Origin of the sequence: Lentzea cavernae (assembly GCF_014653695.1) — a bacterium.
In the GTDB taxonomy this organism is placed as follows: Bacteria; Actinomycetota; Actinomycetes; order Mycobacteriales; family Pseudonocardiaceae; genus Lentzea; species Lentzea cavernae.
Genome location: NZ_BNAR01000007.1, coordinates 343,916 through 399,879, shown reverse-complemented (window position 1 = coordinate 399,879; position 55,964 = coordinate 343,916). Strand labels below are relative to the sequence as shown.

At 69.9% G+C, this 55,964-nt stretch carries 57 protein-coding genes (2 of these 57 running past the window's edge); 28 read left to right on the top strand and 29 right to left on the bottom strand.

Annotation, left to right across the window (positions count from 1 at the left end; all coding sequences use genetic code 11):
- Window positions 1-1,219 carry the 5' portion of an HsdM family class I SAM-dependent methyltransferase gene (locus IE307_RS24845; RefSeq protein WP_191301608.1) on the bottom strand. 164 nt of this gene lie to the left of the window's left edge, so 1,219 of the gene's 1,383 nt are visible here — the first part of the coding sequence; it begins with the start codon at window positions 1,217-1,219; the stop codon falls past the left edge of the window.
- A 52-nt stretch (window positions 1,220-1,271) separates the two neighbouring features.
- Between IE307_RS24845 and IE307_RS24840 the strand changes: the two genes are divergently transcribed.
- Entirely contained in the window at window positions 1,272-1,970 is a 699-nt protein-coding gene (locus tag IE307_RS24840) for a PP2C family protein-serine/threonine phosphatase (protein WP_191301606.1), read from the top strand.
- A 687-nt stretch (window positions 1,971-2,657) separates the two neighbouring features.
- Here the strand turns inward: IE307_RS24840 and IE307_RS24835 are convergent.
- The 3 genes from IE307_RS24835 to IE307_RS24825 all read right to left on the bottom strand — a co-directional run bounded on the left by IE307_RS24835 (window position 2,658) and on the right by IE307_RS24825 (window position 6,365).
- Window positions 2,658-4,433 (bottom strand): alpha/beta hydrolase, encoded by a 1,776-nt coding sequence (locus tag IE307_RS24835; RefSeq protein ID WP_229905028.1) that lies wholly within the window; start codon window positions 4,431-4,433, stop codon window positions 2,658-2,660.
- 178 nt (window positions 4,434-4,611) lie between these two features.
- The gene (locus IE307_RS24830; RefSeq protein ID WP_229905027.1) at window positions 4,612-5,505 is read right to left on the bottom strand and encodes a helix-turn-helix transcriptional regulator; all 894 of its coding nucleotides are present in this window, start codon (window positions 5,503-5,505) and stop codon (window positions 4,612-4,614) included.
- Window positions 5,506-5,543: 38 nt separating this feature from the next.
- Window positions 5,544-6,365, bottom strand: a complete 822-nt coding sequence (locus IE307_RS24825; protein ID WP_191301604.1) for an oxidoreductase — start codon at window positions 6,363-6,365, stop codon at window positions 5,544-5,546.
- A gap of 132 nt (window positions 6,366-6,497) precedes the next feature.
- Between IE307_RS24825 and IE307_RS24820 the strand changes: the two genes are divergently transcribed.
- Entirely contained in the window at window positions 6,498-7,025 is a 528-nt protein-coding gene (locus tag IE307_RS24820) for a TetR/AcrR family transcriptional regulator (RefSeq protein WP_191301602.1), read from the top strand.
- Between the two features lie 6 nt (window positions 7,026-7,031).
- On the opposite strand, the gene cobF is transcribed toward IE307_RS24820, so the two are convergent.
- From cobF to IE307_RS24805, 3 genes are read right to left on the bottom strand one after another with little or no spacing between them, the layout of a single operon-like run.
- Window positions 7,032-7,775 carry a precorrin-6A synthase (deacetylating) gene (gene cobF, locus IE307_RS24815; RefSeq protein ID WP_191301600.1) on the bottom strand — a complete coding sequence of 248 codons (744 nt, stop codon included), beginning with the start codon at window positions 7,773-7,775 and terminating at the stop codon, window positions 7,032-7,034.
- Window positions 7,776-7,788: 13 nt separating this feature from the next.
- Window positions 7,789-8,430: a peptidylprolyl isomerase gene (locus IE307_RS24810; protein ID WP_191301598.1), complete on the bottom strand. Its 642-nt coding sequence runs from the start codon at window positions 8,428-8,430 to the stop codon at window positions 7,789-7,791.
- A gap of 26 nt (window positions 8,431-8,456) precedes the next feature.
- Window positions 8,457-9,116 carry a DUF2306 domain-containing protein gene (locus tag IE307_RS24805; RefSeq protein ID WP_191301596.1) on the bottom strand — a complete coding sequence of 220 codons (660 nt, stop codon included), beginning with the start codon at window positions 9,114-9,116 and terminating at the stop codon, window positions 8,457-8,459.
- A gap of 130 nt (window positions 9,117-9,246) precedes the next feature.
- On the opposite strand from IE307_RS24805, the gene IE307_RS24800 reads away from it, so the two are divergent.
- The 3 genes from IE307_RS24800 (at window position 9,247) to IE307_RS24790 (ending at window position 11,370) form a co-directional block, all read left to right on the top strand.
- Window positions 9,247-9,666: a DUF2690 domain-containing protein gene (locus tag IE307_RS24800; protein ID WP_191301594.1), complete on the top strand. Its 420-nt coding sequence runs from the start codon at window positions 9,247-9,249 to the stop codon at window positions 9,664-9,666.
- A gap of 74 nt (window positions 9,667-9,740) precedes the next feature.
- A complete protein-coding gene (locus IE307_RS24795; protein ID WP_191301592.1) occupies window positions 9,741-10,172 on the top strand; it encodes a hypothetical protein in 432 nt (143 codons plus the stop codon).
- A 343-nt stretch (window positions 10,173-10,515) separates the two neighbouring features.
- On the top strand, window positions 10,516-11,370 hold the full coding sequence (locus tag IE307_RS24790; RefSeq protein WP_373306035.1) for a M23 family metallopeptidase: 855 nt from the start codon (window positions 10,516-10,518) through the stop codon (window positions 11,368-11,370).
- A 1-nt stretch (window position 11,371) separates the two neighbouring features.
- Here IE307_RS24790 and IE307_RS24785 read toward each other — a convergent pair whose 3' ends face one another.
- A complete protein-coding gene (locus IE307_RS24785; RefSeq protein ID WP_191301588.1) occupies window positions 11,372-14,044 on the bottom strand; it encodes an AfsR/SARP family transcriptional regulator in 2,673 nt (890 codons plus the stop codon).
- Between the two features lie 366 nt (window positions 14,045-14,410).
- On the opposite strand from IE307_RS24785, the gene IE307_RS24780 reads away from it, so the two are divergent.
- From IE307_RS24780 to IE307_RS24770, 3 genes are read left to right on the top strand one after another with little or no spacing between them, the layout of a single operon-like run.
- Window positions 14,411-16,540 (top strand): bifunctional diguanylate cyclase/phosphohydrolase, encoded by a 2,130-nt coding sequence (locus IE307_RS24780; RefSeq protein ID WP_229905026.1) that lies wholly within the window; start codon window positions 14,411-14,413, stop codon window positions 16,538-16,540.
- A 27-nt stretch (window positions 16,541-16,567) separates the two neighbouring features.
- Complete coding sequence (locus IE307_RS24775; RefSeq protein ID WP_191301586.1) at window positions 16,568-18,541, top strand: APC family permease; 1,974 nt, start codon at window positions 16,568-16,570, stop codon at window positions 18,539-18,541.
- Window positions 18,542-18,593: 52 nt separating this feature from the next.
- Window positions 18,594-19,145 carry a hypothetical protein gene (locus IE307_RS24770; RefSeq protein WP_191301584.1) on the top strand — a complete coding sequence of 184 codons (552 nt, stop codon included), beginning with the start codon at window positions 18,594-18,596 and terminating at the stop codon, window positions 19,143-19,145.
- Between the two features lie 60 nt (window positions 19,146-19,205).
- Here IE307_RS24770 and pip read toward each other — a convergent pair whose 3' ends face one another.
- The 3 genes from pip to IE307_RS24755 form a co-directional block, all read right to left on the bottom strand.
- On the bottom strand, window positions 19,206-20,153 hold the full coding sequence (gene pip / locus IE307_RS24765; protein WP_191301582.1) for a prolyl aminopeptidase: 948 nt from the start codon (window positions 20,151-20,153) through the stop codon (window positions 19,206-19,208).
- A gap of 119 nt (window positions 20,154-20,272) precedes the next feature.
- Window positions 20,273-20,812 (bottom strand): DUF305 domain-containing protein, encoded by a 540-nt coding sequence (locus IE307_RS24760; RefSeq protein WP_191301580.1) that lies wholly within the window; start codon window positions 20,810-20,812, stop codon window positions 20,273-20,275.
- 81 nt (window positions 20,813-20,893) lie between these two features.
- On the bottom strand, window positions 20,894-21,376 hold the full coding sequence (locus IE307_RS24755; protein WP_191301578.1) for a hypothetical protein: 483 nt from the start codon (window positions 21,374-21,376) through the stop codon (window positions 20,894-20,896).
- Between the two features lie 281 nt (window positions 21,377-21,657).
- Here IE307_RS24755 and IE307_RS24750 point away from each other — a divergent pair, with 281 nt between their 5' ends.
- Window positions 21,658-22,413, top strand: coding sequence for a lytic polysaccharide monooxygenase (locus tag IE307_RS24750; protein WP_191301576.1), 756 nt, complete (start codon window positions 21,658-21,660; stop codon window positions 22,411-22,413).
- A 4-nt stretch (window positions 22,414-22,417) separates the two neighbouring features.
- Entirely contained in the window at window positions 22,418-23,014 is a 597-nt protein-coding gene (locus IE307_RS24745) for a DUF305 domain-containing protein (RefSeq protein WP_191301574.1), read from the top strand.
- 60 nt (window positions 23,015-23,074) lie between these two features.
- Here the strand turns inward: IE307_RS24745 and IE307_RS24740 are convergent, their stop codons facing one another.
- Window positions 23,075-25,672 carry an ATP-binding protein gene (locus tag IE307_RS24740; protein WP_191301572.1) on the bottom strand — a complete coding sequence of 866 codons (2,598 nt, stop codon included), beginning with the start codon at window positions 25,670-25,672 and terminating at the stop codon, window positions 23,075-23,077.
- A gap of 4 nt (window positions 25,673-25,676) precedes the next feature.
- Window positions 25,677-26,438, bottom strand: coding sequence for an AraC family transcriptional regulator (locus tag IE307_RS24735; RefSeq protein WP_191301570.1), 762 nt, complete (start codon window positions 26,436-26,438; stop codon window positions 25,677-25,679).
- A 50-nt stretch (window positions 26,439-26,488) separates the two neighbouring features.
- On the opposite strand from IE307_RS24735, the gene IE307_RS24730 reads away from it, so the two are divergent.
- The 3 genes from IE307_RS24730 to IE307_RS24720 are packed head-to-tail and all read left to right on the top strand — an operon-like array spanning window position 26,489 to window position 28,723.
- A complete protein-coding gene (locus IE307_RS24730) occupies window positions 26,489-26,887 on the top strand; it encodes a DUF2000 domain-containing protein (RefSeq protein ID WP_191301568.1) in 399 nt (132 codons plus the stop codon).
- Between the two features lie 24 nt (window positions 26,888-26,911).
- Window positions 26,912-27,499: a Pr6Pr family membrane protein gene (locus IE307_RS24725; RefSeq protein ID WP_229905025.1), complete on the top strand. Its 588-nt coding sequence runs from the start codon at window positions 26,912-26,914 to the stop codon at window positions 27,497-27,499.
- Between the two features lie 18 nt (window positions 27,500-27,517).
- Complete coding sequence (locus IE307_RS24720; protein WP_191301566.1) at window positions 27,518-28,723, top strand: MFS transporter; 1,206 nt, start codon at window positions 27,518-27,520, stop codon at window positions 28,721-28,723.
- On the opposite strand, the gene IE307_RS24715 is transcribed toward IE307_RS24720, so the two are convergent.
- Window positions 28,633-29,454, bottom strand: coding sequence for an alpha/beta fold hydrolase (locus tag IE307_RS24715; protein WP_191301564.1), 822 nt, complete (start codon window positions 29,452-29,454; stop codon window positions 28,633-28,635). The two genes, IE307_RS24720 and IE307_RS24715, sit on opposite strands and share 91 nt — an antisense overlap.
- Complete coding sequence (locus tag IE307_RS24710) at window positions 29,451-30,134, bottom strand: SRPBCC family protein (RefSeq protein ID WP_191301562.1); 684 nt, start codon at window positions 30,132-30,134, stop codon at window positions 29,451-29,453. Before IE307_RS24710 ends, IE307_RS24715 begins: the two co-directional genes overlap by 4 nt.
- Window positions 30,135-30,285: 151 nt before the next feature.
- On the opposite strand from IE307_RS24710, the gene IE307_RS24705 reads away from it, so the two are divergent.
- The gene (locus IE307_RS24705; protein WP_191301560.1) at window positions 30,286-30,435 is read left to right on the top strand and encodes a hypothetical protein; all 150 of its coding nucleotides are present in this window, start codon (window positions 30,286-30,288) and stop codon (window positions 30,433-30,435) included.
- On the opposite strand, the gene IE307_RS24700 is transcribed toward IE307_RS24705, so the two are convergent.
- Window positions 30,423-30,647, bottom strand: a complete 225-nt coding sequence (locus tag IE307_RS24700) for a zinc-ribbon domain-containing protein (protein ID WP_191301558.1) — start codon at window positions 30,645-30,647, stop codon at window positions 30,423-30,425. The two genes, IE307_RS24705 and IE307_RS24700, sit on opposite strands and share 13 nt — an antisense overlap.
- 84 nt (window positions 30,648-30,731) lie before the next feature.
- Between IE307_RS24700 and IE307_RS24695 the strand changes: the two genes are divergently transcribed.
- The 7 genes from IE307_RS24695 to IE307_RS24665 are packed head-to-tail and all read left to right on the top strand — an operon-like array spanning window position 30,732 to window position 35,944.
- Window positions 30,732-31,232 (top strand): GNAT family N-acetyltransferase, encoded by a 501-nt coding sequence (locus IE307_RS24695; RefSeq protein ID WP_229905024.1) that lies wholly within the window; start codon window positions 30,732-30,734, stop codon window positions 31,230-31,232.
- 36 nt (window positions 31,233-31,268) lie between these two features.
- On the top strand, window positions 31,269-31,859 hold the full coding sequence (locus IE307_RS24690) for a nucleotidyltransferase family protein (protein WP_191301554.1): 591 nt from the start codon (window positions 31,269-31,271) through the stop codon (window positions 31,857-31,859).
- 4 nt (window positions 31,860-31,863) lie between these two features.
- The gene (locus IE307_RS24685; protein ID WP_308436395.1) at window positions 31,864-32,070 is read left to right on the top strand and encodes a BON domain-containing protein; all 207 of its coding nucleotides are present in this window, start codon (window positions 31,864-31,866) and stop codon (window positions 32,068-32,070) included.
- On the top strand, window positions 32,067-32,789 hold the full coding sequence (locus tag IE307_RS24680; protein ID WP_191301549.1) for a metallophosphoesterase family protein: 723 nt from the start codon (window positions 32,067-32,069) through the stop codon (window positions 32,787-32,789). Before IE307_RS24685 ends, IE307_RS24680 begins: the two co-directional genes overlap by 4 nt.
- Window positions 32,786-34,543 (top strand): thiamine pyrophosphate-requiring protein, encoded by a 1,758-nt coding sequence (locus IE307_RS24675; RefSeq protein WP_191301547.1) that lies wholly within the window; start codon window positions 32,786-32,788, stop codon window positions 34,541-34,543. Before IE307_RS24680 ends, IE307_RS24675 begins: the two co-directional genes overlap by 4 nt.
- Window positions 34,540-35,490, top strand: coding sequence for a TIGR03557 family F420-dependent LLM class oxidoreductase (locus tag IE307_RS24670; protein ID WP_191301546.1), 951 nt, complete (start codon window positions 34,540-34,542; stop codon window positions 35,488-35,490). The genes IE307_RS24675 and IE307_RS24670 overlap by 4 nt, the downstream gene beginning before the upstream one ends.
- 58 nt (window positions 35,491-35,548) lie before the next feature.
- A complete protein-coding gene (locus tag IE307_RS24665) occupies window positions 35,549-35,944 on the top strand; it encodes a hypothetical protein (protein WP_191301544.1) in 396 nt (131 codons plus the stop codon).
- 78 nt (window positions 35,945-36,022) lie between these two features.
- On the opposite strand, the gene tuf is transcribed toward IE307_RS24665, so the two are convergent.
- Window positions 36,023-37,204, bottom strand: a complete 1,182-nt coding sequence (tuf, locus tag IE307_RS24660) for an elongation factor Tu (RefSeq protein ID WP_191301542.1) — start codon at window positions 37,202-37,204, stop codon at window positions 36,023-36,025.
- A 210-nt stretch (window positions 37,205-37,414) separates the two neighbouring features.
- Entirely contained in the window at window positions 37,415-38,284 is an 870-nt protein-coding gene (locus IE307_RS24655) for a LysR family transcriptional regulator (protein WP_191301539.1), read from the bottom strand.
- A gap of 70 nt (window positions 38,285-38,354) precedes the next feature.
- Here IE307_RS24655 and IE307_RS24650 point away from each other — a divergent pair, with 70 nt between their 5' ends.
- The 6 genes from IE307_RS24650 (at window position 38,355) to IE307_RS24625 (ending at window position 42,311) form a co-directional block, all read left to right on the top strand.
- Complete coding sequence (locus IE307_RS24650; RefSeq protein ID WP_191301537.1) at window positions 38,355-39,350, top strand: FAD-binding protein; 996 nt, start codon at window positions 38,355-38,357, stop codon at window positions 39,348-39,350.
- A 5-nt stretch (window positions 39,351-39,355) separates the two neighbouring features.
- Window positions 39,356-39,976: a response regulator gene (locus IE307_RS24645; protein ID WP_191301535.1), complete on the top strand. Its 621-nt coding sequence runs from the start codon at window positions 39,356-39,358 to the stop codon at window positions 39,974-39,976.
- A gap of 70 nt (window positions 39,977-40,046) precedes the next feature.
- Complete coding sequence (locus tag IE307_RS24640) at window positions 40,047-40,418, top strand: ATP-binding protein (protein WP_191301532.1); 372 nt, start codon at window positions 40,047-40,049, stop codon at window positions 40,416-40,418.
- Window positions 40,419-40,434: 16 nt separating this feature from the next.
- A complete protein-coding gene (locus IE307_RS24635; RefSeq protein WP_191301530.1) occupies window positions 40,435-41,460 on the top strand; it encodes a PAS domain-containing sensor histidine kinase in 1,026 nt (341 codons plus the stop codon).
- Window positions 41,457-41,825: a response regulator gene (locus IE307_RS24630; RefSeq protein ID WP_229905023.1), complete on the top strand. Its 369-nt coding sequence runs from the start codon at window positions 41,457-41,459 to the stop codon at window positions 41,823-41,825. Before IE307_RS24635 ends, IE307_RS24630 begins: the two co-directional genes overlap by 4 nt.
- 102 nt (window positions 41,826-41,927) lie before the next feature.
- Window positions 41,928-42,311 (top strand): STAS domain-containing protein, encoded by a 384-nt coding sequence (locus tag IE307_RS24625; RefSeq protein WP_191301529.1) that lies wholly within the window; start codon window positions 41,928-41,930, stop codon window positions 42,309-42,311.
- A gap of 18 nt (window positions 42,312-42,329) precedes the next feature.
- On the opposite strand, the gene IE307_RS24620 is transcribed toward IE307_RS24625, so the two are convergent.
- From IE307_RS24620 to IE307_RS24590, 7 genes are all read right to left on the bottom strand, one after another.
- Window positions 42,330-43,475, bottom strand: a complete 1,146-nt coding sequence (locus IE307_RS24620; RefSeq protein WP_191301527.1) for a glycosyltransferase — start codon at window positions 43,473-43,475, stop codon at window positions 42,330-42,332.
- A 24-nt stretch (window positions 43,476-43,499) separates the two neighbouring features.
- Window positions 43,500-44,585, bottom strand: a complete 1,086-nt coding sequence (locus tag IE307_RS24615; protein WP_191301525.1) for a nucleotide disphospho-sugar-binding domain-containing protein — start codon at window positions 44,583-44,585, stop codon at window positions 43,500-43,502.
- A 44-nt stretch (window positions 44,586-44,629) separates the two neighbouring features.
- A complete protein-coding gene (locus IE307_RS24610) occupies window positions 44,630-45,148 on the bottom strand; it encodes a TetR/AcrR family transcriptional regulator (protein WP_191301523.1) in 519 nt (172 codons plus the stop codon).
- Window positions 45,149-45,371: 223 nt separating this feature from the next.
- Complete coding sequence (locus tag IE307_RS24605) at window positions 45,372-46,292, bottom strand: hypothetical protein (RefSeq protein WP_191301521.1); 921 nt, start codon at window positions 46,290-46,292, stop codon at window positions 45,372-45,374.
- 143 nt (window positions 46,293-46,435) lie between these two features.
- Window positions 46,436-49,195, bottom strand: coding sequence for a helix-turn-helix transcriptional regulator (locus IE307_RS24600; RefSeq protein WP_191301519.1), 2,760 nt, complete (start codon window positions 49,193-49,195; stop codon window positions 46,436-46,438).
- Window positions 49,196-49,281: 86 nt separating this feature from the next.
- The gene (locus IE307_RS24595; RefSeq protein WP_191301517.1) at window positions 49,282-50,208 is read right to left on the bottom strand and encodes an LCP family protein; all 927 of its coding nucleotides are present in this window, start codon (window positions 50,206-50,208) and stop codon (window positions 49,282-49,284) included.
- On the bottom strand, window positions 50,205-50,711 hold the full coding sequence (locus IE307_RS24590; protein ID WP_191301515.1) for a SigE family RNA polymerase sigma factor: 507 nt from the start codon (window positions 50,709-50,711) through the stop codon (window positions 50,205-50,207). Before IE307_RS24590 ends, IE307_RS24595 begins: the two co-directional genes overlap by 4 nt.
- A gap of 162 nt (window positions 50,712-50,873) precedes the next feature.
- On the opposite strand from IE307_RS24590, the gene IE307_RS24585 reads away from it, so the two are divergent.
- Window positions 50,874-52,481 carry a PI-PLC domain-containing protein gene (locus IE307_RS24585; RefSeq protein ID WP_229905022.1) on the top strand — a complete coding sequence of 536 codons (1,608 nt, stop codon included), beginning with the start codon at window positions 50,874-50,876 and terminating at the stop codon, window positions 52,479-52,481.
- Here IE307_RS24585 and IE307_RS24575 read toward each other — a convergent pair.
- The 4 genes from IE307_RS24575 to IE307_RS24560 all read right to left on the bottom strand — a co-directional run.
- Complete coding sequence (locus tag IE307_RS24575; protein WP_191301513.1) at window positions 52,478-53,281, bottom strand: SAM-dependent methyltransferase; 804 nt, start codon at window positions 53,279-53,281, stop codon at window positions 52,478-52,480. The two genes, IE307_RS24585 and IE307_RS24575, sit on opposite strands and share 4 nt — an antisense overlap.
- Window positions 53,282-53,339: 58 nt before the next feature.
- Window positions 53,340-54,374, bottom strand: coding sequence for a tetratricopeptide repeat protein (locus tag IE307_RS24570; RefSeq protein WP_191301511.1), 1,035 nt, complete (start codon window positions 54,372-54,374; stop codon window positions 53,340-53,342).
- Window positions 54,367-54,840 carry an RNA polymerase sigma factor gene (locus IE307_RS24565; RefSeq protein WP_191301508.1) on the bottom strand — a complete coding sequence of 158 codons (474 nt, stop codon included), beginning with the start codon at window positions 54,838-54,840 and terminating at the stop codon, window positions 54,367-54,369. Before IE307_RS24565 ends, IE307_RS24570 begins: the two co-directional genes overlap by 8 nt.
- Window positions 54,841-54,961: 121 nt before the next feature.
- Window positions 54,962-55,964: the 3' end of a TIR domain-containing protein gene (locus IE307_RS24560; RefSeq protein WP_191301506.1), read on the bottom strand. It continues 2,081 nt past the right edge of the window; the window shows 1,003 of its 3,084 coding nt (coding positions 2,082-3,084); its start codon lies beyond the right edge, outside the window — the gene reads right to left on this strand; its stop codon occupies window positions 54,962-54,964.

Genomic DNA, 55,964 nt, shown 5'->3' with positions numbered 1-55,964 from the left:
CGAGCCGGGTCGAGCCGGTCGGCGTGCGGGCGAACGCGGCGCGCAGCACGCCCTCGAGGAAGTCGGGGTCGACCTTGCGCGGGTCGATCTCGTACGTCGCGCCGGTGGGGGACAGGACGACGTGCTCGCCGGGCGCGGCCCTGACCAGTTCGCCGATCGTCGTCATCGGGGGAGCGTCCTGCCCGCGCAGCTCGGGGAGCTGAGGCAGCGCGAACGCCGGCTGGGCCGCGAGGTAGGCGGACGCGTCGGTGCCGTTGCGGCGCGACGGGCTGAGGTCGACGTCGTCGTCCAGCAGGTCGATCACCCGCGTGTTGGGGTCGAGCGGTCCGGGCGTCTCCAGCAGCGCGATGTGCTCGGGCGCGCGGCCGATCGGGTTGCGCAGCAGCCACAGGTCGCGTCCCGGCTGCACGGTCATGACCGCTCTGACGGCCCCCGCGCGCAGGAGGTTCCCCCTGATGCGCTTGCCCGGCCTCCTGGACGCCGCCGCCGACGGCATCAGCACGGCCGCCAGGCCACCCGGCTTGGTCAGCGACAGGCAGTGCTGCAACCAGGCCAGCTCGGGCTCACCGCGCGGCGGCAGGCCGTAGGTCCAGCGGGCGTCGCCGACCAGCTCCTCGTGCCCCCACGCCCTGTCGTGCCACGGCGGATCGCACACGACCGCGTCGGCCTTCTCCTGGACCCCGTTGTGCCGCAACGAGTCGCCCGTGAAGATCTGAGCGTGCGGCAGCCGGCGCCGTGCGATGACCGCGGACACCGGGTCGAGCTCCTGCCCGATCTTGTTCCGCGCCTTGGAGGCCTTCAGCAGACCGCCCGTGCCGCACGCGGGGTCGATCACCGTGTCGCCGTCGGTCGTGGCCAGGACGACGTCGATCACCTCGGGTGGAGTGGGGTTCAACAGCCGTGAGTGGGCTTCGAGGTAGCGCTCGTGGAGGAACTCGAAGGTCTCCGCGTCCGTCTCGATCGAGGCGAGCGCCTCACCGAGCTTCAGGTCGTCGTGGGTCCGCAGCTGGGTCCACAACCGCTCGGCCGGCGAGACCCGGAACGGCTTCCCGTTGCGCTTCAGCCATGACTCGACGTCGCGAAGCAGGTACAACGGACTGGAGGCCGTCCCGCCGACCGGCGCCGGGAAGTCCTCGAACCGCCGCCGCCAGTTCGACACGGCGGCCCGCCCCACCTCGGCGAGCCGCGCGATGTCCCCGGCGTTGACCGTCTCATCCATGTTCACAACCGTATTGCTTGTGAACTCACTTCACAACTGATCTACTGGAGTCATGACACACGAGCTGCGCATCGCCGTGGCGACCGATCCTGGGCTCGTCCGCGAGCACAACGAGGACTCGGTCTACGTCCGCCCCGACCTCCAGGCGGTGGCGGACGGCATGGGCGGCCACGAACACGGCGAAGTGGCCAGCGCGCTCGCAGTCGACGTCCTGGCCACCTGGGAGGGCGACGACCTGGGCCCGGCCGTGGCCGAGATCGCCAGAAGACTCGACGCCGAAACCCCCCAGGGCGCCGGCACCACCCTGACCGCCATCCGCTGGGACGGCCTCGCCTTCCAGCTCGCCCACATCGGCGACTCCCGCGCCTACGTCCTCAGGGAAGGCGAACTCCGCCAGATCTCCCACGACCACACCATGGTCCAGGCCCTCGTGGACGCCGGCCGCATGACACCGGAAGAGGCCCTCGTCCACCCGCGCCGCGCGTACGTGCTGCGCGCCCTGCAGTCCGGCAACTCCCACGACCCGGACCTGACCTGGCACCAGGCGAAGGTCGAGGACCGGTACCTGTTGTGCAGTGATGGCCTGACTGATTACACGGATCTCGAGGACGTGCACGAGATCCTGCTGTCCACTGAGGACGGGACTGAGGCTGCGTGGCAGTTGGTCGCGTTGGCCAACGGCAACGGTGGGCCGGACAACATCACCTGCGTGATCGTGGACGTGGTGCGCAAGAAGTGGTGGCAGCGCTAGAGGTTCGCGCCGGCTTCGGCTGACTTTTCGGCAGGGCCAGGCGCTTGATCTCACGCTCGCCGACGGCCTGATCGCTCGCAGGTAGCTGCTCCGCGACTCCTTCGCCTGCCGCGACTCCCTCGCCCCGCCGCGACTCCCTCGCCCCGCCGCGACTCCCTCGCCCCGCCGCGACTCGCCGCCCTTGCCGCCACGCCCGCGGTTCTGGTGCGACCCTGCCACCGCCCCGCCTTCCGCGTTCTCGCTGCTGCGGCAGCACGCTTCCCATGTCCGCCTCTGGCCGCGCTCGCCTCTGGCCGCTCACCACTCCTGGCCGCTCACCATTCCTGTCGCAGCCCGCCTCCGTGTTCACCCCTGGCCGCCAGCCACCTCTGCTGCCCTGCTGCCCGGCCACCCGTGCTGCCGCCCTGCCGCTTCCCGCCACCCCTGCCGCTTCCCGCCACCCCTGCCGCTTCCCGCCACCCCTGCCGCTTCCCGCCACCCCTGCCGCTTCCCGCCACCCCTGCCGCTTCCCACCACCCGTGCTGCCGCCCGCCACCCCGGCCGTTCCTCACCAGCCCGGCCGCCGCCCACTCCTTCTCGCCGCACCACCTCCGCCCCTCCGCGCCCCCTCTGCCGCACCACCACCGAAGGCCGCGCATGGAAACGGCCCCCGGCGCATCGCGCCGAGGGCCGCAGCTCAACAGGGTGTTACAGGTTGGCCGGCATGCCCGACTCGTCGGCCGCCGCCGTCGAAGACCCGCTCAGCAGGTCCTTGACGATCTTGTTGGCCTCCTTCACGGCCGGCGTGATCATCTTGATCTTCACCTTGCCGTTGGTGAGCTTGCCGCCGACCTCGAACGTCTTGTCCTCGTTCGGCAGCGGGAGCGCCTGGCAGCCGGTGAACTGCTTGCGCGGGGTGATGCCGGTCTGGAAGTAGGCGACGACCGGGTCGTCGACGCAGTCCGTGTTGTACGGGAACAGGCCGTGCGAGCCCTCGTTGTCGACGCTGATCAGCTTCGCGTTCGGCAGGGCTTTCGCGGTGGCGAGGCCGCCCTCGTAGGCCGTGGCGGCGTCGAGCTCGGCCTGGGCGACGAGCAGGCGCGGGAAGGTCTTCTTGTCCGGCTTCGGCATCGAGGTCTTGGCCGGCCAGTAGGCGCACAGCGGGGTGGCCATGAACGGCGCGATGAACGGCGCGTTCACGGTCAGGTCCGCGAGCCAGTAGTTCCAGTAGTGCAGGTTCTGGTTCCACTGGCCGTCCTGGCAGCGGATCGCCTCGAACGACGCGTCCCAGGTCTCGACCTCGGCGGCGGCGGTCGTGGTCTTGACCGCGACGCGCTCCTTCTTGGCGATGGCGGCGAGCGCGTTGTTCTTGGCCTTGGTGATGAACGCCCTGTTGTCGTCGGTGAGGCCCGGGACCGTCAGCATCTTCGCGACGATCTGCTCGACCTTCTCGGACGGCGAGGCGGCGGTCTCGGAGGCGGCGTCGATCACCGAGGCGACCGCGGAGGCGGCCACGTGGTACTGCGAGGTGTCGTACATCGCGGGGATCACGAACCAGGCGACGAAGAGCTGCCCGACGAACTCGCGGGTGCCGCCGGCCTTCTCCCAGTTGCGGCGGATCTCCATCGGGTCGGTGCCCTGGCCGTACTTGGCGTCGCTGCGCGCCATGAACGGCAGCAGCGCCTCCTGGAACTGGCGGTCGCGGGTGCGCGGCTGCAGGTCCCAGGTGTTCTCGAGGGTCGACTGCGAGGCGTCGACGGCCGAGTCGAGCAGGAAGCGGTGCGCCTTGCTCGGGAACGTGGCGGCGTACCAGGTGCCGAGCCACGTGCCGTAGGAGTAGCCGATGTAGCTCGTCTTCTTCTCGCCGAGCACGACGCGGATGAAGTCCATGTCGTAGGTGGTCTGCTCGGTGGTGATGAACTGCGTCAGCGGGTTCTCGAGGCAGCCGTCGACCTTCGCCTTGTTCAGCACGTTGACGTCGGTGCTGTTCGGGACGGTGTAGCTGCAGGTGAGCGGCGTGGAGAGGCCGACACCGCGCGGGTCGAAGCCGATGAAGTCGTACTGGCCGGCGAGAACCGGGGCGCGCAGCGCCATCGCCGCGCCCCACGGCAGGCCGGAGCCGCCGGGACCGCCGGGGTTGACCAGCGCGATCCCCTGGCGGCTGGTGCCCTTGTACGCGGTCTCGGTCTTGGAGACGCGGATGCCGATCGTGTTGCCGTCGGCCGGGTTGTGCCAGTCGCGCGGGACCTGGATGGTCGCGCAGGCGAGACCCTTGACGGTCTTGAACTTCTCGACGGTCGCGGGGTCGACGCCGGGGAAGGTGCACTCCTCCCAGGTGACCTTCTGGGTGGCGAGCGCCCCCGCGAGCTTCTGCGTGTCCGGGTCCTGCTTCGGTGCCGCGCCCGCCGCCGGCGTGAGCACGATGCTCGTCGCGATCAGCGCCCCTGTGACCGCGGCGATTCCGCCTCTGAAGTACTTCCTCACGGTGTGGATCTCCTTCTGCCCCCGCACGGCCGGGTGGGGCCGCGCTTGCATCAGAGGAGAAGGGGTGAAGCCCGCGTTTAACACTCCTGGGTGATGGCAGAAAGTCGCCATGTCTGGAAACCGTCACCGATCGTGTTCACAGAGTGATGAAGATCAGTGTCTCGATTACCAGTGGTGACTAGAGCCACCCGCGCCGTGACGCCTGCACGCCGAGCTGGAACCGCGTCTGCGCGCCGAGCAACTGCTGCAGCCGGCTCACCCGGCGGTGCACCGTGCGGTCGCTGATGCCGAGCTCGCGTGCGATCGACTCGTCCGTCAGACCGGCGCTGAGCAGCGCCATCAACTGGCGGGTGGCCGTCGTCGGCTCCGCGTTGGTGTCGTCCTGGCTGCCGGGGGTGATCGACACCGCCATCCGCCAGAACGCCTCGAACAGCTCGATGAGCGCGCTCAGCAGCACGGACGGGTGAATGAGCAGCGCCACGACGTTCCCGCCCGTGACCGTGGGCACCGCGATCAACGCCCGGTCCGAGTCGGCGATCACGAGCTTGAGCGGCACGCCGGGGAACGTCCGCGCCTGCTCGCCGACCGCGATGCTCTCCTGCACCGACGCGAAGCCCCGTTCGGTCTGCAGCAGCGCCGACTCGTACACGACCCGGTAAGCGATGCCGCGGGCCAGTGCCGGGGGCTGCGCGGGACTCGCCTCCGGCTGAGGGCTCAGGTACGAACCGGGGTCGAGCGCCCTGATCCCCGACTTGGCCTGGCTCTGCATGTCCTCGAACGCGCAGATCACCTCGTCCGCGTCCTTGAGCACCTCGACGAAGTCGACCTCCTTCGCCCCGCGCTCGGCGTAGGCGGCGGCCAGGAACTCCGCGGTCTCGCGCGCCCTGACGGCAGCGGCCTCGTGACCGGACGCGATCGCCGCCAGCGCCGACCGGGGCGGCCGCACGTCGTCGTTCCTGATCAGCCCGAGCCGTTCGAGCTCCTCGCGCGCCCCGCTGGACCCCGCGTCGCCGTCTCCCCGCAGCATCGCCAGGTAGAGCTTCTCGGCCTCCGGCGACAGCCCCTCGTGCACACGACTCCCCTCGGTGGTTCTGAACCGAAGGTACCTGCTCAGACACGCCCCGCGCGGCGCATGGCCCCGAGGAACAGGGCGTCGAACCCGCGGTCGGGCAGCACCCTGCGCGCGAACAGGATCGGCCCCGCGCCGAACCCCGCCGCGTACCTCGTCTTCGGCCTGCGGGCACGCGCCGCCTTCACGATCACGTCCGCGATGACCTTCGGGTCCGAGCCGCGCTCGACCTGCCCGAAGAACGCCGACAGCTGCCGCACCTGCTCCCGGTAGGCACCCTCGCCGGACCGCTTCCGCAGGTTCTCGACGGCGATCCCGCCCCACTCCGTCCTGATCGCGCCGGGCTGGATCACCACGACGTCGATCCCGAACGGCTTCAGCTCCAGCCGCAACGAGTCGCTCAGTCCCTCGACCGCGAACTTCGTGGAGTGGTACCAGCCGCCGAGCGGCTCGTAGATCTTGCCGCCGATCGACGACACGTTCACGATCCGCCCGCTCTTCTGCGCACGCATGTGCGGCACGACCAGCTGCACCAGCCGCGCGAGCCCGAACACGTTGACCTCGAACTGGTACTTGCCCTCGGACAGCGGCACGTCCTCGAACGCCCCGTACGACCCGTAACCGGCGTTGTTCACCAGCACGTCGATCCGCCCGGACTCGGCGATGACCTGCTTGACGCCCGCGACCATCGACTCGTCGTCGGTCACGTCCATCTCGATCACCTTGATGCCCTGCGCCGCCAGCCCTTCCATCCTCTGCACCCGCCGAGCCGCCGCGTAGACGGTGTAACCAGCTTTGTGCAGCTCAACGGCCGTGGACTCGCCGATCCCCGACGACGCTCCCGTGACCAGTGCGACCTTCATGACGACTCCTGACTGACCGGTTGGCTGGATTAACCAACTGTTTGGTTGCTAGAACCAGGCAACCACGGATCCGACCGGCTGTCAACTAAACGGTTAGTTGCCAGGACCAACCGGTTGGTTAAGATGGGGGACGTGGCGAGGGACAAGGAAGCGACGAAGGCAAACCTGCTCGAGGCGGCGCTGGACGAGTTCGCCGAGTACGGCATCGCGGGTGCGCGCGTCGACCGCATCGCGGCCAAGGCCGGGTGCAACAAGGCGATGATCTACGCCTACTTCGGCAGCAAGGAAGGGCTGTTCGACGAGCTGCTGAAGATCCAGATCGACCGCGTCGTCCGGTCGGTGCCGATCACGCCCGAGGACCTGCCCGGCTACGCGGGCAGGTTGTTCGACGCCTACGTGGAGGAGCCGCGCCTGCTGAGGCTCGCGGCGTACCACCGGCTGGAGAACGGCTTCGAGTCGATCCCCGAGCCCGAGGCAGCGGCGCACCGGCACAAGATCGAGGCCATCGGCCAGGCCCAGATGGAAGGCAGGATCACCGCCGCGTTCAACGCCACGGATCTGCTGGACCTGGTCGTGCACATGTCGATCCTCGCGTTCAGCACCCCGAACGCGAACAGGGACCTCGTCGTCCGCTCCGTCGAGCGGCTGATCGCCGAGTGACGACGATCAAGGGCGGCGCAGCAGGTAGGTGTCCATGATCCAGCCCTTGCGCGCACGGGCCTCGTCGCGCACCGACCGGATCTCCGCCGCCACGTCCCCGACGCGACCGGACACGAGGATCTCGTCCGGCATCCCGAGGTAGGCGCCCCAGTAGATCCACGTGTCCGGGTCCACGCCCTCGAACGAGTACGACGCGTCCAGCATCACGGCGACGTCGTCCACATCGGACGGCCACCCGGCGGCCAGGCGGCGGCCGGTCGTGATCTGCACCGGCTTGCCGACCTGGTTCAGCGACACCCGGTGGCCGGCCGTCAGCGCCGCCACCGACGTGACGCCGGGGATCACCTCCACGGAGAACTCCGAGCCGCGTGCCAGCAGGTCGTCGAGGATCGCCAGGGTCGAGTCGTACAGGGACGGGTCGCCCCACACGAGGAACGCGCCGGTCTCGTCCTCGCCCAGTTCGCCCAGCAACGAGAGCACCACGTCGGCGCGGTCGCGGCGCCAGGCCTCGATGGTCGCGGCGTAGTCGGCGGGGTTGCGGTCGCGTTCCGGGTCCCGGCCCTCGACCCAGCGGTACGGCCGCGAGACGTGCTCGGTGAGGATCGACGCGCGCAGGTCGACGAGCTCCTGCTTCACGGAACCCTTGTCCAGCACGAAGTACACGTCGACCGTCTGCAACGCCTTCACGGCCTGCACCGTCAGGTGGTCGGGGTTGCCCGCGCCGATACCGATGACCAGGATCTTTCGCACGGGCACACACTAACTACCGGGCGAGGACGTGCAGGATCCTGACCGGCTTCTTCGGTGCGCCGTCGAGCAGGCCGTCCGGCTGCGGCACGATTCCGGCCTTCACGATCCGGTCCAGCGTGTCCATGCCTTGGGTGACGTGACCGATCACGGTGTAGACGGGCTGGATGTTGGCGAACGAGTGCACGATGAAGAACTCGCTGCCGTTCGTCCCCGGACCCTGGTTGCCGTACGCGATGGTGCCGCGCGCGTAGGTCTCCTTGCCCGTCACCTCGTCGGCGAACCGGTAGCCGGGCCCGCCCTCCTCGGCGCGGTAGATGTCGCCGCACTGCAGCACGCCCAGGCGCGTGGTGTCGGTCAGCCGCCAGCACTGCGACAGCGTGTAGAACCAGCTCCGCGCCAGGTGGGCGAAGTTCTCCACGCCGCACGGGGCGTTGGCGCGGTCCAGCGACGCGATGACCACGCCGTAGTTGGTCACGATGGTGACCTTCACCGTGCCCTTCGCCGGGACGACGGCGCCGGGCGGCTGGACCGGGCGGGCGGCCGGGTTCTCCGGCGTCGGGATGAACTCGCACCTCGCGGTCGGTGCGGCTGCGGGCGCGGCGGACGCGACCGGGGCGAGGACGACCATCATCAGCACAGCGAGCAGTAGCCTCATGAACGCCGACCGTAGTCGCCAGGACGTCAGACGGGAACGGCCTCGCGCTGCTCGGCCACGGCCCGGCGCCGGGGCTTGCGCTCCAGCCACCACTGCGAGGCCAGCAGCGGGATCGTCCACCCCGCCCACGTCGAGATCCCGGCGATCGTCTGCGGCAGCTCCGCCTCCGGCACGCGGTCGGCCAGCAGCAGGAACCCGATCACGCCCCAGATCCGGTTCGTGATGATCGAGACGGTCAGCACGAAGCTGCGGATCATCCACTTGCGGTGGTCGCGGAACTGGCGCCGCCGCGCCGCGCGCCACGCCAGGAGGGTGAAGGTCAGCCACAGCACCGAGAGCACCACGGTGCTGACCTGCGCGACCGGTCCGAACGGGGTCATCCAGCCGATCACCAGCCCCGACACGCCGGCGGGCAGGACACCGGCCAGCACGTAGACACGGCCGACGCGGCGGTGCCACGAGGGAAAGCGTGCACGGAACCACGGCCAGATCTGCACCACGCACGTGAGGATGGCGATCGACGCGCAGACGACGTGCACGACGAGCAGGGGGTAATGCGGTCCCCAGTCCGACTGCACGCGTGCCTGCAACCGATCACCGGTGAGGTAGGGCGGCAGCGAGAACGCCACGAAAGCCACCACCACGAACGCCAACGGGCCCACCCAGGGCTTGCGCAACCACGTCATGGCGCCACCATGGCCACCCCCGCTGACCGCTCGCGCACCGATCGCTGACGTGCCCTTCTGACACCTCGCTGACATCTGACGGGGTGTAGCTGTCAGGTCGCTGTGAGCGCCGATCAGCAGAGTCGGCGCCATGAAGCCGACAGTCCTGATCGCCGCGGCCGCGTTCGCGCTCCTGATGGCGCCGGACGCACAGGCCGCGTCCTGCAGCGGGCGCGGCTGCAACGACAAGGACCCCGTGTCCGCCGGGTGCAGCGGCGGTTCCACGACTGCCGACACCGCGCCCATGTACACGGGTGGCACCGCGGAGCTGCGCTGGTCGCCCGGCTGCAGGACGAACTGGGTGCGCGTCTCGAACTACTCGGGCGGCGACTCGGCTCTGCGCGTCACGGTGTGGTCGGGCAGCGACCACGTCGGCTTCGTCGCGGCGGGAACGCCCGGCAACCACTGGGGAAACATGGTCTTCGCGCCCGGCTGTGCCCGCGGCGAGGTGCTCTACGCCGACTCCGACGGCGTGCACCGCACCGCCCGTCTCGCGTCGAGCGCTTGCTGAGGGGGCGCGCCGTGACCGGCTACATCACCGACTGACCGACCTGCAGCACGTTGTAGAACCATTGAGGGAGAAGCATGTTCAGCAAGATCGCCAGCGCGCTCGGTGCGGCCGTGATCGTGGGCGGCGCGATGCTCGGGCTCAGCGCGCCCGCGCAGGCCGAGTCGGCGCCGGGCTGCGGCCCCGTGACGCAGATCGGTTCCACCGCGTACATCACGAGCGGCGGCACCACCATCGGTTCGGTCAAGCAGTTCAAGGGCTGCAACAAGAACTGGGCCTACACCTACGTGTGGGAGGGCTTCCGCTCCTCGCACTCCAACTGGGAGGTCTGCGTCTCGGTCGCCACCGGCTCCAGCGCGCCCTACTCGCTCGAGGGCCTGCAGTGCCACGGCAAGAAGGCCGACAACTGGTCGTCGGGCACGAACACCCTGAGCGTGTGCACCCACGCCGTCGGCAACATCAAGTGGAGCGGCAACACCCCGACCGCCCGCACCAGCATCCGCTGCTGATCGTGAACCAGACCGTTCTCACGGCGGTCACAGCCCTGGTCGTGCCGGCGCCCCTCACGGGCGCCGGCACGGCTCAGGCCCGCGCGTTCACCGCGAAGTCCCAAACTGGTAAGAGTTATCCCTACCTCTGGGGAGCCGGTGGCAAGGGTGACGCGTCCTACGGCGTGCACCACCACCCGGACAACGACCCCCACCACGCACGTCGCCCTCTGTTCGGGCGACGACAAGATCCTGGAAGCCCCGCCGCCACGCGACGGCAGCAGCATCAGGACCAGCGAGCTCGGCAGACACGGCACTCCGCACACGAAGGTCCGCCGGATCTTCGGATGACGAGGGGATGAGCATGGACGTCAAGAGGATGATCTCGGGGGTCGCCGGCCTGGCGATCGGGCTGGGAGTGCTGGTGCTCGGTGGCCCGCAGGCCAGCGCCGCCACCAACTTCGAGCTGCCTTTCCCGTGTGGGCAGACGTGGTCGGGGCAGACCAGGACCAACCACAGCCCGCAGCTCGCGATCGACCTGAACCGCGGCGCGGACGAGGGTGACGCCGTCGTGGCGTCCGCGTCCGGCACGGTCAGCAAGGTCCGCAACGAGGGCAGCACGAGCTACGGCCGGTGGATCGAGATCAACCACGGCAGCGGCTGGACCACGCGCTACGCCCACCTCTCCGCGCAGAAGGTGTCGGTCGGCCAGAGCGTCTCGCAGGGCCAGACCATCGGCAACGTCGGCAACACCGGCGGTTCGACCGGCGCACACCTGCACTTCGAGCAGCTGCTGAACGGGTCGCCGCAGAAGATCAAGTTCTCCGGGACGACGATCCTGTACTACGGCACCAAGAACTACAAGTCGAACAACAAGTGCGGCGGCGGTGGCACCACCAACCCGTACACGCCGGAAGAGGCCTGTGGTGACGGCTACAAGGTGATCGACGGCGCCAACGTCACCGGTGCCCGCGTCTCCCTGCTGTACAACGCGTCCAACGGCTACAACTGCGTCGTCGCGATCAAGACCACCAAGATCGGCACGGCGTCGGACGTCGGCGCGTTCCTCGAGGTCCAGGGCGAGGCCCGCACGACCGACCGCGACGAGTACGGCTACTACGCCGGTCCGGTGAAGAAGAAGGCGCCCGGCAAGTGCGTCAAGTGGGGCGGCGTGGTCGGTTCCTCCAGCTACACCAGTGGTTTCGAGCACTGCGGCTGAGCTAGCCGATCAGACTCTCCAACAGGTCGTCCCTGCGCAGACCGGGTGTGCCGAGCAGATCGGCCGCCCGGTCCGCGTGCGTTTCCAGGCCTGCCCTGGCGAGCACGAGGTGCGCGACACCCTCTCCGTAGCGGTCGCCGCGAGCGCTGGTGATCTCCAGGCAACGCTCCGCGTCCTTTGTGGCCGGTGATACTTTTCCCAGAGCCAGCAACACTTCCGCGCGGCACAGCAACGCCTGCCACTCGTCGTTGTGCTCGCCCGTCGCCCGGCACAGCGCGATGCACTCGCTCAGCGCGGTTTCGGCCTCGTCCAGCCGTCCGAGCTTGAACAACGCCTGTCCCCGCGAAGCCAGCGCGTACGCGGTTCCGGCCTCGTCCGCGTGCTCACGCGCGAGCGCGAGACTCTCCGAGGCGGCGCTGAGCGCTTCCTCGTACCGCCCGGCGACCTGGTGCACCTGAGCCAGCGCGGACAACGGAACCCGTTGCGCACCAGCGGGTCCGTGCTCCGAGGTGAGCTCGATCGCGCGCTCCAGGGTGGACGCGGCCTGCTCCAGCTCGCCGAGCTCGCGCTGGATCGTCCCGATGCCGGCGAGCGCACGCCCCTGCCCGAACGGGTCGTCGGCGCGTGCTTCCAGCACTTCTTCCAACTGGGCGCGGGCCGTCTCGAACGAACCGATCCGGCGGTTCGCCGCCGACCGCACCAGGAGCGCGGTCTGCACCGCGGCCGAGGTGCCGGCGGTGCGCGCGGCCTGGTCCGCGATCTGCCCCAGCTCGACCAGGTCCGCGACCCTGTCCTGTTTGAACAGGTGCGGGTAGAGCATGTGCGCGATGGCCAGCCCGTGCTCGGCCAGCGCCGGGTCGGCCACGGTGGAACGCGCTGCCGCCAGCAGGTTCTCGGCCTCGTCGGTCAGCCACCGCAGCGGTTCGTCGACCGCCTGTCCGGCCGCGGAGTAGGTGAGCGCGCCATAAGCGTGCGGCCTCAGCTTCTTCAAGGCCGCGGAGAGCGTCGAGCGGTAGTGCGCGAGAGCACGGCCGAGCGCCTCCTGCCTCTCGTCGTCCACCTGCTCGGCGCCGAACAACCGCAGCAGGTCGTGCACCCGGTACCGCTCCGGGCCGCACGGCTCCACGAGCTTGGCGTCCACCAACGGGTCCAGCGCGCGGTCCACGTCGGCCTGCCCGAGCAGCGCCCGCACCACGGGCTCGCCGACGGTCGGAACGTTGAGGCAGCACAACAACGTGAACGCCCTGGTCGAGGCGGCCCCGAGTCCTTCGAGGCCCAGCTGGAAGCTCGACCGGACACCGAGGTCGTCGAAGTCGAGCTCGTCCAGCCGGTGACGCCGGTCCGCGAGCCGCTTCGCCAGCGTCGCCGTCGTCCAGTCCGGCCGCGACCGCAGCCGTGCGGCCGCGATCGTCAGCGCCAGCGGAAGGTGGTCGCAGGCGCGGGCGACCTGGCGGGCCGCGTCGCCGTCGTCGCCCAGCAACCGCAGCGCGTCGTCCTCGGGCAACGGGTCGAGCCGCACGTGCCGGGCGCTGAGCGTCGCGAGCATCCGGCGGCTGGTGATCAGCACGGCCGAACCCGGCTCGCCGGGCAGCAGCGGGCCGACCTGCGCCGCGTCCACCGCGTTGTCCAGCAGCACCAGCACCTTCCGCCGGGCCAGCGTCGACCGGTAGAGCGCGGCGGCCTCGGAGTCGTCGGCGGGAACGGCCAGGGGAGGCGTGCCGAGCGCGCGCAGGAACCGCCGGACCACCTCGGCGGGGGACAGCGGCGAACGGCCCGGAGTGGCGCCGTGCAGGTCCACGTACAGCTGTCCGTCCGGGAAGCGTTCGGCCATCTCGTGCGCGGCCGCGGTGGCGAGCGCGCTCTTGCCCTGCCCGCCCGGCCCGTGCACGGCGACCACGGTGTCGGACGAGGCCGTGATCAGCGCGATCTCCGCACGGCGCCCGACGAACGGGTCGGGCGTGGCGGGCAGTTCGCGCGGCACGGCGGGGACGTGGCCCCTCAGGATCGCGGCGTGCAGGTCCCGCAGCTCCTGGCCGGGGTCGAGCCCGAGCTCCTCCGCCAGCAGCCGGCGGCCCTCGTCGTACGTCCTGAGCGCGTCGGCCTGCCGCCCGCCGCGGTGCAGCGCGACCATCAGCGCGCCCCGCAGCCGTTCCCTGGTCGGGTGTTCCGCGACGAGGGCGGTCAGCTCGCCGACGACCTCGTGGTGCCGGCCGTCCCCGACCGCCTTGCCGGCACGTCTCTCGACCGCGCCGAGGCGTTCCTCCTCCAGCTGGTCCGCGAGCCGGGTGTTCGCCGTCAGCTCGGCGAGCGCCGGTCCGCGCCAGTGCCCGAGCGCCTCGTCGGGGTCCTGCGCCTCGCGGAAGAGCCGCAGGTCGAGCGAGCGGTCGGGGACGTCGAGCCGGTAGCCGTGCCCCGACCACTCCAGCGACACCCCGGGAAGGCCCTTCAGAGCCCTCCTGAGCTGCGACACGTGCACCTGCACGGCCTTGCGCGCGCTCGCGGGCGGGTCGCCGTCCCACAGGATCGACATGAGGTGGTCGACGCCGACGGTCTGACCGGCGTGCAGGAGCAGCAGCACGAGCACCTGGCGAGGCTGGCCTGCGGGAACGTGCACGGCCCGCCCCTCGTGCGTGACGAGCAGCGGCCCCAGCACCCCGAACCGAACGCCGTCCACGGCCTCACGATAGTCCGTTGATCACCGCGGGGACCTCGCCGACAAGTTGTGATCGAGCAACTGTCAACGACGAAGGTCGCACGGAAGCCGCTTACCGACCGGTGGGTCGGGAATTATCCAGCACACAAGGTGCGCGAATCACCTTCGAGCAGCGAAAAGTCGTGCCAAAATCGTTCGGGGAGCACCGCGGGGACGGATCGGCGACACTCGAGATCAACGCCGCCGCAGCGGTGGAAAACAGAACCGGGATTTGCGGTAACGTCAGTAATGGTGGGTCACCTCATTGGAGTAACGACGGTGCCGCGATCATCCCAAGTCGGGCATCATCACCTGGCTCGACCAATGTCGTAGAACGAGGGGTCTCGTGTGACCGTCTTCCGTGCCGGCAGCACCGGAGCGTGGTGGATGTACCTGGTGGCGGGTCACCTGCTGCTGGGCGTCTACTACCTGATTCCGGTCAGTCCCGCGGGAACGACGGGGCAAACGGTACGCGTGGTGCTCTACTGCACCATCAGCGCGTCGGCGGCGATCGCGACATTCGCCGGTGTCAAGCGCAACCGCCCCCAATGGAGGCGGCCATGGGTGTTCCTCGCACTCAGTCAGGTCGTTTACGCGATCGCGGACCTGACGTTCTACGCATCGCACTACATCTTCGAGCACACGGTTTACCCGTCCTACGCGGACATCTTCTACCTCGGTCATTACCCGTTGATGGTCGCGGGCGTGATCCTGCTGATCCGCAGGCGCACACCGGGCCTCGACCTGCCGAGCCTGCTCGACGCCGCGGTGCTCGCGGTCGTGGCCGGCATGGCGTCCTGGCTCTACGTCATCGGCCCGCAGGCGCGGCTCACGTCACCGGTCCTGGTGAAGATCGCGTCGCTCGGCTTCCCGATGATGGACCTGGCGCTGTTCGTGGTGGCGCTGCGGCTGATCTTCGGGGCGGGCCCGCGCCCGCGCGCGTTCGTCCTGCTGACGTGCAACCTGCTGGGCATCCTGACGGCGGACACGATCTACGTGCTGCAACGCCTCGACGGCACCTACCACGCGGGCAACTTCCTCGACGCCATCTGGTTGTCGGCGAACCTGTGCATCGGCGCGGCGGCGCTGCACCCGACGATGGCGCGCCTGGTCGACCGCGCGCACGTCAAGGACGTCGGCCTGAGCCGCGGCCGGATCGTCGCGCTGTGCTCGGCCGCCCTCGCCGCGCCGGTGCTGATGCTGGTGCACGACGTCGGCCAGTCGTCGCAGGACGTCCTGGTGATCGCCGCCGGCAGCGGGCTGCTGTCGTTGCTGATCATCGCGAGGCTCGCGGGTCTCGTCGCGGACCAGCGCAAGCTCGCGATCACCGACAGCCTCACCGGCCTGCACACCCGCAGGTTCTTCGAGGCCCAGCTGCCGCTGGAGATCTCGCGCGCCCGGCGCAACGACGGGTTCGTCGCGGTGTTCATCATCGACGTCGACCGCTTCAAGTCGATCAACGACAACTACGGCCACCCCGCTGGCGACGACGTGCTGATGGAGGTCGCGGCACGGCTGCGCGCGGCGTCGCGGGCCGGCGAGGTGCTCGCCCGGTACGGCGGCGAGGAGTTCGCGCTGCTCGTCCCGGACGCCGGTCCCAGCAGGCTGTCGGTGATCGCGAACCGGCTGCGCGAACGCGTGGCGGAGAAGCCGATCCCGGTCAACGCGGGCAACGACGACATCCCGTTGTCCGTCACGGTGTCGGTCGGCTCGGCGAGCTTCCCGACCCACGGCGACGGCCCCGACGAGGTCGTCGTCATCGCGGACCGCGCGCTGTACGCGGCCAAGGCGGCGGGGCGCAACAGGATCGCGGTCGGCCCCGAGCCGCTGCCCGCGGTCGACCCGGACACCGACGGCGCGATGGCGGAGTTCCTCTGCCAGGTCGCCGACAGGGTGGACGGGTGGCTGCACCGCTACGACCACAGCCGTTCGGTGTCGCGCTGGGCCGGTGTGGCGGCGGCGGAGTTCGGGCTCGACGCGCCCACGATCAGGATCACCCAGCTCGCCGGCCGGCTGCACGACATCGGCAAGGTCATCATCCCCGAGGTCGTGCTGACCAAACCCGGCACGCTGTCGGAGGAGGAGTGGCGGCTGCTGCGCCAGCACCCCGACTTCGGCTACCGGCTCGCGCGGATGGTGCCGGGCTTCGCGGGCGTGGCGCACGTGATCAAGCAGCAGCACGAGCGGTACGACGGCACCGGCTACCCGGAGGGGCTGCGCGGCGCGGACATCCGTGCCGAGGCGCGGATCCTGTCCGTCTGCGTGGCGTGGGCGGCGATGCGGTCGAACCGTCCACACCAGACAGCACTGGACGAAAACCGTGCCAGGCGCGAACTCTGGTCAGGCCGGGGCGAACAGTTCGATCCGGACGTTGTGGACATGTTCCTCGACCTGCACACCCAGGGCAGCATCGGAATGTTGCGTCCGTCCGGATTGTCCATTCAGGAAGCGGGTTTCCCGGCGGACTTCCGACCTTGATGATCTGACGGTGGCATGCTCTGCGCCATGAGCACGGAGTACGCCGTCCCCGCCGAGGTCCCGAGCCCGGAGAGGCCGGCACCGCCCGGCGGGCCGCTGGGCAGGTGGCTGCTCGCGGACCGCGTGGCGCCGACCGGGCCGGAGAGCCACGAGTCGCACGCCGAGCCGCACCCGTGGTGGAAGGTCATGACGCTCACCGGCGTCGACTACTTCTCCACCCTGTCCTACCTTCCCGGCATCGCCGCTCTCGCCGCCGGCGCGCTGTCCCCGCTGGCGACGTTGCTCATCGTGGCCCTGACGCTGCTCGGCATGTTGCCGATGTACCGGCGGGTGGCGCGGGAGAGCCCGAACGGCCAGGGGTCCGTGGCGATGCTGGAGAACCTGCTGCCGTTCTGGCGCGGCAAGATCTTCGTGCTGGTGCTGCTGGGGTTCGTGGCGACGTCGTGGATCATCACGATCACGCTGTCCGCGGCCGACGCCTCGGTGCACGCGCTGGAGAACCCGTACGTGCCGGAGGCGTTGCACGGCACCGAGCTCTGGCTGACGATCGTGCTGCTGCTGATCCTCGGCGGGGTGTTCCTGATGGGCTTCAGCGAGGCCGTGGGCGTCGCGATCCCGTTGGTGGCGGTGTTCCTCGCCCTGAACGCCGTGGTGGCCGTGGTGGGGCTCGTGGACGTCTTCGCGACGCCGGACGCCCTCGACCGCTGGGTGGCGGCGCTGGGCGCGCACGGCGACGGCTTCCTCGGTGTCGTCGGACCGGCGGTCCTGGCCTTCCCGCTGCTGGTGCTCGGCCTGTCCGGCTTCGAGACGGGGGTGAGCATGATGCCGCTGGTCGCGGCCTCCGGCAAGACGCCGCAGGAGCGCCTCGAGAGCCGGGTGCGCAACACGCGCAAGCTGCTGACGACCGCCGCGTTGATCATGTCGGTGTACCTGGTCGCCACGTCGTTCATCACCACGGTGCTGGTGCCGCAGGACAAGTTCGCCCCCGGCGGCCCGGCGAACGGCCGTGCGCTGGCGTACCTGGCGCACGAACTGCTAGGCGAGGCGTTCGGCACGGTCTACGACATCAGCAGCATCCTGATCCTGTGGTTCGCCGGTGCCTCGGCGATGGCCGGTCTGATCAACATCGTGCCGCGCTACCTGCCCTCCTACGGCATGGCGCCGGAGTGGGGACGCGCCGTCCGTCCCGTCGTGATCGTCTACACGGTCATCTGCATCATCATCACGATCATCTTCAACGCCGACGTGAACGCGCAGGCCGGCGCCTACGCGACGGGCATCCTCGCGATGATGGTCTCCGGATCGTTCGCGGTGACGGTGTCGGCCTGGCGCAAGGGACAGCGCGGCGCGGGGATCGGGTTCACGTTGCTGACGCTGGTGCTGCTCTACGCGCTGGCGGAGAACGTCATCGAGAAGCCGGACGGCATCACGATCTCGTTCGGCTTCATCATCGGCATCGTGGTGATCTCGCTGGTGTCGCGGATCTCCCGCACGACCGAGCTGCGGGTCGACAGCATCAAGTTCGACGAGACCGCGCGGAAGTTCATCACCGACACGATCACCTACGACGACCGGATCACGCTGATCGCGAACCGCCGCCAGGCCGGTGACAAGGCGGAGTACGACGAGAAGGAGACCGAGCAGCGCGGCATCAACCCGGTGCCGGGCACGGCGGACGTGCTCTTCCTGGAGATCGACATCGTCGACCCGTCGGCGTTCAGCAACGTGCTGTGCGTGTCCGGCGTCGAGGTCGAGGGCCACCGCGTGCTGCGCGCCTCGGCCCCCGCCGCGCCCAACGCGATCGCGGCGATCCTGCTGGCGCTGCGCGACTCCACCGGCGTGATCCCGCACGCGCACTTCGAGTGGTCGGAGGGGAATCCGCTGGGACACCTCTTCCGCTACCTGATCCTCGGTCGCGGCGACACGCCCCCGGTCGTGCGCGAGATCATCCGCTCGGCCGAGTCGGACCCGGCCCGCCGGCCACGCGTGCACGTCGGGTAGCGCCCTGGGACAGCAGCGAAGCCGACCGGGCCGAGCGGCCTAGGCTGTGACCATGCTCCTGGTCCACGGCGGGGAAGCCGCAGCCGACGCACCCGTTCTGCGCACCGGTGGAGTCCCGCTGGTCCCGGACGGCTTCGCCTGGCCGCTGTGCCGCGAGTGCGGTGGGGCCATGCAGTTCCTCGCCCATCTGCCTCTCGAATTCGGGACGGTGGCGGTGTTCATGTGCCAGAACGACCCTGGCATGTGCGATTACTGGGACGCCGCCTCCGGCGCCAACCGTGCCCTTTTGTTCACCGATCCGCTCTCGGCAGCCGTCGTCCCCGCCGAGGGCGCGACGCTGCTCGGCGCGGTGACCGTCCTGCGTCCTCGCCCCGCCGAAGAGCGGGAGGAGGAGTCCGTCCTCGGGCGGCTGGGTGGCGAACCCGACTGGCTTCAACACGACGAGACGCCCGCTTGCCCGTCCTGCAGCACTCGCATGACGTTCACGGTCCAGCTCGAAGAGGGGCACGACTCCTCGACCGCGGCCAACTTCGGCGGCGGGGGCCTGGGTTACGTCTTCCACTGCCGGGCCTGCGGAAATGCCGCGTTCCTCTGGCAGCGTTGACGGCCGCTCCCGCGCAACGAGCTCCCGGCCGGAGCGTCACGCGACCCGTCGCCCAGCTCCCTAGCGGAACTTCTCGACGGCGGCGGCGATGGCCTCGTCCATGCTGTTGCCCTCCATGATGACGTGACCGGCGTCGTTCAGGATCACCAGTTCGGCGTCGGGCCACTTCTTCGCGACCTCCCACGCGGTGTACAGCGGCCCGCCGAAGTCGTTGCGGCCGTGGATCAGCACACCGGGGATGCCCCTGAGCCTGTCGAGGTTGTCGAAGATGTGGTCGGGCTCGAGGAACGCCTCGTTGCCCCAGTAGTGGCTGACGGTCCGTGCGAGCCGGTAGCGCGTGGCCGGGTCCTCGTAGCGGGTGCCGGTGAAGTCGTTGTCGCCGCCGGTGATCGTGGACAGGTTCCACTTGCTCCAGTCCCACGCGGCCTTCTCGCGGACCTCGGGATCCGGTGACTCCAGCAGCTTGCTGTAGGCCAGGGCCAGGTTGCCGTCACGGTCCTCTTCCAGAACGCCGTCGCGGAACGCGTCGAAGTGGTCCGGGTAGAAGAGGCCGAGGCCGCGGGTGATCCACGCGTGCTCTTCCGGACGGCTCGTGGTGACCGCGGGGATGATGATCTCGCTGACCCTGTTCGGGTGCTGGATCGCGTAGGCGAGGATCAGCGTGGAGCCCCAGGAACCGCCGATCAGCAGCCACCTGTCGATCCCGAGGTGCTCGCGGAGCTTCTCGGCGTCGTCGATCAGGTGCTGGGTGGTGTTGTGCTCCATGCCGGTGGCCGGGTCCGCCGCCGACGGGGTGCTGCGGCCGGCGCCGCGCTGGTCCCAGAGGACCAGGTTCCAGTGGGCGGGGTCGAAGTCCTCGCGCCACCTCGGGTGGGAGCCGGAGCCCGGGCCGCCGTGGAAGACGCACGCCGGTTTGCCGTCCGGGTTGCCGCTGGCCTCCCAGTGGATCTGCTGGCCGTCGCCTACGTCGAGCATGCCCTGGGCGTAGGGCTCCACCTGTGGGTACATGAGCTGAGCCTATTGGGGCACAGCGGTTTGCCGTACCGGATTCAGGTCCGGACATGCCTGCACGTCCACTGCCCGGCGGCGGTGGACGTGTGTGTGGCAGAGCTGGTCCTGGTGCGGTGTCAGGACTTCTGCTTGGCGGCGATCTGGTCGAGCACCTCGGTCTGCGACACGATGATTTTGCCGGCCAGGGCCTTCGAGCCGATGTGCTCGCCCTTGGCCTGGGCGTCCTTCGCCATGTCCACGCCACTGCGGAGGTGGCGGGAGAGGGTGGCGAGGAACAGGTCGTCGTACTGCTTGCCCGTGGCGGACTTCAGCGCCTCGACGTCCTTGGCGGTCATCATGCCGGCCATCTTGTGCGCGGCGTTGGCGTCGTTGCCCGGCACCTGGATGTTCCAGCTGCGCAGGTACGTGGCCATCTGCTCGATCTCGCCGGCCTCGGCGGTGGCGATCTTGTCGGCCACGTCGATGACGAACTGGTCCTTGGACTTCGTCCTGGCGACCGTGGCGATGTCGATCGTCTGGTGGTGGTGCGGAATCATCCGCAACGAGAACGTCGCGTCCGCCTCGTTGGCCGCTGGTTCGCCCGAGCCGCCGCCGACCGATGAACAGCCCGTCAGCGCAACCAGCCCTAGCACGATGATGAGCAGACGCGCTCGCATCAAGCCTCCCGTCTCAGTTCCCTGCCGAGGGATACGGGTGGCCGATCTGTCCGGTTCAGTGAAACTTCTTGAACCTAAGCTTCACCCCAGCCTGTCGAGCTCCTCCACCACGCCGAAGACGACGTCGGGGTGGCCCAGCGGCAGTGGCGGCGGGATGCGGTCGTCAGGGGAGTCGGAGCTGCGCACGACCACGCGGGCGAACTCGTCGTGCACCTCCACCTCGGGGTCCACCAGCAGCACCGAGCGGACCAGGTCCTCGTGCCGTCGGACCAGGTCGAGCACGTCCGCCGCGATCGGGCCGCTGGTGACGACGTCGAGCACCGGCTTGACGTCGTCGCGGTGCATGGTCAGCACCTTGTCCACTGTGGACTGCCAGGTCGGCGCGGCCGGTACGCGCAGCCAGACGATCCGCAGGCGGTCCGTCAGATTCCGCCAGGTCGCGGGGATCTCGTTGTGCGGCGCCTCGCCGGCTGGATCGATCACGAGCACTGTCGGGGCCCCGGCGGGGCCGTCGGCCACGACGCCGGGACCGGACGTCCTGCTGGGCTCGTCGAATTCGCGCATGGGACTGGGTTACCCAGCCTGAGCGATTCGTACCGCTGGGCCGAGTGGTCTGCTCCAGTGACCCGAACGGCGGATGCCGATGCCGCCCGCGTGTGCGGAACTGTTGCTGGGAACCAGTTTTCGGCTCTTCGCCGATGATCACTTGACCACTTTCCGAAAGTCGGTTTATGGTCTAGACCACAGACCGACACTGGATCGGTGAGCGTCCCTGAAGCGCTCCCGGTTCCCGCCCCCTGCCTACGGGTCAACCCGTTTGGGAACGATCCAAGGAGTTCGGACGAATGAAACTCATGCGCAAAGCGGCGCTCGTCCTGGCCGCTGTCCCTGCAATCGTCTTCATCACGCCGGTCGGTTCGGCCAGCGCGCACGGATACATCTCGTCGCCGGCCAGCCGTGCGGCTCAGTGCGCCCAAGGGGCGCTCGGCGACACCTGTGGTCAAGCCAGGTACGAGCCGCAGAGCGCCGAGGGCCCCAAGGGCCTGAAGAACTGCAGCGGAGCGAACGGCGCCTTCCGCGAGCTCGACAACGACGCCCTGCCCTGGAAGGTCCACAACACCGGCAGCAGCCTGACGCTGACCTGGACCTTCACCGCGCGGCACGTCACACGCGACTACGAGTACTTCATCGGCGGCACGCGCGTCGGCTTCGTGTCCGGCAACAACGCGCAGCCGAGCAACCCGACCACGCACACGATCAACCTCGGCGGGTTCACCGGTCGCCAGAAGCTCTACGCGATCTGGAACATCGGCGACACGGTGAACGCGTTCTACTCGTGCATCGACCTCAACATCAACGGTGGTGGCACGACGAACCCGCCGCCCACCACCACGACCACCCGTCCCCCCACGACCACGAACCCGCCTGTCACCACGACGACGCAGCAACCGCCCGCCGGTGGCACGTGGGCGGCGAACACCTCCTACGCGGTCGGCTCGACCGTCACCTACGGCGGTTCGAGCTACCGCTGCCGTCAGGCGCACACCTCGCTGACCGGCTGGGAACCGCCGAACGTGGCGGCGCTGTGGGAGAAGGTCTGACCCGATGAAGCGCCTGGTGATCGCGGTCGCGGTCCTGGCGCTGGCGGGGTGCGGCGGAGAAGCGGTCGTGCCGGAGGGCCAAGGAGCCCACGGGCACGGCGCTTCTTCCGCCGCACCACCCGTTCCCGGCGCCAGTGCGAGGTTCAACGACGCGGACGTGACGTTCGTGCAGATGATGGTGGACCACCTGCAACTGGGCATCAGCCTCTCGCAGGTGGGGCTGGCGAAGGCGACCAGCCAGGAGGCGAAGGACCTCGCGGGCGCGATCGACGTGACCCAGCGCGAGGAGCTCACGATGCTCAAGTCGTGGCTGAAGCTGTGGGACAAGCCGGAAGGCGACGGCGCGAACCTGCACGTCGCCCACGGAGGTCAGCCACTGCTCGACGACAAGGTCATCAACGAGGCCAAGGACAAGAACGGCGCCGAGTTCGACATGAACTTCCTCAACCTGATGACCGGTCATCAGGGCGCCGGCGTCGAGATGGCCCTCGATGAGAAGAAGGACGGCATGAACCCGGAGACGACGGCGTACGCCGAGCGGGTCATCGCCACCAGGCAGGGCCAGATCCAGCAGATGCTGAAGATCATCAGCGGACCGTAGGCCCGCCCGAGTCGTTCACCGCGGAGGACCGAGGTCCTCCGCGGTGACCTGTCCGCGCGATCAGGCTCCCCGGCTCCGCAGCAGCTCCTCGAGCACCTCGTCGACCTGCTGCTTGGCCGCGGTGTGCATCCACCCGAACCCGAGCTCCCGCTGGGCGTCCCGCAGCAGCTCCTCCGCCCGCGCGGGATCACCTCTGCGCCAGGCGATCCTGGCGAGGCCCGCGTTCGCGAGTGCGCGGGTGGCTGCCAGGCCCGCCTGCGTCGCCTGCTCCAGCGCCTGCAGGTAGTCGCGTTCCGCCGCGGCCTCGTCGAGGTCGAGCAACCGGTCCCCGCGCCGTTGCCGGAACTCGGCGAGTTCTTCCTTCGCACCGAGTTCCGCCACGACGCGCAGCGCCTCGTCGGTCAGGGCGAGTGCTTCGACGGGGTCCTGGGTGAGGTTGGCCAGCACGTCGAGCACCTGCGCGGCACCCCAGCGCTCGCCCAGGTCCTGGAACCGCCGCAACGCCTCGCGGGACTGCTCGATCGCGAGCTCGCGGTTCCCGCGCGCGGCCCAGCCGGTGTAGGAGTTGCTGAACCCGATCAGGCCCTGGATCCACGGGTCGTCGCTGTGCTCGACCTCGTCCTGCAACGGGGTGCGCGGGGCGCCGGGGTCCGGCGGGCCGGTGAGCATCGCCCAGGCGATGAGCACGAACGGCTGGGTGATCGGTCCCTCCAACCGCGTCAGCACGGCCTGCACGCGTTCCGGCGCGGCGAGGGCCAGCAGGATCGCGTACCGCTCGGTGGTCTCCTCCTCGACGACGGAGAGCAGTTTCTCCGCTGTGCCGAGGACTTCGTTGCGACTGCCCTTCACGTACCAGTACCAGGACAGGTCGCTCACGAGCCGCAACGCCCGTTCCGGCTCGTGCTCGGCGGCCCAGGCGACGGCCTGCATCAGGTTCGCGTGCTCGGCGGTCAGCCGGGCGAACCACCGAACCTGATCCCGTTGGCGCAGTTCGGGATCCGCGCGGCGGGCGAGGTCGTGGAAGTACGCGGCGTGGGCGGCGTCGACGCGTTTGTGCTGCGAGCAGAACTCGCGGATGGTCTCCAGCATCCGGTAGCGGCCGTCACTCGCCTCCACCAGGGACTTGTCCACCAACGCGTCCAGCACCTCGACGTCGTGCCCGCACACCACCTCGACGGCCTCCAGGGTCGCCCCGCCGCTGAACGTGGCCAGGCAGGCGGCCAGGTCCCGCTCCTGCACGGACAGCAGGTCCCAGCTCCACTCCACGACCGCGCGCAGCGTTTGGTGGCGCGGTGCCGCGGCGCGGTTTCCCTTGGTGAGCAGGCGGAAGCGGTCGTTCAGGCGGTCCGCGATCTCCTCGGTGGTCAGCGTGCGGGTGCGGGCGGCGGCCAGTTCGATCGCCAGCGGCAGGCCGTCGAGCTCGCGGCAGATGTCGGTGGTGTGCCGGTCGAGCACGAACGCCGGGTTGACCAGGCGGGCGCGGTCGGCGAACAGCGCCACGCTCTGCTCGGGGTCGAGCGGCGGCACCGGGCACAGCGTCTCGCCGGTGATGCCGAGCGCTTCCCGGCTCGTGGCGAGGATGCGCAGCGACGGGCACGTGCTGAGCAGGTGCCCGGCCAGCCGGGCGGCCTGGACGACCAGGTGTTCGCAGTTGTCCAGGATCAGCAACGCCGAGCGCTCGCGCAGGGCCAGCGTCAGGCGGTCCTCCGGCTCCAGCACGGTTTCCTTGAGCCCCAGCGCCTGCAGGGTCGCCGCCGCGACGTCCTTGGCCGGGGCCAGGTCGACGAAGATCGCACCGGGACCGGCGGCCTGCAGCGCGAGCCTGGTCTTGCCCGCGCCGCCGGGACCGGTGAGCGTGACGAGCCGGGACGTCAGCGCCGCGATCCGCCGCAGTTCCTCCTGCCTGCCGACGAACGTCGTCAGCTGGGCTGGGAGCTCGCGGTGGGTCTGGCCGCGCAGGACCTGCAGGTGCACCGCGCGCAGTTCGGGTGACGGGTCGGTGCCGAGTTCGTCGGCCAGCACCGCGCGGGCGTCCTCGAAGGCCTGCAGCGCCTCGGCTTGACGCCCCTGCTGGTTCAGCGCCTGCATCAGGTACCCGCGCAGGCGTTCGTCCAGCGGGTTCTGCCGCACCAGGTCCTGGACCTGCGCGACATCGGCCTTGCCGAGCCGGATCCGCGCGGCGACCAGGGAGCCGAGAGCAGCAGACCGTTGCTGCTCCAGGCGAGTCGCGTGGCCGTCCAGCGCGACGTCGGCGAGCGCCGGCCCGCGCCAGAGCCGCAGTGCTTCGGACAGAAGGGATTCCGCCGCCTGCGGGTCGCCCTGCTCCAACGCCCGCCGGCCGTCCGCCGCCAGCGCCGCGAACCGGTGCGCGTCGACCTCCCGCTCGGGCAACGCCAGGCGGTACCCGGCCGGGTGGAACTCGATCAGGGACGCGTCGCCGAGCGCTCGGCGCAGCCGGGAAACCTGGCCCTGCAAGGCGTTCGCGGCGTCCGCCGGTGGAGTGGAGCCGTAGAGCTCGTCGACCAGCCGGTCGAGCGGGACGATCTCGCCCACCCGGATCGCCAGCAACGCGAGCAGGGTGCGCGGCCGCGGGCCGCCCACCGCGATCCTGCCGTCCGGGGAGTGGGCCTCGACGGGCCCGAGAATGCCGACCTGCACGGTGTCAGCGTACGAACCGGCCGGGGCTCGTACCCAGGACACGGCGAAAATGGCGCGTGAGGTGCGACTGGTCGTGGAACCCGGCCAGCACCGCCACCTCCGCCGCGGACCGGCCCTCGACCAGGAGGCCGCGCGCGAGGTCCACCCGGCGGCCGGTCAGGTACCGGTGCGGCGGCAACCCGAACCGGCGGCTGAACGCCCGCACGAGGTGCGTGGGACTGGTCTGCAGTTCGAGAGCGGCCTCCGCGAGCGAGATCCCCGACGGCAGCGAGGCGTCGAGCAGCTGCCGCAACCGGTCGGCGAGCGTCGGATCCGCGTGCACGGCGGGAGTGGTGCCGGCGAAGTGGTGCGTCAGGCGTTCGGTGATCAGCGCGAGCCGCGACGACGCCTCGAGCGGCTCGTCCAGCGCGAGGTGCAGCTGGTGCACCCGGTGGCGGAGCAGGGGATCGGGCAGCATCGGCGTGTCGACGGCCTTGCCGATCAGGCCGGACGGCAGCACTGAGTCGTCCAGGTACAGCACGCGCTTGTGGAAGCCGGTCGGGAGCGCGGACCGCCCGTCGTGCGGCACGTGCGGCGGCAACAGCGTGACGCCGTCGACGAGCGCGCCGTGCTCGTGACGGTCCAGTTCGTACCGCACGGCTCCGGCGTCGAGCACCATCAACGTCCACGCGTCGTGCGTGTGCGCTGGGTAGACGTGCGTGGTGAACGACGCGTGGAAGACCTCCTTGATGCCCTCCACCGCCGGCCGCCATGCGGTGACGCTCATGTCAGGAACGTACAAGACGCGAAACCCGCACGCCCGCGATCGTGGAGCCCATGTTCGACACCAAGATCGCTGTGCTGTTGCGGGACGACCTGGCCGGGTGGCAGGCGCTGAACGTCACCGCCTTCCTCGTCAGCGGCCTGCCCGAGACCCTGCGCGGCGAGCCCTACGTCGACGCCGACGACGTCCGCTACCTGGCGATGTTCGGCCAGCCCGTCGTGGTCCTGCAGGGCGACGCGGACCTGCTCAAGAAGGCCCACGGGCGTGCGCTGAACCGCGACCAGGTGATGACGATCTTCACCGCGGACCTGTTCGCGACCGGCAACGACGCCGACAACCGCGCGGCCGTCCGCAAGGTGCACACGCAGGACCTCGACCTGGTCGGCATCGCGGTCCACGGCCAGAAGAACGCCGTCGACAAGATCTTCAAGGGCGCCCGGATGCACCCCTGACCGAACCGGGTTCTAATTCCCCACGTGATCAAGCTGCTCCGGATGGTCGTGTTCCTGCTGGTCCTTTCGGCCGAGGTCTACCTGGTGGTCGTGCTGGGGGACGGGTTCCGGCCGGCCGACCACTTCAGCTACTTCACGGTGCTCTCCAACGTCTTCGCGGCCGTGGTGGCGCTGCTGGGCGTGTTCAACCCGGTGTCGGCGCAGATCAGGGGCGCGGCGGTGCTCTACATGGGCACGACGGGGATCGTCTACTGGCTGCTGCTGCGGGGCATCGACGTGCAGACGCCCGCCTACGCGAACTGGGTGCTGCACACCGTCGTCCCGATCCTCGTGGTCGCGGAGTGGCTCCTGGCGCCGGAACGCACCAGGCGGGCGTGGGTCTGGCTGTCGTTCCCGCTCGCCTACCTGACCTACACGCTGGTCAGGGGCCCGATCGTGGACTGGTACCCGTACCCGTTCATGGATCCGCGCCGCAACGGCTACGGCGAGGTGCTGCTGAACTGCCTGGTCGTCGCCGTGGTCTTCGTCCTGCTGGCGTTCGCGGTGTCGTGGGCCGGCACGAAATTGGCCCAGAAACGAACCCGTTCGTTGTCCCACAGTCAGGGCCAATAGTCGCCTTACGGTCGGAGCATGACCAGGCGACTCGCGTACGCACAGCTGACGAACTCGATCGGTGACGGCGGTTTCCTCGTCGTCTCGGCGCTCTACTTCACGCAGGTCGTCGGCCTGAGCGCGGCGAGGGTCGGCCTCGCGCTGACCCTCGCCTGGGGCGTCGGCGCGGTCGCCGGGGTCGCGCTGGGGCATCTCGCCGACCGCTGGGGGCCGCGCACCACCGCCGTCGTGCTGGCGTTCGCCACCGCCGCCAGCATCGCGATCCTGCTCCTGACCCGGAACTTCGCCGCGTTCGTGCTGGTCATGTGCCTGTACGCGAGCTTCCAGAGCGGGCTGCAGGCGTCCCGGCAGGCACTCCTCGCGGGCCTCACCACGCCGGACGAACGCACCCGGGCCCGTGCGCGGATCCAGTCCACGGCCAACGCGGGCATCGCGATCGGGGCGGCAGCGGGCGGGTTCGCGCTGCACCTCGGCACAGAGGCCGCCTACACGGCCGTGTTCGTGCTCGACGTCGTGGCGTTCCTCGCGGCGGCGGCGATCCTGAGCACGCTGCCGGAGACCGTGATGTCGAGGACCAAGGGCAGGTTCGACGTCCTGAAGGACCGCCCGTACGCCCTGATCACGGTGATCAACGCCGTGATGCTGCTCTACATGCCGCTGCTGAGCCTGATCATCCCGCTGTGGATCGTGCAGCGGACCGGGGCGCCGACGTGGCTCGCGGCCGCGTTGCTGGTGCTCAACACCGCGGCCGTCGTCCTGTTCCAGGTCCGGATCGCCCGGCGCGCCACGGGCCTGGACGAGGCGTCGAAGCTCGTGAAGCACGCCGGGCTGATCATGTTCGCGTCCTGCGCGGTGTTCGCCACCACGGCGTTCGGCCTCGGCGCCTGGCCCGCGGCGGCGTTGCTGGTCGCGGCCGCCGCGCTGCAGGTGCTCGGCGAGATGATGCTCGCCTCCGGGGCGTGGGAGATCAGCTTCTCCCTCGCCCCCGCCGACCGGCAGGGCCAGTACCAGGGCTTCTTCGCGACGGGCACGGCCGTCGCGCGCATGGTCGGCCCCGCCCTGCTCACCACCGTCGTGCTCGGGTGGGGAGCGGTCGGCTGGGCGCTGGTCGGCGGGCTGTTCGTCGTGGCCGGTTACGCGATGGGACCGGCGGTGCGCTGGGCCCGCGAGAAGAACTCGACGAGCTCCGGCGCCATGACCGACGGCTTGTACATGTGCGTCTGACCGGGCAGCGTCCTGTGGTCCGCCCCCACCACCTCCGCGACGTTCTTCATGGCGTTGCGGAGGTACTCGGGGCTCTTGCCGCCGTCCATCGCGAGCGTCGGCACCTTGACGTTCCAGCGGTCGGTGGGCAGGGGCGTCCCGCGGCCGTCGTCGCCGAGGATGCGCAGGTCCCACGGCAGCGTGTGCGCGACCGGCTTCAGCTTCTTCCACACGGGCGTCAGCTTCATCACCGCGAGACCGATGCCGGGCACGCCGACCATCTTCATGAACGTCGAGAGCATCCCGGAGCGGTCGCCGCGGGCGAGCATGTCGTCCATCCGCCGGACGATGTCGGCCGGGCGCGGCTCGTACGTGCCGTCCACGACGAACGGCACCTCGTAGATCGCGAGCCGGGAGATGCCCGGCAGCCGTGACGCGGCCTCGAGGGCCAGCACCGCGCCCGAGGAGACGCCGAAGACGAACGCGCTGCCGCCGGCCTCCCTGATCACCGCGTCGACGTCCTCGACCTCGCGCTCCAGCGACCACGGCGTCGCGCCGTCCCCGGTCTCGCCGCGGCCGCGCCGGTCGTAGGTGTGCACCGTGAAGTTCTTGTCCAGCACGGACGCGAGCTCGGTGGTCGGGCCGAACATGCGGTGGCACATGGCGCCGTCCACGATGACCAGCGCCGGCCCGGAACCGGTGATCGAGTAGGCGATCTCGGTGCCGTCGGCGGAAGTCGTGAAGCGGGTCATTTCGTCTCTCCCAGGGTGGTGTCGAGGAACTCCTGCCAGTCCTGCTCGGACTCGTCGCCCTCGAAGACGTGGTGTGCGGCGATCATCGGGCCGTGGAAGCCGCGCATGAAGCGGTACATGCCCCGGTCGGTGCGCAGGGCGAGCGTGTGGGCGTTGCGGTGGAACTCGACGGCGTCCGGCAGCCTCTCGGCCAGCGCCGCGTCGAGCTCCTTCCAGGCCTCGTCCCAGTCGGTGATCATCGGCCCGAAGACCGTGAGCGGACGGGCCGTGCGGCCGGCGAAGTGCGTCAGGTACTCCTGCAGCGTGCGGCGGAACAGCGCGCCGCCCAGCGTCATCGCCTCGAACTCGTCGGCCCAGTCGTCGCCGGGCAGGAAGCCGCTCGTGACCATCCGCAGCACGGTGCTGCTCTGCTCGCGGGCCTCGACGAGGAACTCGTAGGCGATGAACCGGCCGTCGGGCGCCTTGCCGCTGTCGTGCGCGAAGTGGCGCAGAGGATCGGACGCGGTGACCTCACTCGTCGGCTCGTACCCGCCGAAGGCCATCTTGACCTGGCCGTTCGCGACCTCGTTGCGGCCCATGAACCACGAGTCGATGCCCGGCCCCGTCGCGATGGCCGTCCAGACGTCCTCGACGGACGCCGGCACCTCGATCTCGTCGGTGCTCGTGAACTCGTGCCCCATCGGTTCTCCCTCTCCGGTGCGTGAATGGTGCCATCCTGCTCCCGACAATTCTCTTCGTCAAGACAGTGGAGCTAGTCTTGACAAAAAATCTTGTCGGAAGCATCGCCGGAGGTGCTCCGGTGCGCGTCGATTCCGCGCGTAGGCTCGGAAGATGGCCGGTGGTGAAGAGCGCCTGGAGCTGGACCTCGACCGCGTTCCCGAGGCCGAACCGGCCTGCCTGCTCGAACTGGTCTGCCCGGAGTGCGGGCGCGTCACCACCGACGAGCACGCGCCCGGATGCGAGGCCTGTCAGACGAGCTGATGCGCGTGCATCTTGCTGATGTCGTAGGAGACACCGCAGAACGTGCACTGCAGCCCGTACTTGCTGCTGATCGTGAACAGCGGGATGAAGAAGATGGTCGGCTTCGTGTAGCGCCGGAACAGGTTGTGCGCCGACTGGTGGTGGCAGTGCCCGCACACCAGCGTCAGCATCCGGATCTGCTCGATCGTCGTCCGCCAGCCGAAAATGACCATCTGCTCTCCTTCGCCCGTTGTTCTTCTGACGTGCGGGATGCCCCCTGAGTTGCGGCCCGACGCCCGAATTCGGAAGGTGGGGTGGTGGACACCCTGCTGCGGCCCTGGAACCTCGACGACGCACCGGTGGTCTTGGCCGCGGCGGGGGAGGACATGATGGCGCGCCAGTTCACCACCCCGGTCGGCTCGCTCGCCGAAGCACAGGACTGGATCGCGTTGCTCGCGGCCCGCCGTGACGAGGACACCGCCTATTCGTTCGCCGTGCTGCACGAGGGCGTGCCCGTGGGCAACGTCGCCGTCTCCAGCGTCGAACGCCGTCACCTCACCGGGTGGATCTCCTACTGGGTGCGCGAGGAGGCGCGGGGCAAGGGACTCGCGACCAAGGCCTGTCAGGCGGTCAGCGAGTTCGCGTTCGACGAGCTCGGCCTGTTCCGCCTGGAGCTCGCGCACCGCTTGGACAACCCCGCCTCCTGCCGCGTCGCGCTCGGGGCCGGGTTCCTCGTCGAAGGTGTCGAAAGGGCGCGGCTGCTCCACGACGGAGTCCGCTACGACACCGAGACCCACGCCCGACTCGCCACGGACTGAGGTTCACGAAGCGATCAGCCGGGTAACCGGGAGCGCATGAGCGACGTGCAGGCCGAACTGCTGCTGACCTTGACCAAGGTCGCCAAGGTCTTACGTGGAGCGGAGATCCCGTTCGCCCTGACCGGTGGTTGCGCCGGTTATGCGCGAGGAGGACCCGTGAGTGAGCACGACGTCGACCTCCTGGTGAAGGAGGAGGACGTCAACGAGGCCGTGCGAGTGCTGGTGGAGGCGGGACTGCGTGGTGCGGAACCGCCGGAGGACTGGCTGCTGAAGGTCTACGACGGCGACTCGCTGGTGGACCTGCTGTTCCGGCCCAACGAGCGGCCGGTGACCGACGAGGTCCTCGCGATGGCCGAGGAGATGCCCGTCGGTTCGGTGCTGCTGCCGGTGATGCCGGCGACGTTCGTGCTGAGCAGCAAGCTGCTCGTGCTGGACGGGCACCGCTGCGACTTCAGCGAGCTGCTGCCGTTCGCACGGGCGTTGCGGGAACAGATCGACTGGGGCCAGGTGCGCGAGGAGACCAAGCACTCCCCTTACGCGGAAGCGTTCCTGGTGCTCATCGAACGCCTGGACATCATCGGGAGGGGCCATGAGTTCCGAGCAGTACCTGGCGGCAAATCTGCGTAGGGCGGTGGCCGAGGACCCTCGGACCGCCGAGCTGGGCGTGCGCGTCACCGTGCGCGGTGATCACGTGATGCTCTCCGGAGACGTCGCCTGCGCAGACCGCCGCGCCGCGCTCGAGGAGGTCCTGCACGAGGCCGCCCCCGAGCTGAAGATCCTCAACGACGTGCGCGTGACACCTGCGGGCGAACCGGAGGGTGAGGAGGACCTGCGATGATCCGAGTCGCTGCGGTCGGGGACATCCACCTCGGCGAGGACATGCGCGGGCACCTGCGTCCGGCCTTGGAGAAGGTCGGCGAGCACGCCGACATCCTGTTGCTGGCGGGCGACCTGACCCGTCACGGCACGGTCGTCGAGGCCGAGGTGGTCGCGGACGAGTTCGCGGACCTGCCGGTGCCCGTCGTCGCCGTGCTGGGCAACCACGACCACCAGGACGACAAGCCGCTCGAAGTCACGAAGACCTTGGAGGACAAGGGCATCGTCGTGCTGGAAGGCACGACCTTCACCCACCGGGTCAACGGCTGCTCGATCGGCGTCGCGGGCGTGAAGGGGTTCGGCGGCGGGTTCGCGGGCAAGTGCGGCAGCGCGTTCGGCGAGCGCGAGATGAAAACGTTCATCCAGCACACCTGCGACATCGCCGAGAACCTCGACGGTGCTCTGTCCGAACTGGACACCGACATCAAGGTCGCGCTGACGCACTACGCGCCGGTGCCGGACACGTTGCGGGGCGAGCCGCCGGAGATCTACCCGTTCCTCGGCTCGTACCTGCTCGGCGAGGCCATCGACAAGAACGGCGCGCACCTCGCCGTCCACGGCCACGCGCACTTCGGCACCGAGCAGGGCCTGACGCCCGGCGGGGTGCGGGTGCGCAACGTCGCCCAGCCGATCATCCGTTCCGCCTACACGGTCTACGTGCTGGAAGGGAACTCCGGATGACCGTCGGGGACTTCGTGGTGCAACGCCTGCGCGACTGGGGCGTCAAGCAGGTGTTCGCGTACCCCGGCGACGGCATCAACGGGATCGTGGCGGCGTTCGGCAAGGCGGACAACGACCCGAAGTTCGTCCAGACCCGCCACGAGGAGATGGCCGCGCTCGCCGCCGTCGGTTTCGCCAAGTTCAGCGGTGACGTGGGCGTGTGCCTCGCGACCTCGGGACCGGGCGCGATCCACCTGCTCAACGGGCTGTACGACGCGAAGCTCGACCGCGTGCCGGTCGTCGCGATCGTCGGCCAGACCGCCCGCACCGCGCAGGGCGGCAGCTTCCAGCAGGAAGTCGACCTGCACTCGTTGTTCCGCGACGTCGCCTCGTTCCTGATCGACGTCACGGTGCCCGAGCAGCTGCCGAACGCGCTGGACCGGGCGATGCGCACGGCCCAGGCCGACCGCGCGCCCGCCGTGCTGATCATCCCGAACGACGTGCAGGAGCAGGACTACTCCCCGCCGAAGCACGAGTTCAAGTACATCCCGTCGAGCCCGCCGTCCCGTCCGCGCTCGACCGTCGTGCCCGCACTGGACGACGTCCGGCGCGCGGCGGAGGTGCTCAACAGCGGTGAGAAGGTCGCGATCCTGATCGGTCAGGGCGCGCGCGAGGCCGCCGAGGAGGTGCGCGCGGTCGCCGACCTGCTCGGGGCGGGCGTAGCGAAGGCGTTGCTGGGCAAGGACGTGCTGCCCGACGACCTGCCGTACGTGACGGGGTCGATCGGGCTGCTCGGCACCCGGCCGTCCTACGAGATGATGCGCGACTGCGACCGTTTGCTGATCGTCGGCTCCAACTTCCCGTACTCGCAGTTCCTGCCTGAGTACGGCAAGGCGCGCGGTGTGCAGATCGACGTCGACGGCCGGGCGATCGGCATGCGCTACCCGACCGAGGTCAACCTCGTCGGCGACGCGCGCGAGACGTTGCGCGCGCTGATCCCGTTGCTGGAGCAGAAGACCGACCGCTCGTGGCGGGAGACGATCGAGAAGAACGTCGAACGCTGGTGGGAGGTCCTCGATCGGCAGGCGCAGGTGCCCGCCGATCCCGTGAACCCGATGCGGATCGTCTCCGAGCTCTCGAAACGCCTGCCGCACAACGCGATCGTCACCGCTGACTCGGGTTCGGCGACGAACTGGTACGCCCGGCTGCTCAAGATCCGCGGCAACGTCCGGTCGTCGCTGTCCGGCACGCTCGCCACGATGGGCTGCGCCGTGCCGTACGCGTTGGGTGCCGCCTTCGCGCAGCCGAACCGGCCGCTGATCGCGTTGGTCGGGGATGGCGCGATGCAGATGAACGGCATGGCGGAGCTGTTGACGCTGCGGCGATACGGCATCCGGTGCGTGGTGTGCGTGTTCCACAACAATGACCTCAACCAGGTCACGTGGGAGCTGCGCGCGATGGGCGGAGCCCCGAAGTTCGAGGAGTCGCAGTCGCTCCCGGACATCTCCTACGCCTCCTTCGCGCGGTCGATCGGCCTGCAGGGCATCGAGATCAACGACCCGGCGCAGCTCGGCACGGCGTGGGAGACCGCACTCGCGTTCGACGGTTCGACCGTCCTCGACGTGCGCTGCGACCCGAACGTGCCGCCGATCCCGCCGCACGCGACGTTCGAGCAGATCAAGGACATGACCGAGGCCGTGCTGCGCGGCGACCCGGACGCGTGGGACTTCATGGCGCGCGGGCTCAAAACCAAGATCCAGGAGTTGCTGCCGTGAAACTGGGCTATTTCCTTTCGTCAGAAGAGCACGGGCCGCGCGAGCTGGTCCGCAACGCCCGCATGGCCCAGGAGCACGGCTTCGAGGCGCTGTGGATCTCCGACCACTTCCACCCGTGGAACGACGAACAGGGCCAGTCGCCGTTCGTCTGGGGCACGATCGGCGCGCTGTCCGAGGCCGTGACGCTGCCCATCACCACGGCCGTCACCTGCCCGACCGTCCGCATCCACCCGGCCGTCATCGCGCAGGCCGCCGCCACCGCGGCCGTGCAGACCGAGGGCAGGTTCGTGCTCGGCGTCGGCAGCGGCGAGGCCCTGAACGAGCACGTGCTGGGCGACCGCTGGCCGTCCGCGGACGTGCGGCTCGAGATGCTGGAGGAGGCTATCGGCCTCATCCGCACGCTGCACCAGGGCGACGAGGTCACCCACCACGGCAAGCACTACACCGTCGAGAACGCCCGCATCTACACCGTGCCCGAACGCCCGGTGCCGATCTACGTCTCCGCGTTCGGCCCGAAGGCGGTCAAGCTGGCGGCCCGCTGCGGCGACGGCTACGTGTGCGTCGGCCCGGCCGGCGACCTGGTGGAGAAGTACCGCGCCGAGGGCGGCCGCGGACCGGCGCAGAGCGGGCTCAAGGTGTGCTGGGCGGAGTCCGAAGAGGACGCTGTCGCGACCGCGCACCGCCTGTGGCCCAACGACGGCCTACCCGGCGAGCTCGCCCAGGTGCTGCCGACGCCCAAGCACTTCGAGCAGGCGTCCGAACTCGTCACGCCGGACATGATCCGCGACGCGATCCCGTGCGGCCCCGACCCCGAGAAGTACGCGGAGAAGGTCAGGGAGTTCGCCGAGGCCGGGTTCGACGAGGTCTACGTCCAGCAGATCGGGCCCGACCAGCAGGGGTTCTTCGAGTTCTGGGCCAAGCAGGTCGTGCCTCTGCTCGGGGTGTGACGCACTCGGTGAGCGACGGGTCCGGCTAGGATCGGCGGCATGACCAACCGAAAGGGCCATGCCGCGTAGGCGCCCCGTCCGCCAGCAGCGGACCAGTCCGACTCGTCCGATCTCCGGGATCTCCGCACCCGCGATGCGCGCCATCGCCGCGTTCGAACGAACCCACTTCGGCCCCGGCTCGACAGCCCGGGCGCTCACGACCTGGTCGAAGTTCGTGCACGGAACGATCCGCGCCATCAACGGCCCCGCACCCGACTCGTCGTCCTGTCCGTGCTGCGAGGACGACGGACCGGACGAGCACCGCACGATCCTGCGCCTCGCCCTGCACGCCTTGCCCGCTCAAGCCGCCCGTGAGCTGATGCTGCTCGTCCGGCCGCTCGACGAGCTCTACCTGTCCCGCTCGTATCCCAGACCCGACAACGCCGATCTGCGCGCCGAGTTGACTGTGGAATGACGAAAGCGTGGTGGGACAGGCATGTCCCACCACGCTTTCAAAGGCAGCGCGACCACCTTCTCGGGCCGTCGCCGCCGCCTAGGCGAGGATCTCGCCGACCGTGCCGGCACCCACGGTCTTGCCGCCCTCGCGGATCGCGAAGCCCAGCCCGGTGTCCATCGCCACCGCCTTGCCCAGCTCCACCACGACCTCGACGGTGTCACCTGGCAGGGCCAGCGTCCTGTCGAGCTCCACCACGCCGACGACGTCGCCGGTGCGGAAGTGGAACTGCGGGCGGTAGTTCGACGCGATACCGGTGTGCCTGCCGCCCTCGGCGTGCGAGAGCAGGTACACGGTCGCGCGGAACCGGGTGTGCGGTGCGACGCTGCCCGGCAGGGCCAGGACCTGGCCGCGCCGGACGTCGCCGCGCTTCACGCCGCGCAGCAGCACCGCGGCGTTGTCTCCCGCCTGGGCCTGCCGCATCGGCTTGCCGAACGTCTCGATGCCGGTGGCGACCGAGGTCACCGCCGAGCCGAGGCCGAGCACCTCGACCGTGTCGCCGACGCCGAGCACGCCCCGCTCCACCGCGCCGGTCACGACGGTGCCGCGACCGGTGATGGTCAGGACGTTCTCGATCGGCATCAGGAACGCGCCACTCAGATCCCGCTCCGGCACCGGCACGTGCGAGTCCACGGCGTCGAGCAACGACACCACGGACCGCACCCACTTCGGGTCGCCTTCCAGCGCGCGCAGGCCGGACACCCGCACGACCGGGGTGGCGTCGCCGTCGAAGCCGTACTGCGAGAGCAGGTCGCGGATCTCCAGCTCCACCAGGTCGAGCAGTTCCGGGTCGCTCACCGCGTCGGCCTTGTTCAGCGCCACCACCACGTACGGCACGCCCACGCGGTGCGCCAGCACCACGTGCTCGCGCGTCTGCGGCATCGTGCCGTCCTCCGCGGACACCACCAGGATCGCGCCGTCCAGCTGCGCCGCACCCGTGATCATGTTCTTCACGTAGTCGGCGTGGCCGGGCATGTCGACGTGCGCGTAGTGACGCGTCGGCGTCTCGTACTCGACGTGCGCGATGTTGATCGTGATGCCGCGGGCCAGCTCCTCGGGCGCCCGGTCGATCCGGTCGAACGCCGTGAAGATGGTGCCCGAGGGGTCCTTTTCGGACAGGACCTTGGTGATGGCCGCGGTCAGGGTGGTCTTGCCGTGGTCGACGTGACCCATGGTGCCGATGTTGAGGTGCGGCTTGGCGCGCACGAACTCTTGCTTCATTGCTACTAGTCCCTCAGGAATCACAGCTGGAGGTTCAGAACCGATGGACCGCTACGACCCTCCTCCAGTGGTCCTGAAGGATGGACTGGTGGAGGGTCAGAGTCGGGCGCCGGCCGGCTGTGCCAGAGCAACGGCGAGCGCGCACACAGGAACACCTGCGTACGTGTTGTGCTCAGCCGTCAGGAACATGCGGTGATCGTGACAGGCCCGCTAGATCGTTGTCACCTGGTTTTCCGCGAGCCCGATCAACGCCCGCGCGGCCGGGCTGTGCGGACCCTCCGCCCGCCACGCGAAGGCGAGCCTGCTGTGCGGCACGGGATCGGTGATCCGCACGGCGTGCAGGCCGGAGACCATCGACGACGCGAGGATCGCCGGACCGAGCCCGCGTTGCGCCAGCGTGATCACCATCGGCGGTGCGGACGCCTCGAACGCGATCCGCGGCCGCCGCGCACCGCAGGCCGCGTCCAGCGCCCCGCGCAGCCCGGTGCCCGGCGGCAGGCTGATCAATCCGCGCTCGAGCAACTCGTCCAGCGGAACGGACTCCCTGCCGTACCAGGGATCCGAAGAGGCGACGGCGGCCACGAGCGGTTCGTCGGCGAGCACCCGGACGGCCAGCCCCTCCGGCTCCGCACCCGCGTACCCGATCAGCGCGAAGTCCAGCAGACCGTCCACAAGGGACGAGATCAGCACGTCGGAGTTGGCCTCCGACAACGTGATCTCGACGCAGGGGAACGAGGAGTGGAACGACGACAGCAGCTCAGGCAGGTCCATGATCCCGCACGAGACGACCATCCCGACGCGCACGGCCCCGCGCACCAGCCCGGCCATCTCCTCCACGGTCCGCCGGGCCGACTCCACCGATCCCAGCGCCGCCCGCGCCCAGGGCAGCACCGCCGCGCCCACGTCGGTCAGCGTGACGGAGCGCCCCGACCGGTCCAGCAGGTCGTGGCCGAGTTCGCGCTCCAGCCGCCTGATCTGCGCGCTGATCCCCGGCTGCGCGACGTGCACCCGCTCCGCCGCCCGCGTGAAGGAGCCCTCCTCCACGACCGCGACGAAGTACTCCAGCTGCCGAAGCTCCATAACCAACGATTATAGGAGCCAGCACAACTAGATCTTGGACATATAGACACAGGCCAGCAACCCTGGAGACATGCAGATCTTCTACCCCGGAGACGCCGGCTACGACGACGAACGCAGCGGGTTCCAGACCGGACTCCGCCACGAGCCGCAGGTGATCTTCGCCGTGGAGACCGCGCAGGACGTCGAGGACGCCGTCGGCCACGCGGAGAGCCACGGCCTGGAGCACGCGGTCCAGGCGACCGGCCACGGCCTGACCACCGCCACGACCGGCGTCCTCATCTCCACCAGGCGCATGAACGCCGTCGAGATCGACACCGCGGCCGGCACCGCGAGGGCCGGGGCGGGCGCGGTGTGGCAGCAGGTGCTCGAGCAGGCCGCCCCGCACGGCCTCGCCCCGCTCAGCGGCGACGCGAGCGACGTCGGTGTCGTCGGCTACACGCTCGGCGGCGGGTTCAGCGTGCTGGCGAGGGAGTTCGGCTTCGCGAGCGATCGCGTCCGCAAGACGGAGGAGGTCGGTGACGTCGTCACCGCGCTCGAGTTCGAGCTCCTGCCGATCGACCAGGTGCACGCGGGCGAGATGTTCTTCGAGGTCCGGTACGCGCGGGAGGTGTTCGACGCGTTCCACACCTGGGACCTGCCCGGCCACGTCACTCCGGCTCTCACCACCCTCGGCGACGTCGTGCGCGTCACCTTCGCGAGCACGAAACCGTTCGACGTCGACCACCTCCGCGTCGCGCCCGTGCTCAAGGAGGAGTTCAGCGCGAAGCCGTTCGCCGAGGCCGCCGGCAAACCCCTGCCGCCGCACGCCTACCAGGGCGACAACGTGCTGCTGCAAGACCTGCCGCTGGACGCGCTGCAGCGCGCGAGGGAGATCGCCGCGAACTCCAGCGCCGAGATCTTCCTCGGCGTGCTCCCGCTCGGCGCTGCCCTCGGCACCGGGGCCACCCACCTGATCAAGCTCATCTCACCGCGGCTCGGTGTGGAAGAGCAGCACGAAGAGGTGTTCGAGGCGGTGCGGCCGTTCGTGGTCGGGCGGTCGCGGAACTTCCGGTACGCCGTACGCTGAAGGCCATGACCAGAGTGGTTCTCGTGGAGGACCACGACATGGTGGCCGAGGCGATCGGCCAGGCCCTGGAACGCGCCGGGATCGACGTGATCGCCCGCGCGTCCACCGTCGCCGCCGCGCTCGCGGAAGCGGAGTGCGGCAGGCCCGACGTCGTCCTCCTCGACCGCAGACTGCCCGACGGCGACGGCACGGCGTTGATCGGCCGGTTCGTCGAGGCGGGCGCCAAGGTCCTGGTGCTGACGGGCGAGGCGACGGCCTCGGTCGCCGCGCGCGTCGCGGAGGCCGGTGGATCGGGGCTGATGCTCAAGTCGGCACGGCTCGACGACCTGGTCGAGGCGGTCCGCAAGGTCGCCGCGGGCGAGGTCGTGTTCGACCCGAGGCTGCTCGCGGGCGTGCTCGACCGGCTGACCGGACGGGTCGGGATCGCGGGCTCCACGCTCACAGCACGGGAGCGGGAGACGTTGTCGCTGCTCGCGGACGGTGCCGGTCCCGAGCAGATCTCGACCAGGCTCGGCGTCGCCCGCAACACCGCGCGCAACCACGTGCAGCACGTGCTCGACAAGCTGGGAGCGCGCTCGCAGCTCGAAGCGGTGTCCATCGCCCGCCGCGAGGGCCTCCTCGACTGATGCACCTGCACCAGACGGCCTGGTTTGCCTGCGTCTCCACGCACGACCGCCGTTGGTGCACTGTGGTGCGGTGACCAAGAGTTCGCTCGGAGAGGCCGTCTTCTCACTGCCGGACGCCGATCGGCGCGGTGGTGTGGCGCTCGCGCGCGAGTTCGCCCGTCGTGCGGCCTCCACCTGCGGATATCGCGGCAACCACGCCGACGTCGTGCTGGTCGTCAACGAGCTCACCACCAACGCCGTCTGCCACGGCAGCGGCCGCCCGGTCGTGCGCATCGCGGGCGGTGAGGAGACGATGCTGATCGAGGTCGTCGACGACGCCGCCGCACGCCCCGAGCCGCGCGCCGACGGCTGGGGCCTCCAGCTCGTCGCCCTCCTCTCCGACAGCTGGGGCGTCCTGGAACGCGCTGGTCAGAAGGTCGTCTGGTGTGAGCTGACGGCCTGAGCCCCATGATGAGGCCGTGCAACCGGAAGCTTGGCGCGACAGCGATCTCTTCCGGCTGCTCGTGCAGGGCGTGCGGGACTACGCGATCTTCGCGCTCGACCCCGGCGGGCACGTCGTGAGCTGGAACGCCGGCGCCGAGCGCATCAAGGGCTACGCCGCCGGGGAGATCATCGGCCGACACTTCTCGACGTTCTACCCGCAGGAGGACGTCCGCTCCGGCAAGCCCGAGTGGGAACTGAGGGTCGCGAGGGCCGACGGCGCGATCGAGGACGAGGGCTGGCGGGTCCGCAAGGACGGCACCCGGTTCTGGGCGAACGTGATCATCACAGCGCTCTACGACGACGGCGGCGAGCTGCGCGGGTTCGGCAAGGTCACCCGCGACATGACCGAACGGCGGCGCGCCGAGCAGCAACTCACCGACCGCCGCCGGCTGCTCGCGCACCTCGTCGAGGCGCAGGAGCGGGAACGGCAGCGCATCGCGTGGGACGTCCACGACGACACCATCCAGGCCATGGTCGCCGTCGACATGAGGCTCCAGCTGCTCGCCCGCAGGCTTCCCGAGGAACACCGCGGCGCCCTGGATCAGCTCGACGGCGCGGTCCGCGCCACCATCAGCAGGCTGCGCAACCTGGTGTTCCGCGTCCGGCCGCCCGGCATCGACCGCCAGGGCCTGCGCGACTCGCTGGCGACCTACCTCGCGGACACCTCCATGGCCGGGGAGATCCGCTACGCGCTCGAACGCGAGCCCGGTGAGGACGCGGCCATCACGATCTTCCGCATCTGCCAGGAAGCGCTGACCAACGTCCGCAAGCACGCGCGTGCGTCGCGCACGGTCCTCGACCTGTCCACTGTGGATCACGGGTTCCTCGTCCGGGTGGTGGACGACGGCACGGGGCTGCCCGACCTCGACCCGAACGCGGGGCACTTCGGCCTGATCGAGATGCGGGAGCGCGCGGAGGCCTCCGGCGGCTGGTGCACGGTGTCCGCGAGCGGGAGCGGGGGCACTGTCGTCGAGTTCTGGCTGCCGGACGTGCGGCCGTGATCGTCCGGGTGCTGATCGCCGACGACGATCCCCTGATCAGGGACGTCCTCAGGGACGTGCTCGACGAGGAGCCCGACCTGCAGGTGGTGGCCGTCGCCGCCGACGCCCGCGAGGCGGTCGAGCTGGCCGAACAGCACTCGCCGACGGTGGTCGTGCTCGACGTGCGGATGCCGTTCGGCGGTGGTTCGCGCGCGGCCGCGGAGATCCTCCGGCGCGCCCCCGGCACCAGGATCCTGGCGTTCTCCGCCTACGCCGACCCCGGCGCCGTCGACGAGATGCGGCGCGCCGGTGTGACGCACTACCTGGCCAAGGGGGTGCGCAACACCGAGCTCGTCGACGCCGTGAGACGGTTGGGCGTGGGATAGGTTGTGATGGGGAAGCAACGGCCGTAACGTCGGAGACGTAGCCGGGTTCAGCAGCGTGCTCGGAGTCAGGGTCTCGTGCGCTTCGGCCACCGGGGAGTGCTGGTGAACGAAGAACAGTTTGAGGAATCGCCGCTGCTCACGGTACGTGCCACCGAGGTGGCCGGAGTGGTGGTCGTCGAGGTGGAGGGAGAGATCGACGTCGACACGGCAGATGTCGTGCTGGACGCCGTTCGTCTCGGCTTCGCCTCCGCCGGACCAGCCCTCGTCGCCGATCTCACGCTGGTCAGCTTCTTCGGCTCGACCGGCATCTCCACGTTGATCTCGGCCCACGAGATCGCCGATGAGCACGGCAAGAAGCTGCACGTCGTGGCGCCGCAGCGTGCCGTCAGACGCCCGTTGCAGGTCACGGGCGTGGCCGACGTCCTCTCGCTGTACGACTCCGTCGACGACGTGTTGTCGGCGTTGAAACCGGTGCCCAGCGAGTAGGCACCGGTCCGCACGTCGTCAGCCGGCCAGTTCGACGAGCCTCGGCACGACGTCATCGGGGTGGGGCATGGCGGCGATCTCTGCGGCGATGCCCGCGTTCGCGACCCGCACATCGTTGTCCTGCAACAGCTTCCGCGCTGTCTCCTGCACCGCGTCGGCGGTGAAGTCCGCGCCGACGAGCTGCGCTCCCAACCCGGTGCTCGTGACGATCCCGGCGTTGCGGAAGTGGTCGGCGCCCTGGGGCAGCACGAGCTGCGGCAGGCCGTGCGTCATCGCGGCGACCGTGGTGCCGGCGCCACCGTGGTGCACGACGAGATCTGCGTGCGCGAGCAGATCCGCCTGGGGCACCCACGGCAGCAGGTGCACGTGGTCCGGCACGCCGGCGAGCGCGGACGGGTCGACCTGGGGCCCGGTCGCGACCAGGACCTCGGCGTCCACACCGGACAGGCCGGTGATCGCGTTGCGCAGCACGTCCGGGTTCGCGAACGCCGTGCCGAACGTGAGGTAGACCAACGGCCTTTCGTGCGCCACGACCCAATCGGGCAATTCGCCCGGTTCGGTGAAGGGGACCGGGCGCATCGGAATCCGATCCACGTCCGAAAGAAATCCGAGATCCTGCAGGGACGGCGGGAAGACGTCGAGATAAGTCGATCCCAGGCCGTAGTGCTGCCCATTCGGCAGGGTGATGCCGAGTTCGGCGACGTACTCCAGCAGGAGATCGCTCATGGCCTCCGGGACGAGGGTTTCGTCCATCTTGCCGAACCCGTGGCACACGGCCGGAATGCCCGCCCGCAAGGCCGCGAGGCCCGCGCCGGCGTTCATGAGCTCGAAGACCACGAGGTCGGGCTTGTCCCGTTCGAGCACCGGCTCCAGATCGGTCACGAAGGCCCTGGGCAGCACTGATCCGAACGCGTCGACGGCCGTCTGGCGCAGCATGTCCCGGCGGAACCCGGCCGTGCCGTGCAGTTCGTTGGCCTGGCGGAACGCGGACCAGATGCTGATGCCGGCGTCGACCGCGGTGAATCCGAGTTTTTCCACAGTCGCGTGGAATCCTTCGTCGACGGCGTAGAGAACGTCATGTCCTTGCGCTCGCGCGGCGGTCGCGAGCGGAAGTAACGGGTAAACGTGTCCGTGGGAGCCTAAGCTCGAGAAGAGAATGCGCACCCGGCCACATTAGGTGTTCTTCTATTACATCGGTGTCAATCTCGCGAACCTGTGCCACTGGTCAGTTATTTCCGACGGCGACGGCATCGAGGCGATCTCGGCGCGCACCTCACCGGAGGCCCGCTGCAGCTTCGAGTCCTCGATCAACCGCGTGAGCAGCTCGGGCGTCACCTCGCGCGGCTCCGCCGCCAGCCCGGCCCCGCGCGCCGTGATCGCGTTCGCGTGCACGGTCCGGTCCCCGGGGCCGGGCTCGACCAGCTGCGGCACCCCGGCCGCGAGCGCACCGAGCAACGTCCCCGCACCGCCGTGGTGCACGATCCCGTCGCAGAACGGCAACACGCGCGGCACAGGCACCCACCCGACCGTCCGGACGTTGTCCGGCAACCCCTCGGTCCGTTCGGGACGCACCAGCACGAACTCGGCGTCCACCCGCTCGGCCGCCCTGACCACGGCCGCCATCATCCGGCCGGAACCGGGACCGGGCGCGGTGCTCCGGCTGACCAGGATGCGGGGCTTGCCGGACGGCTCCGCGAGCCACCGCGGCACCTCCCCGTCCCCGCTGTACGGCACGAACCGCATCCGCTCCCCACCGCCGAACTCCGCGAGCGACGCCGGCGCCGTCCGCAGAACCGTTGAGGGAGAACGAACTCCGGCCTTCATCCGCGCCCCGACCGCGGCCGTCAGCTCCAGCCCGTCGAACAGCGACACGTCCTGCACGATCGACGGCACCCCCAACGCAGACCCGGCCGCGGCCAGCGGTTCGTGCACCGCGACATCCGGCCGCCAACTCTCCGCAAGCACCCGCAACGGCGCCGTCATCGCGTCACCGACCGCACCGAACAACCGCGACACGAAGTCGAGCCGCCCGCTGCCCCGCATCTCCCGCCTGGCCACCAGCGGATGCGTCAGCATGATGCGCATCGCGATCGGTCCGAACCGGACGCTCGAGGGCACGACGTCCTCGACGCGCAACCCGGAGTCGCGAACCCGCAACGCCTCGCCGCCCGTCGCGACCACGACCTCGTGGCCCGCGTCGCGCAACGCCAGGGCCAGCGGCATCAACGGGAAGACGTGACCAAGGAGGGGAGCGGCGACCACGAGAACACGCATACCTCCAGGCTAACCGCACGCGCGCCGGTGCTCCGGCGGCTGAACTAGGGCTCCACGAGCCGCCGCACCGCGTCCTCCACGGTCCGCCGCCTCACCACGTGATCCGACGTCGACGGCGCCGACGACCACATCGACGCGACCGCCAGCACCAGCTGCAGCACCTGCTCCGCCGGGAACCGCGACGACACCACCCCCGACTCCTGAGCCGACCGGATCGCCTCGACCTCGGCCGCCCGGCTCACGGAGGCGCGCCGCTCCAGCCGTTGCCAAGTTGCGAGCCGGGCGAACTCGGGGTGCCGGTGCTGCAGGTCGTACAGCCTGGCCGCGTACCCCGGCAGGTCGCGGACGTCGAACTCCACCGCCGCCGCGCCCGCCACCTCCGACTGCACGGCGTCGAACAGCTCGTCCTTGCCGCCGTAGTAGTTGTAGGCGAGACCCGCGGAGCACCGGGCTATGCGCGCGATGCGTTCCATCCGCGCCCCGGCGATCCCGTGGGCGGCGAACTCGACGAACGCGGCGTCCAGCAACCGGCGGCGGGTGCGTTCCCGATCGCGGTGGTGCATGAACCCCAGGCTAGTGGCGTGACCCGGCCCGTTGGCGAGCGGATTCACGCTCAGCAGGGCGCCTCGCGGTGCCGCCCCCACGCCCCCGTACAACCAGTACGAGGGCGTGGGGGCGGCACCACGATGCACCCGTCTGACCGCGAATCCGCCCGGCAACGTTCCGGGCCACGCCACTGCCGAAGGGCCGCACCCCTGAAGGGATGCGGCCCGAATTCCGGCAGGACTACTTGGCCATGTCGAACCAGTTGAACGCCTCGATCATCTGACGGGTGGTGTCGCTGACGTAGCGCGGCCCGGTGAGCTCCCAGCGCGTCACGGTCCGGTAGGTGCCCGGCTCGAGCGACTCGTCCTCGCGGGTGTTCTCGTCGTCCTTGACCGGCACGTACTCCTTGATGGACCGCTTGGTCAGCGTGACGTCGAGCGACTCGTAGCCGGACTGGGTGGACAGGTAGTTGCCCTGGCCGCTGTCGCCCGCGCGGCCCGGGTCGGCCAGCTTCAGCTGGATCGTGTTGCCGCCGAACGAGCCGGTCGCGGACACGACGGTGACGATGTGGCCGCCGCTGCGCTGCAGCGAACCGGTCGTGGGGCCCGCCTTGTAGCGGCCGTACACGATCTGCAGCGGGCCCTCGTTGAGCTTCTTCGCGAGGTCGCCGGCGAAGTCCGGGTTCTCGTGGGTGCCGACGGCGCCCGTGGAGGTGGTCCAACCGGCGTCGCGGGCGGGCTTGGTGGCGATGTCCCACGCCTTGCGCAGGTTGCCGAGGCTGGTGCCGCCGTCGTACTTCGCGTCGACGCCGATGCGCCCGATCGAGTTGGTGATGACGCCGAAGTCGGCGGGGTCCTTCGGGTTGAGGTTGCCGACCTTGGTGGTCAGCCAGCCGACCGGGGCGTCCTTCTCATGGCCCCAGTAGTGCAGGACGTTGTAGAGCGAGGCCGGGCCGCAGTACGCGTTGCCGTTGTTCTCGAGACCGGCGCGGTGCTGGTCCACGTCGCTGACACCGCACTTCTTGACGTTGAAGTCGGGGCCCGCGAGGTCGGAGGCGCCGACGCACGGGGGCGGGGTGCCGATGACCGGGTCCGCGACGGCGGTGGCGGGAGCGACGACGGCGGTGAGAGCGGCGGCGGCGATCAGGGCGTTGCGGATCATTTCGGTTTCCCCTTCGAGTTCCTGTGTTCCCCTGCGGTGACACAAGATTCGCCGAGGCGGACCCCCAAGGGCATGAGGGGAAGACCCTCAACCCCGCTGCGGAAAAGTTGGGTGTATCAGGGACACCCCCACGTCGCTCTGTCTCAGGCGAGGACGCGTGCGAGGTCCCTGCGACCCGCGATCCCGAGCTTCGTGTAGATGCGGCCGAGGTGGTTCTCGACCGTCTTCGGCGTCACGAACAGCTCCTGCGCGATCTCCCTGTTCGCCCTGCCCGCCGCCGCGAGGTCGGCCACCCTGCGTTCGGACGCCGTCAGCGCCTCCGCCCCCAGCGCCGTGTGCCGCCGGGGCCGGTCGCCGAGTGCTTCCAACGCCTCGGCCGCGCGGGTCTGCAGCACCGCCGAGCCGCACTTCTCGGCGATGTCGATGGCCTTGTGCAACGGCTCGCGCGCGTCCGTCCGCCGCCGGGCCACCCGGAGCGCCTCGCCCAGGTCCACCAGCGAGCGGGCGAGCTCCAGCCGTGACGGCGACTCCTCCAGCACGGACACCGACTCGGTCAGCAGCTCCAGCCGTGCATCGGGGGAGGCGTGCGCGAGCAACTTCAGAGCCGCGCCGACCTCGGTCGCGGCGCCCCACCTGCGGGCGACCTCGAGCTGCTCGGCGGCCAGTTCCAGGGCGAGTTCGTGCTGGTTGAGCTGCAACGCGGCCTTGGTCGCCACCGCACGCCACGGGATCGTCGGCGGATCCACGTGCACCTGGTGCATCGCGTCGCGCTGGCGGTAGGCCTCGGACATCGCGCGCCGTGCGTCGCCCTCGGCCAGCGCGATCAACGCGCGCACCTCGTGCAGCCAGATCATCGGCATGGTCAGCCGGGCATCGGCGTGGGCTCCGTCGAACGCCGAGATGAAGGCGTCGGCCGCCGCGACGTCGCCCCGTTCGAGGGCCGCGTAGACCGCGAAGTGCGTCGAGGTCGCGCGCAGGCTGATCACCTCGGACACCGGGTCCTCGTGCGCGACGGCGGCCAGCGCGCCCTCGGCCTCCGCCTCGACGGCCCGCATGTCGCCGCGGCGCCAGTTCAGGAACAGCGACGCGTTCGCCACCATCGCGAACTCGATCGGCGACCCGTGCGCCCGCACCTTCAGCCTGGCGCGGTCGATCTCGTGCCGTGCGGTGTCGACGCCGTCGGCTGCCATCAGCGCGAGCAACGCCACCAGCCACGCGACCATCGCGTCCGTGCTGCCCGTCGCGTCGTCGAGGTACGCACCGTTCGCGAGCGCGCGCGTCGCCGTCGTGGCCACCTCGTCGTGCGGCCACACCTCGTAGCGGCCCATCTGCGCGAGGAGGCCGAGCAACGTGCGTTCGTCCGGGGTGCTGCCGGCGAGGCCCGCGTACGCGCTGAGGTGCTCCGACGCGATCTGCCGCTGGTCGGGCAGGAACGAGCGGAACACCGCGAGCCGTGCTTCGAGGTGCAGCCGCGACTCGCCGTCGGGGCGGGCCGCGATGGCCTCGGTCAGTTCCGCGATCGCCGCGGCCGGGCCTTCCAGCGCGGCCGTCGCCGAAGCCGCCGCCGCCACCAGTTCCGCGTCCGGCAGGCCCTGCGCCGCCGCCTTCAGGTGCCGGTGCGCGTTCACCGCGTCGCCGACCCGCAGCAGCGCCCGGCCCAGTTCCGCACGCAGCCCGGCGTCATCGGGCTTCTCGTCCACCGCCCGCTTCAGATGTCCTGCGGCCGTGCGAGGGTCTCCGGCCGACAACAACGTCGCCGCGGCTTTCCGCAGCACCTCCGCGGCGTTCGGAAGTGTCCCTTGTGGAGCATGGGCGAGATGCGCGGCCACGCGGTCAGCCGGTGCGTGCCTATCCCACAACGACTTCGCGGCGCGCGCGTGCAGCGAGGCGCGCCCGATCGGCCCGAGGCCGGTCAGAACCGCTTCGCGCACAACGGGATGCACGAACTCGAGGTGCTCGCCGGTGACGAGCACGTTCGCCGCCGTCAACGCCTCGACCGCACCGGGGAGATCGGTGACCCCGGCCAGTTCCGCTGCCTGCCACGGATCCGCGTGCGTGCCGAGAACGGCGACCGCGCCCGCGAGCGACACCGCCTCGGCGGACAGCCTTCCCAGCGTGGCGCGGAAAACGGTGCTGGGTCCGAGCGTGCCGACCTTCTCGGCCGTCGCGGCGTCGTCGAGCGGCAGCCCGAGCGCGGCGAGCTCGTCGACCAGAACGCCGGACAGGAAGGGGTTTCCGCCGCTGGCCGCGTGCAGTGCGGTGATCACCTCGGGGTGCCCGCCGACCAGCGCGCTGAGCGCGTCCGCGGTGAGCGGGCGCGGCAGCAACCGGTCGGCGGACACGCTGAGCTGCGCGAGCGGCCCGGAGTTGTCCCTCGGCGGCCGGGTCGCGACGACCAGTGCGATCGGCAGGTCGGCGATCCGGCGGGACAGGTAGACGAGGAACTGCAGCGACGAGTGGTCCGCCCAGTGCGCGTCGTCCACCGTGATCAGCAACGGGCGGGTGGAGGAGAGGTCGACCGCGACCCACCACAACGAGTGCAGCGTGCGCGCCAACTCGGCCTGGCTCGGGTCGAGCGCGGCGTCGTCCAGCGACCTCAGCGCCGCCCCGGACGGCCCGGCCAGGATCTTCTCGCGGATCTCGCCGGAGTACCGCGACACCGACCGCTCGACCATCTGCCGGACGACGCCCCACGCCATGGCGCTCTCCAGGGCGTCGCCGACAGCCTGCAGCCGACCGAAACCGCGTTCCTTGGCCAGTTCACGGCACTCGTGCACGAGCCTGGTCTTGCCGATGCCCGCACGGCCCTCGATGACGACGACACGACCCTCACCACGGGTGGCTGCGTCCAGAGCTTCACGAATGTGCGCGATCTCGGAGTCACGTTCAAGTGGTTCGCGCACAAACCGATCGTAGCGGCCGTCTCGCGCGCCACATGCAGGTCATCGGCTGCGCAGAAGGGCGACTTGATGCTCCATCCGAGTGATCGTCAGTCCACGCACCCGGTCCCGGCCTGGCCCTTGCCGCTCAGTTGCTCCTCGACGAACTTCTTCCCCTGAGCCGGATCGACCGCGTAGCCGTACGCGCTGTCGCGCACGACCTCCTGATTCACCAGCAGGGTGGAGGTCCGGATCTTCACCGGCCCCTGGAACCGCGTCGCGAAGGCCACCACGTCCCAGCCCTCGTCGACCTGAACCGCCTTGCCGACCAGGCGGGCGAGGACCGGGCCGGTCTCCCCGGTGATCTTCGCTGCGAACCCGGCGAGGAAGGCCTGCTGCCGTTTCACCCTGTCGAGGTCGCCCAGCGGCAGACCGTGCCGCTGCCGCAGGAACGCGAGTGCCTGGTCACCGGCGATCACCTGCTTGCCCGCGGGCAGGTCGGCGCCGCTGTACGGGTCGTTCACGGCCGCGTTCAGGCACACCTCCACGCCGCCCACAGCGGCCGCGACCTCCCCGAACGCCGCCATGTTCACCGCCGCCCAGTGGTCGACCCTCGTCCCGGTCAGCTGCTCGACCGCGTCCACCAGCCTGCGCGGGTCCTGCATGTACAGGCTGTTGAGCCGGTCGGGGCTCGCGCCCACGTAGATGTCCCTGGGCAGCGAGATGACCGTGGCCGACCCGTCGCCCTCGAAGCGGGCGAGCACGAGCGCGTCGCTGCGGTGGGTCTCGTCCGTGCCGATGAGCAGGACGTTCTGCGCTTCGGCGACCGGTGCGTTCGCCGGCGCCGCGTCGGTCTTCTTGATCGTCGTCGGGATGATGACGGCCGCGGCGGCAGCGGCGACGGTGAGCGTCGCGACACCGATGATCAAGCCGAACGGCTTGCTCTTCCTGCGCTTGTGCAGTTCGGCCAGCACGGTCCGAGAGTCGACGCGCTCGTCGGCCTCGGCGGCGATGGCCTGGCGGATCAGGTCGTTCATGAGTGCACCCCCAGGGTGGCGGACCGGGCGAGTTCGTGAGCGCGCAACGTCTGCAGCGCGCGAGAGAGTTGGCTGCGCACGGTGGATTCCGCGCACCCGAGCACCTGTGCGATCTCGGCGTCGCTGCAGTCCTCGTAGAACCGCAGCACCAACGCGGCACGCTGCTTGCGCGGCAGGATGGCGATCCGTGCGCGCATGGCCTCGCGTTCGGCGTGCGCGTCAGCCGGATCGGCCATCGACGGCACGCGCTCAGCGAGTTCGCTGCGCTCGACAGCGATCTCCTTGGCCGCCTTGCGCCGCCGCCACGACAGGTAGTCGTTGGTCACCATGCGCTTCACGTAGAGATAGGGCGCATCCATCGCTCCGATGCGCTCCCACTTGCCCTGTGCGCGCATGAGCACGTCCTGCACGATGTCCTGCGCCAGATGCTTGTCGCAGGTGATCGCGGTGGCGTAGCCCAGCAGCCGGTCCAGCCGATCAGCGACGAACTGGTCGAACCCCACACCGCCCCCTTCTCGTCGATGGTCGCTTGCGGTACGGGAAACCCCTCTCGCCGCTCGAACCGCTGCATCGCGTTGTGTGGCCCGGCCCACAGATGTCTCGGTTTGGCCGGATTTCGAAGTGAAGTCTTTTCATGTTCACGTCCATGGTCGAGCCTTCACCTCATGCGCATCATCCCTGCACTCGCGCTGTTGTCGCTGCTGGTCGTCCCCGTGGAAGCGGCCGCAGCCCCCAACGGCAACTACTACCTGCAGAGCGCCGTGACCGGCCAGAACGCGGCCGTCTCCGGCTCCTCCGTCCAGCAGCACCGCCCCAAGGGCAACGAGGACCGCCAGCAGTTCTCCTGGAACGGCAGCACGCTGTCCGAAGGCGGCCAGTGCCTCGGCCGTGCGGGCGACGCCACCCAGATGACCAGCTGCTCCAGCGCCGACGCCCAGTGGACCGGGCTGCTGGACGACCAGGACAGATACCGGTTCAAGGACCCAGGAGCCGATCGCTACCTGATCGCGTCCGGCACCGACCAGATCCGCGTCGGCACCGGCAACGACACGTGGTTCCTCACGCCGGTCAACCCGGTCCGCGTCCAGACCCCCGCCGACCCGCGCCTGGACGAGATGACGTTCCTGACCTCGCACAACGCCTACGCGAACGGCGTCGACGGCGGCTTCATGTTCGCCAACATCGCCCCGAACCAGTCACGCGGCATCGTGCAGCAGCTCAACGACGGCGTCCGCGGCTTCATGCTCGACATCCACCAGACCCCCGACGGCGCGATCCTGTGCCACAACAGCTGCACGGCCGTCAGCAAGCCGGTGGCGCTCAACGTCGACATCAAGCGCATCGTCGACTTCCTGAAGTCCCGCCCCACCGAGATCGTCACGGTCTTCCTCGAGGACTACGTCTCCGCCGACGTCCTGCGCTCCGAACTGGCCCGCGTGAACGGCCTCAACGACGTTCTGCACCGAGCAGAGGGCGTCCGCGAGAACGGCTGGCCCACGGTGTCCCAGATGAGGGCCTCAGGCAAGCGCCTGCTCATCTTCACCAGCCACAGCCCCGACGGCCGCGAGGACTCCGGCGTCCTCTACCAGCGCGACTGGACCGTCGAGAACTACTGGTCGATGGGCGCCGGCGTCGGCGGCAGCGACTGGTCCTGCTACTCCCGCTGGGGCGACAAGCCCCTCACCACCACGGAAGCGAACTTCCGCCCGCTGTACGTGATGAACCACTTCCGCGACGTCCCGATGGAGGGCACCGTCGCCACCGACAACTCGAAGACCGTCAACCGCGCCCAGCGCTTCTGCGAACCCGCGGCCCGCAAGACCCCGAACTACCTGGCCGTCGACTTCTACCACCGCAACACGCCGTCACTCCCGGCCGAACGCCACCCGTCCGGCACCGGACCCGTCCAACTGCCCTCGGGACTCTGCCTGGACAACGACAAGGGCGGCACCGCCAACGGCAACCCGATCCAGATCTGGACCTGCAACAACACCTACGCGCAGAAGTGGCGCGTCGTCGCCGACGGCACCATCGCCATCGCCGGCAAGTGCCTCGACGTCGACAACGGCGGCACCACGAACGGAACCGTCGTCCAGCTCTGGCACTGCAACGGCACGGGCGCGCAGCAGTGGCGCGTGCGGTCCGACGGCTCGGTGCAGAACCCGCAGTCGGGGCTGTGCCTGGACAACCCCGGCGCGTCGACCACTCCCGGCACGCGCCTGAACCTCTGGACCTGCAACGGTTCCGCGGCCCAGGCCTGGAAGTTCCGCTAGACCTTGCGACCGACGCCCACGTAGACGTCCTCCGGGCCGCCTTCTCCGGCCGGGCCGAGTTCCGGGTGCCACCGCGGCGCCGGGACGACGCCCGGCTGGAGGACCTCCATGCCGGCGAACATCGGCTCGAACTGGGAGAGGGCGCGGAAGTACATCGGGTCGCGGCTGTGCTTCATGGCCTCGACGACGTCGCCCATCTCGTCCGGCTTGAAGTCGGCGGTGAGGTGTGAGAGCGCGATCAGGCTGCCCGCGGGCATGGCGTCGCGGTAGCGGGCGACGACCTCGGCCGGGCCCTTGTCGTCCGAGACGAAGTGCAGCACGGCGACCATGAGCAGGCCGACGGGCTGGGAGAAGTCGATCAGGTCCTTCACGACCGGGTCGGAGAGCACGTCGTCGGGGCGGCACATGTCCGCTCCGACGACGCCCGCGTTGGCGTTGCCCTCCAGGATGAGCTGGCTGTGCGAGACCGCCACCTCGTCGTAGTCCACGTAGACGACGCGGGCGTCCGGGTTCTCCTGCTGCACGATCTCGTGGACGTTGCCGACCGTGGGGATGCCCGAGCCGAGGTCGAGGAACTGCGTGATGCCCTGCTCCATCATCAGCAGGACGGCGCGGCGCATGAACGAGCGGTTCGACGCGGCGATGGCGCGGCCGTCGCGCAGGATCTGCAGCACCTTGTCGCCGACCATGCGGTCCGAGGCGAAGTTGTGGCCACCTCCCAGCAGGAAGTCGTAGACGCGCGCCGCGCTGGGCACGTCCGTGTTGATCCCTGCGGGCACCCACGAAAAAGGCTCGGCCATGCCGCAGAACCTACTCGCATGCGCGCACGCGTGTATCGGCCCGGATCGGGTGAAAGCGTCAGCGGGAGTGTGCCGAACGGGCCGAAACCTGCTCTGCCAGCACAGATGCACCGGCCTGGCGGGCTTCCTGGTCGAGCCAGCGCAGGTGGTCCTCAGCGCGTGTCGAACGCAGGTTCCGTGCGGATGCCACGGCTGCCGCAGCGAATTCGGTCGCCGCGGCCACATCACCCAGAGCGAGGTGGTTGCGGGCCAACGCCGTCAACGCGAGAGTGCGGGCCCGGCCTTCGCCATATGTGCTGACCTTTGTGGTGAGTGAGGCGATGGCTTGTCGCGGATCGTTCAGTGCGCGCCGGTCGGCCCACGCGTTCTGCGCCGCCACGAAACCGAGCTGGAAGGCCTTCAGCGCGTCGTCGGGTGCGTTGTGGTGCAGGAACATCCGGCCTGCGTGTGTCAGCACGGACGCGATCAGCGACTCGTTCTCGGCCTGCCGTGCCAGCGTCAACGCGCGCGCGAAGTGCGGTAGCGCCGTGCCCGGCATGCCGCTGTCGAACGCCGTCCAGCCCGCCAGTTCGCAGACCTCACCGACGGCGGTCCACGTCGGAGCGTCGCCCACGACCACCATCGGTTCGACAGCGGCCAGGTGCTCCAGAACCGAGGTGTGGCAGGCGATTCCGCCGTAGCGCTGGTCCAGCGCGCGCAACGCTCGGGTGCGTCTCGTGATCTCGGAGGCGGGGACGCGACGGGACGGCATCCCGGACGGCAGCCAGTCGAACGTGGGCGCACCGACCATGATCCGGGCCGCGTGCTCCAGGAACCGTTGGCGCTCCTCGGAGTTCTCGCGGATCAGGTCCTCGGCCTCGGAGAACCCGTCCGCCACGGCCGCCTTGCACCACTGCGTTGCCTCGTCGGTCTCGCCGAGTGCGAACAGGACGCGCGCCAGCCGGACGGCGGCGTCACCGAGGCGTTGGTCGGCGGCGACCCGGAAGTGCACGGCCGCCTCGCGCAGACGACCTGCTCGTTCGGCGGACTCGCCGGCGCGGTACATCTGCTCGACGGCGTCGTCGAGTTCGAACTGTGCCAGCAGCTCACTCATCACTGCCTCCGAGAATCCGCCGCAGCTCGGCCCGGCCGCGGGTGAGGTGCGTGCGCACGGTCGACTCGCCGACCACCAGCACCGCGGCGATCTCGCTGACCGAGTAGCCGAGCAGGTGGTGCAACGCCACGGTCTCTCGGTGCCGGGGAGAGAGTTCGCGCAACGCCGCATGCAGCGCTTCCACGTCCTGGGCGGGTTGAACAACCTCTGGCACCTCGGCCAGTAGCGTTTCGCGCGCATACCGCTGCTGCCATCGCCGCATGAGTCGTATCGCGACTTTGAGCACCCACGCCTCGGGCTTGTCGTACGCATGGATGTCGCACCATCGGTGCTGCGCGATCAGCAACGCGTCCTGTGCGATGTCCTCGACGGCGCGGTTGTCGTCGCTCAGGGCCGTCAACGTCCTGGTCACCACGGGCAGGCACTCGCGGAAGAACTCCGCGAAGCCCTGGTCCGGTGCGCTCAACGGCCTTCCCTTCAGCGTCCGTCCGTGTCGTTAACCGCCCAAGGGCGACCTTCACCGGTTACAGGCACTGAAACCGGCAAAGGCTGACAGACGGAAGGGAATTCACCCGATCGGCGGGCTCCTAGGGGAGCAGGTGGCGGAAGGCCGCGACCAGCAGCATGCGCTGTTGGTCGACGTCCAAGCCCTCGTCGAGCTCGTCGTCCTGGTGGAGCTCGCGGGTGGTGGAGGAGCCGCGCGTGCCGAACGACTCGACGCGGACCGCGATGTCCACGACGTCGGACGAGAGGTCCACAGTGGACTGATCGGTCGGGATGGGCTCGTTCTGCTGGTAGAGCTCGTAGCGGAACCGCATGCCGATCGTGCCGTCGAACGTGACCTGCTCGGTCGGCAGCTGCAGCGCGTCGAACACCGCCTGGTACAGCTCGGCGCCCGTGACGTGCAACGGGGTCATCACGACGTGCGTGGTGCCGAGGTCGTGGCTGCGCACCGAGATCGCGACGGTCGGGCCGTCCGGCGTCGGCGGGACGGGTTGCGGGAACACGGGGAGCTCCGACTTGCGGTCGGAGCGCCACGCGGCGACGAGGCGGTCGGCGGCGTCCACGAGGTCGATGTGCTTGCGCGGCGCGAGGAGCGGTGGCAACGGTTCCTCGTCCACCCGCACGATGAACAGGAAGGCGCGGCGGCGCGTCATCTCCAGGGTCAGCGCCCCCGTCCACTCCTGGCCGGCCCACTCGCGTTGCGGGGTGTTCGCCGACCACAGCAGGACGTAGTAGTCGGAGGTCGCCAACGCCTCGTCGATCGCGGCGGCCACGTTGCCGCCGGGCGCGAGCTCGTTCTCGTCCAGGAAGGCGTTGACGTTGCGGGCTTCCAGGTCGGCACGGAGCTGCTCGGCGTGCGCGCGGTCCTTTCCGGCGAACGACAGGAACACCTTGGGACGGGTCTCGAGCGGCACGGGGTCTCCGTTCTTCCTGAGTCTTCTGCGCAGCGGGCCGGCTGAGGTCTGAACGCCCGCGTCGCCGTGCAGGGACCAGCACGCCCAGTCGGCGGGGTGCCGGCCGGCGACTTCGGCCAGCGCGTGCTGCAGAGCGAGGTCCCGGGGGAACTTCGCGAGGTTGCGGTCGAAC

Excerpts from the sequence above, each read along its gene's own strand:
- IE307_RS24840 (WP_191301606.1), top strand. The coding sequence starts at position 1,272 with ATGACACACGAGCTGCGCATCGCCGTGGCGACCGATCCTGGGCTCGTC.
- IE307_RS24825 (WP_191301604.1), bottom strand. The coding sequence starts at position 6,365 with ATGAAGGTCGCACTGGTCACGGGAGCGTCGTCGGGGATCGGCGAGTCC.
- IE307_RS24810 (WP_191301598.1), bottom strand. The coding sequence starts at position 8,430 with ATGAGGCTACTGCTCGCTGTGCTGATGATGGTCGTCCTCGCCCCGGTC.
- IE307_RS24805 (WP_191301596.1), bottom strand. The coding sequence starts at position 9,116 with ATGACGTGGTTGCGCAAGCCCTGGGTGGGCCCGTTGGCGTTCGTGGTG.
- IE307_RS24800 (WP_191301594.1), top strand. The coding sequence starts at position 9,247 with ATGAAGCCGACAGTCCTGATCGCCGCGGCCGCGTTCGCGCTCCTGATG.
- IE307_RS24795 (WP_191301592.1), top strand. The coding sequence starts at position 9,741 with ATGTTCAGCAAGATCGCCAGCGCGCTCGGTGCGGCCGTGATCGTGGGC.
- IE307_RS24790 (WP_373306035.1), top strand. The coding sequence starts at position 10,516 with ATGGACGTCAAGAGGATGATCTCGGGGGTCGCCGGCCTGGCGATCGGG.
- IE307_RS24775 (WP_191301586.1), top strand. The coding sequence starts at position 16,568 with ATGAGCACGGAGTACGCCGTCCCCGCCGAGGTCCCGAGCCCGGAGAGG.
- IE307_RS24770 (WP_191301584.1), top strand. The coding sequence starts at position 18,594 with ATGCTCCTGGTCCACGGCGGGGAAGCCGCAGCCGACGCACCCGTTCTG.
- pip (WP_191301582.1), bottom strand. The coding sequence starts at position 20,153 with ATGTACCCACAGGTGGAGCCCTACGCCCAGGGCATGCTCGACGTAGGC.
- IE307_RS24760 (WP_191301580.1), bottom strand. The coding sequence starts at position 20,812 with ATGCGAGCGCGTCTGCTCATCATCGTGCTAGGGCTGGTTGCGCTGACG.
- IE307_RS24755 (WP_191301578.1), bottom strand. The coding sequence starts at position 21,376 with ATGCGCGAATTCGACGAGCCCAGCAGGACGTCCGGTCCCGGCGTCGTG.
- IE307_RS24750 (WP_191301576.1), top strand. The coding sequence starts at position 21,658 with ATGAAACTCATGCGCAAAGCGGCGCTCGTCCTGGCCGCTGTCCCTGCA.
- IE307_RS24745 (WP_191301574.1), top strand. The coding sequence starts at position 22,418 with ATGAAGCGCCTGGTGATCGCGGTCGCGGTCCTGGCGCTGGCGGGGTGC.
- IE307_RS24735 (WP_191301570.1), bottom strand. The coding sequence starts at position 26,438 with ATGAGCGTCACCGCATGGCGGCCGGCGGTGGAGGGCATCAAGGAGGTC.
- IE307_RS24730 (WP_191301568.1), top strand. The coding sequence starts at position 26,489 with ATGTTCGACACCAAGATCGCTGTGCTGTTGCGGGACGACCTGGCCGGG.
- IE307_RS24720 (WP_191301566.1), top strand. The coding sequence starts at position 27,518 with ATGACCAGGCGACTCGCGTACGCACAGCTGACGAACTCGATCGGTGAC.
- IE307_RS24715 (WP_191301564.1), bottom strand. The coding sequence starts at position 29,454 with ATGACCCGCTTCACGACTTCCGCCGACGGCACCGAGATCGCCTACTCG.
- IE307_RS24710 (WP_191301562.1), bottom strand. The coding sequence starts at position 30,134 with ATGGGGCACGAGTTCACGAGCACCGACGAGATCGAGGTGCCGGCGTCC.
- IE307_RS24705 (WP_191301560.1), top strand. The coding sequence starts at position 30,286 with ATGGCCGGTGGTGAAGAGCGCCTGGAGCTGGACCTCGACCGCGTTCCC.
- IE307_RS24700 (WP_191301558.1), bottom strand. The coding sequence starts at position 30,647 with ATGGTCATTTTCGGCTGGCGGACGACGATCGAGCAGATCCGGATGCTG.
- IE307_RS24690 (WP_191301554.1), top strand. The coding sequence starts at position 31,269 with ATGAGCGACGTGCAGGCCGAACTGCTGCTGACCTTGACCAAGGTCGCC.
- IE307_RS24680 (WP_191301549.1), top strand. The coding sequence starts at position 32,067 with ATGATCCGAGTCGCTGCGGTCGGGGACATCCACCTCGGCGAGGACATG.
- IE307_RS24675 (WP_191301547.1), top strand. The coding sequence starts at position 32,786 with ATGACCGTCGGGGACTTCGTGGTGCAACGCCTGCGCGACTGGGGCGTC.
- IE307_RS24665 (WP_191301544.1), top strand. The coding sequence starts at position 35,549 with ATGCCGCGTAGGCGCCCCGTCCGCCAGCAGCGGACCAGTCCGACTCGT.
- tuf (WP_191301542.1), bottom strand. The coding sequence starts at position 37,204 with ATGAAGCAAGAGTTCGTGCGCGCCAAGCCGCACCTCAACATCGGCACC.
- IE307_RS24655 (WP_191301539.1), bottom strand. The coding sequence starts at position 38,284 with ATGGAGCTTCGGCAGCTGGAGTACTTCGTCGCGGTCGTGGAGGAGGGC.
- IE307_RS24650 (WP_191301537.1), top strand. The coding sequence starts at position 38,355 with ATGCAGATCTTCTACCCCGGAGACGCCGGCTACGACGACGAACGCAGC.
- IE307_RS24645 (WP_191301535.1), top strand. The coding sequence starts at position 39,356 with ATGACCAGAGTGGTTCTCGTGGAGGACCACGACATGGTGGCCGAGGCG.
- IE307_RS24615 (WP_191301525.1), bottom strand. The coding sequence starts at position 44,585 with ATGCGTGTTCTCGTGGTCGCCGCTCCCCTCCTTGGTCACGTCTTCCCG.
- IE307_RS24610 (WP_191301523.1), bottom strand. The coding sequence starts at position 45,148 with ATGCACCACCGCGATCGGGAACGCACCCGCCGCCGGTTGCTGGACGCC.
- IE307_RS24605 (WP_191301521.1), bottom strand. The coding sequence starts at position 46,292 with ATGATCCGCAACGCCCTGATCGCCGCCGCCGCTCTCACCGCCGTCGTC.
- IE307_RS24595 (WP_191301517.1), bottom strand. The coding sequence starts at position 50,208 with ATGAACGACCTGATCCGCCAGGCCATCGCCGCCGAGGCCGACGAGCGC.
- IE307_RS24585 (WP_229905022.1), top strand. The coding sequence starts at position 50,874 with ATGCGCATCATCCCTGCACTCGCGCTGTTGTCGCTGCTGGTCGTCCCC.
- IE307_RS24575 (WP_191301513.1), bottom strand. The coding sequence starts at position 53,281 with ATGGCCGAGCCTTTTTCGTGGGTGCCCGCAGGGATCAACACGGACGTG.
- IE307_RS24570 (WP_191301511.1), bottom strand. The coding sequence starts at position 54,374 with ATGAGTGAGCTGCTGGCACAGTTCGAACTCGACGACGCCGTCGAGCAG.